Origin of the sequence: Rhizobium grahamii CCGE 502, assembly GCF_000298315.2 — a bacterium.
In the GTDB taxonomy this organism is placed as follows: Bacteria; Pseudomonadota; Alphaproteobacteria; order Rhizobiales; family Rhizobiaceae; genus Rhizobium; species Rhizobium grahamii.
Genome location: NZ_AEYE02000005.1, coordinates 1 through 56,285 on the forward strand (window position 1 = coordinate 1; position 56,285 = coordinate 56,285).

General features: G+C 61.0%; 55 protein-coding genes and 1 pseudogene. 36 read left to right on the forward strand and 20 right to left on the reverse strand.

Translation table 11 applies throughout. The annotated features are described in order from the left end of the window. Positions 1–277, reverse strand: a 277-nt coding sequence (locus RGCCGE502_RS04070; RefSeq protein ID WP_016552897.1) for a TCP-1/cpn60 chaperonin family protein, incomplete at its 3' end; no start/stop codon positions are given. A 72-nt stretch (positions 278–349) separates the two neighbouring features. Continuing rightward, entirely contained in the window at positions 350–646 is a 297-nt protein-coding gene (groES, locus tag RGCCGE502_RS04075; RefSeq protein ID WP_004675403.1) for a co-chaperone GroES, read from the reverse strand. Between the two features lie 325 nt (positions 647–971). Here groES and chrA point away from each other — a divergent pair, with 325 nt between their 5' ends. The 7 genes from chrA to RGCCGE502_RS04115 all read left to right on the forward strand — a co-directional run bounded on the left by chrA (position 972) and on the right by RGCCGE502_RS04115 (position 10,128). After that, on the forward strand, positions 972–2,381 hold the full coding sequence (gene chrA, locus RGCCGE502_RS04080; protein ID WP_016552898.1) for a chromate efflux transporter: 1,410 nt from the start codon (positions 972–974) through the stop codon (positions 2,379–2,381). 101 nt (positions 2,382–2,482) lie between these two features. Next, positions 2,483–3,331 carry a TIGR01459 family HAD-type hydrolase gene (locus RGCCGE502_RS04085; protein WP_016552899.1) on the forward strand — a complete coding sequence of 283 codons (849 nt, stop codon included), beginning with the start codon at positions 2,483–2,485 and terminating at the stop codon, positions 3,329–3,331. Between the two features lie 27 nt (positions 3,332–3,358). Next, positions 3,359–4,342: a bifunctional riboflavin kinase/FAD synthetase gene (locus RGCCGE502_RS04090; protein WP_016552900.1), complete on the forward strand. Its 984-nt coding sequence runs from the start codon at positions 3,359–3,361 to the stop codon at positions 4,340–4,342. A gap of 136 nt (positions 4,343–4,478) precedes the next feature. Then, a complete protein-coding gene (locus RGCCGE502_RS04095) occupies positions 4,479–4,676 on the forward strand; it encodes a DUF3311 domain-containing protein (protein WP_016552901.1) in 198 nt (65 codons plus the stop codon). After that, positions 4,666–6,141, forward strand: a complete 1,476-nt coding sequence (gene mctP, locus RGCCGE502_RS04100) for a monocarboxylate uptake permease MctP (RefSeq protein WP_016552902.1) — start codon at positions 4,666–4,668, stop codon at positions 6,139–6,141. The genes RGCCGE502_RS04095 and mctP overlap by 11 nt, the downstream gene beginning before the upstream one ends. A 281-nt stretch (positions 6,142–6,422) precedes the next feature. Next, positions 6,423–9,368, forward strand: a complete 2,946-nt coding sequence (ileS, locus tag RGCCGE502_RS04110) for an isoleucine--tRNA ligase (protein ID WP_016552903.1) — start codon at positions 6,423–6,425, stop codon at positions 9,366–9,368. Between the two features lie 133 nt (positions 9,369–9,501). Further along, complete coding sequence (locus tag RGCCGE502_RS04115; RefSeq protein WP_040673960.1) at positions 9,502–10,128, forward strand: hypothetical protein; 627 nt, start codon at positions 9,502–9,504, stop codon at positions 10,126–10,128. 192 nt (positions 10,129–10,320) lie between these two features. Here RGCCGE502_RS04115 and RGCCGE502_RS04120 read toward each other — a convergent pair whose 3' ends face one another. Next, a complete protein-coding gene (locus RGCCGE502_RS04120; RefSeq protein WP_016552905.1) occupies positions 10,321–10,758 on the reverse strand; it encodes a nucleoside deaminase in 438 nt (145 codons plus the stop codon). A gap of 90 nt (positions 10,759–10,848) precedes the next feature. Between RGCCGE502_RS04120 and RGCCGE502_RS04125 the strand changes: the two are divergent. The 3 genes and pseudogenes from RGCCGE502_RS04125 to RGCCGE502_RS04135 all read left to right on the forward strand — a co-directional run bounded on the left by RGCCGE502_RS04125 (position 10,849) and on the right by RGCCGE502_RS04135 (position 14,308). After that, positions 10,849–12,847 (forward strand): annotated as a pseudogene (locus RGCCGE502_RS04125) (pseudouridine synthase). Then, a complete protein-coding gene (gene rsmD, locus RGCCGE502_RS04130) occupies positions 12,828–13,388 on the forward strand; it encodes a 16S rRNA (guanine(966)-N(2))-methyltransferase RsmD (RefSeq protein WP_016552908.1) in 561 nt (186 codons plus the stop codon). The pseudogene RGCCGE502_RS04125 and the gene rsmD overlap by 20 nt, the downstream one beginning before the upstream one ends. A 23-nt stretch (positions 13,389–13,411) precedes the next feature. After that, complete coding sequence (locus RGCCGE502_RS04135; RefSeq protein WP_016552909.1) at positions 13,412–14,308, forward strand: patatin-like phospholipase family protein; 897 nt, start codon at positions 13,412–13,414, stop codon at positions 14,306–14,308. A gap of 15 nt (positions 14,309–14,323) precedes the next feature. On the opposite strand, the gene RGCCGE502_RS37110 is transcribed toward RGCCGE502_RS04135, so the two are convergent. The 3 genes from RGCCGE502_RS37110 to RGCCGE502_RS04145 form a co-directional block, all read right to left on the reverse strand. Next, positions 14,324–14,473: a hypothetical protein gene (locus RGCCGE502_RS37110; protein ID WP_019279672.1), complete on the reverse strand. Its 150-nt coding sequence runs from the start codon at positions 14,471–14,473 to the stop codon at positions 14,324–14,326. Positions 14,474–14,617: 144 nt separating this feature from the next. After that, complete coding sequence (locus RGCCGE502_RS04140) at positions 14,618–15,175, reverse strand: hypothetical protein (protein WP_016552910.1); 558 nt, start codon at positions 15,173–15,175, stop codon at positions 14,618–14,620. 24 nt (positions 15,176–15,199) lie between these two features. Continuing rightward, entirely contained in the window at positions 15,200–17,008 is a 1,809-nt protein-coding gene (locus RGCCGE502_RS04145) for a monovalent cation:proton antiporter-2 (CPA2) family protein (protein ID WP_016552911.1), read from the reverse strand. A 119-nt stretch (positions 17,009–17,127) separates the two neighbouring features. On the opposite strand from RGCCGE502_RS04145, the gene RGCCGE502_RS04150 reads away from it, so the two are divergent. The 6 genes from RGCCGE502_RS04150 to lpxK all read left to right on the forward strand — a co-directional run bounded on the left by RGCCGE502_RS04150 (position 17,128) and on the right by lpxK (position 22,944). Continuing rightward, entirely contained in the window at positions 17,128–18,474 is a 1,347-nt protein-coding gene (locus RGCCGE502_RS04150; protein ID WP_016552912.1) for a TldD/PmbA family protein, read from the forward strand. A gap of 17 nt (positions 18,475–18,491) precedes the next feature. Beyond that, a complete protein-coding gene (locus RGCCGE502_RS04155) occupies positions 18,492–19,301 on the forward strand; it encodes a 3'(2'),5'-bisphosphate nucleotidase CysQ (protein WP_016552913.1) in 810 nt (269 codons plus the stop codon). 61 nt (positions 19,302–19,362) lie between these two features. Next, positions 19,363–19,608 carry a DUF4170 domain-containing protein gene (locus RGCCGE502_RS04160; RefSeq protein ID WP_016552914.1) on the forward strand — a complete coding sequence of 82 codons (246 nt, stop codon included), beginning with the start codon at positions 19,363–19,365 and terminating at the stop codon, positions 19,606–19,608. Between the two features lie 141 nt (positions 19,609–19,749). Continuing rightward, positions 19,750–21,069, forward strand: a complete 1,320-nt coding sequence (gene waaA, locus RGCCGE502_RS04165; RefSeq protein WP_016552915.1) for a lipid IV(A) 3-deoxy-D-manno-octulosonic acid transferase — start codon at positions 19,750–19,752, stop codon at positions 21,067–21,069. Positions 21,070–21,083: 14 nt separating this feature from the next. After that, positions 21,084–21,797 (forward strand): HAD family hydrolase, encoded by a 714-nt coding sequence (locus RGCCGE502_RS04170; protein WP_016552916.1) that lies wholly within the window; start codon positions 21,084–21,086, stop codon positions 21,795–21,797. Positions 21,798–21,903: 106 nt separating this feature from the next. After that, on the forward strand, positions 21,904–22,944 hold the full coding sequence (gene lpxK, locus RGCCGE502_RS04175; protein WP_016552917.1) for a tetraacyldisaccharide 4'-kinase: 1,041 nt from the start codon (positions 21,904–21,906) through the stop codon (positions 22,942–22,944). Positions 22,945–22,983: 39 nt separating this feature from the next. Here the strand turns inward: lpxK and RGCCGE502_RS04180 are convergent, their stop codons facing one another. Further along, entirely contained in the window at positions 22,984–23,214 is a 231-nt protein-coding gene (locus RGCCGE502_RS04180) for a DUF2093 domain-containing protein (protein ID WP_007530431.1), read from the reverse strand. Positions 23,215–23,283: 69 nt separating this feature from the next. After that, positions 23,284–25,098, reverse strand: a complete 1,815-nt coding sequence (gene mutL, locus RGCCGE502_RS04185; protein ID WP_016552918.1) for a DNA mismatch repair endonuclease MutL — start codon at positions 25,096–25,098, stop codon at positions 23,284–23,286. A gap of 177 nt (positions 25,099–25,275) precedes the next feature. Between mutL and RGCCGE502_RS04190 the strand changes: the two genes are divergently transcribed. Continuing rightward, positions 25,276–26,997: a response regulator gene (locus tag RGCCGE502_RS04190; protein WP_016552919.1), complete on the forward strand. Its 1,722-nt coding sequence runs from the start codon at positions 25,276–25,278 to the stop codon at positions 26,995–26,997. Between the two features lie 119 nt (positions 26,998–27,116). Then, on the forward strand, positions 27,117–28,475 hold the full coding sequence (locus RGCCGE502_RS04195) for a putative bifunctional diguanylate cyclase/phosphodiesterase (protein WP_016552920.1): 1,359 nt from the start codon (positions 27,117–27,119) through the stop codon (positions 28,473–28,475). A gap of 59 nt (positions 28,476–28,534) precedes the next feature. Here RGCCGE502_RS04195 and RGCCGE502_RS04200 read toward each other — a convergent pair whose 3' ends face one another. The 5 genes from RGCCGE502_RS04200 to RGCCGE502_RS04220 all read right to left on the reverse strand — a co-directional run bounded on the left by RGCCGE502_RS04200 (position 28,535) and on the right by RGCCGE502_RS04220 (position 32,628). After that, complete coding sequence (locus RGCCGE502_RS04200; protein WP_016552921.1) at positions 28,535–29,155, reverse strand: PRC-barrel domain-containing protein; 621 nt, start codon at positions 29,153–29,155, stop codon at positions 28,535–28,537. 253 nt (positions 29,156–29,408) lie between these two features. Continuing rightward, entirely contained in the window at positions 29,409–30,296 is an 888-nt protein-coding gene (locus RGCCGE502_RS04205) for an SMP-30/gluconolactonase/LRE family protein (protein WP_016552922.1), read from the reverse strand. Positions 30,297–30,301: 5 nt separating this feature from the next. Continuing rightward, a complete protein-coding gene (locus tag RGCCGE502_RS04210; protein ID WP_016552923.1) occupies positions 30,302–30,934 on the reverse strand; it encodes a 2-dehydro-3-deoxy-6-phosphogalactonate aldolase in 633 nt (210 codons plus the stop codon). Positions 30,935–30,949: 15 nt separating this feature from the next. Further along, the gene (locus RGCCGE502_RS04215) at positions 30,950–31,867 is read right to left on the reverse strand and encodes a 2-dehydro-3-deoxygalactonokinase (protein ID WP_016552924.1); all 918 of its coding nucleotides are present in this window, start codon (positions 31,865–31,867) and stop codon (positions 30,950–30,952) included. Then, positions 31,867–32,628 carry an SDR family NAD(P)-dependent oxidoreductase gene (locus RGCCGE502_RS04220; RefSeq protein ID WP_016552925.1) on the reverse strand — a complete coding sequence of 254 codons (762 nt, stop codon included), beginning with the start codon at positions 32,626–32,628 and terminating at the stop codon, positions 31,867–31,869. The genes RGCCGE502_RS04215 and RGCCGE502_RS04220 overlap by 1 nt, the downstream gene beginning before the upstream one ends. Before the next feature lie 112 nt (positions 32,629–32,740). Between RGCCGE502_RS04220 and RGCCGE502_RS04225 the strand changes: the two genes are divergently transcribed. The 11 genes from RGCCGE502_RS04225 (at position 32,741) to RGCCGE502_RS04275 (ending at position 43,703) form a co-directional block, all read left to right on the forward strand. Continuing rightward, positions 32,741–33,535 carry an IclR family transcriptional regulator gene (locus RGCCGE502_RS04225; protein WP_016552926.1) on the forward strand — a complete coding sequence of 265 codons (795 nt, stop codon included), beginning with the start codon at positions 32,741–32,743 and terminating at the stop codon, positions 33,533–33,535. Positions 33,536–33,733: 198 nt separating this feature from the next. Then, the gene (locus RGCCGE502_RS04230) at positions 33,734–34,465 is read left to right on the forward strand and encodes a helix-turn-helix transcriptional regulator (RefSeq protein WP_016552927.1); all 732 of its coding nucleotides are present in this window, start codon (positions 33,734–33,736) and stop codon (positions 34,463–34,465) included. A 504-nt stretch (positions 34,466–34,969) separates the two neighbouring features. Continuing rightward, positions 34,970–36,124, forward strand: a complete 1,155-nt coding sequence (apbC, locus tag RGCCGE502_RS04235) for an iron-sulfur cluster carrier protein ApbC (RefSeq protein ID WP_016552928.1) — start codon at positions 34,970–34,972, stop codon at positions 36,122–36,124. A gap of 397 nt (positions 36,125–36,521) precedes the next feature. After that, positions 36,522–37,496 (forward strand): magnesium transporter CorA family protein, encoded by a 975-nt coding sequence (locus RGCCGE502_RS04240; RefSeq protein WP_016552929.1) that lies wholly within the window; start codon positions 36,522–36,524, stop codon positions 37,494–37,496. Between the two features lie 18 nt (positions 37,497–37,514). Beyond that, on the forward strand, positions 37,515–39,413 hold the full coding sequence (locus RGCCGE502_RS04245) for a potassium transporter Kup (RefSeq protein ID WP_016552930.1): 1,899 nt from the start codon (positions 37,515–37,517) through the stop codon (positions 39,411–39,413). A gap of 161 nt (positions 39,414–39,574) precedes the next feature. Then, on the forward strand, positions 39,575–40,753 hold the full coding sequence (locus RGCCGE502_RS04250) for a cell wall hydrolase (protein ID WP_016552931.1): 1,179 nt from the start codon (positions 39,575–39,577) through the stop codon (positions 40,751–40,753). A 282-nt stretch (positions 40,754–41,035) separates the two neighbouring features. Next, positions 41,036–41,380: an AtpZ/AtpI family protein gene (locus tag RGCCGE502_RS04255; protein WP_016552932.1), complete on the forward strand. Its 345-nt coding sequence runs from the start codon at positions 41,036–41,038 to the stop codon at positions 41,378–41,380. 73 nt (positions 41,381–41,453) lie between these two features. Then, positions 41,454–42,206, forward strand: coding sequence for a F0F1 ATP synthase subunit A (locus tag RGCCGE502_RS04260; protein ID WP_016552933.1), 753 nt, complete (start codon positions 41,454–41,456; stop codon positions 42,204–42,206). Between the two features lie 69 nt (positions 42,207–42,275). Next, a complete protein-coding gene (locus RGCCGE502_RS04265; RefSeq protein WP_016552934.1) occupies positions 42,276–42,503 on the forward strand; it encodes a F0F1 ATP synthase subunit C in 228 nt (75 codons plus the stop codon). A 78-nt stretch (positions 42,504–42,581) separates the two neighbouring features. Beyond that, positions 42,582–43,208: a F0F1 ATP synthase subunit B gene (locus RGCCGE502_RS04270; protein ID WP_016552935.1), complete on the forward strand. Its 627-nt coding sequence runs from the start codon at positions 42,582–42,584 to the stop codon at positions 43,206–43,208. Between the two features lie 3 nt (positions 43,209–43,211). Beyond that, entirely contained in the window at positions 43,212–43,703 is a 492-nt protein-coding gene (locus RGCCGE502_RS04275) for a F0F1 ATP synthase subunit B (RefSeq protein ID WP_016552936.1), read from the forward strand. A gap of 81 nt (positions 43,704–43,784) precedes the next feature. Here RGCCGE502_RS04275 and rnhB read toward each other — a convergent pair whose 3' ends face one another. Together rnhB and RGCCGE502_RS04285 are read right to left on the reverse strand one after the other, a co-directional pair. Next, positions 43,785–44,474 (reverse strand): ribonuclease HII, encoded by a 690-nt coding sequence (gene rnhB / locus RGCCGE502_RS04280; protein WP_040673964.1) that lies wholly within the window; start codon positions 44,472–44,474, stop codon positions 43,785–43,787. A gap of 111 nt (positions 44,475–44,585) precedes the next feature. Then, on the reverse strand, positions 44,586–45,743 hold the full coding sequence (locus RGCCGE502_RS04285) for a PA0069 family radical SAM protein (RefSeq protein ID WP_016552938.1): 1,158 nt from the start codon (positions 45,741–45,743) through the stop codon (positions 44,586–44,588). Positions 45,744–45,880: 137 nt separating this feature from the next. Here RGCCGE502_RS04285 and RGCCGE502_RS04290 point away from each other — a divergent pair, with 137 nt between their 5' ends. After that, positions 45,881–46,399: a glycosyltransferase family 2 protein gene (locus RGCCGE502_RS04290; protein WP_016552939.1), complete on the forward strand. Its 519-nt coding sequence runs from the start codon at positions 45,881–45,883 to the stop codon at positions 46,397–46,399. A gap of 172 nt (positions 46,400–46,571) precedes the next feature. Further along, the gene (locus RGCCGE502_RS04295; protein WP_016552940.1) at positions 46,572–46,889 is read left to right on the forward strand and encodes a hypothetical protein; all 318 of its coding nucleotides are present in this window, start codon (positions 46,572–46,574) and stop codon (positions 46,887–46,889) included. Positions 46,890–46,919: 30 nt separating this feature from the next. Here RGCCGE502_RS04295 and moaB read toward each other — a convergent pair whose 3' ends face one another. From moaB to RGCCGE502_RS04315, 4 genes are all read right to left on the reverse strand, one after another. After that, on the reverse strand, positions 46,920–47,471 hold the full coding sequence (gene moaB / locus RGCCGE502_RS04300) for a molybdenum cofactor biosynthesis protein B (RefSeq protein ID WP_016552941.1): 552 nt from the start codon (positions 47,469–47,471) through the stop codon (positions 46,920–46,922). Continuing rightward, a complete protein-coding gene (locus RGCCGE502_RS04305) occupies positions 47,455–48,363 on the reverse strand; it encodes a 4-(cytidine 5'-diphospho)-2-C-methyl-D-erythritol kinase (RefSeq protein ID WP_016552942.1) in 909 nt (302 codons plus the stop codon). Before RGCCGE502_RS04305 ends, moaB begins: the two co-directional genes overlap by 17 nt. A gap of 6 nt (positions 48,364–48,369) precedes the next feature. Then, positions 48,370–50,199, reverse strand: coding sequence for a tetratricopeptide repeat protein (locus RGCCGE502_RS04310; protein WP_016552943.1), 1,830 nt, complete (start codon positions 50,197–50,199; stop codon positions 48,370–48,372). A gap of 129 nt (positions 50,200–50,328) precedes the next feature. Beyond that, positions 50,329–51,345 carry a polyprenyl synthetase family protein gene (locus RGCCGE502_RS04315; protein ID WP_016552944.1) on the reverse strand — a complete coding sequence of 339 codons (1,017 nt, stop codon included), beginning with the start codon at positions 51,343–51,345 and terminating at the stop codon, positions 50,329–50,331. Between the two features lie 108 nt (positions 51,346–51,453). Here RGCCGE502_RS04315 and RGCCGE502_RS04320 point away from each other — a divergent pair, with 108 nt between their 5' ends. Continuing rightward, positions 51,454–51,681, forward strand: coding sequence for a putative signal transducing protein (locus RGCCGE502_RS04320; RefSeq protein ID WP_016552945.1), 228 nt, complete (start codon positions 51,454–51,456; stop codon positions 51,679–51,681). Positions 51,682–51,688: 7 nt separating this feature from the next. After that, positions 51,689–52,465 (forward strand): tRNA1(Val) (adenine(37)-N6)-methyltransferase, encoded by a 777-nt coding sequence (locus RGCCGE502_RS04325; protein WP_016552946.1) that lies wholly within the window; start codon positions 51,689–51,691, stop codon positions 52,463–52,465. Here RGCCGE502_RS04325 and RGCCGE502_RS04330 read toward each other — a convergent pair. Next, positions 52,462–53,802 (reverse strand): Nramp family divalent metal transporter, encoded by a 1,341-nt coding sequence (locus tag RGCCGE502_RS04330; RefSeq protein WP_016552947.1) that lies wholly within the window; start codon positions 53,800–53,802, stop codon positions 52,462–52,464. The two genes, RGCCGE502_RS04325 and RGCCGE502_RS04330, sit on opposite strands and share 4 nt — an antisense overlap. A gap of 168 nt (positions 53,803–53,970) precedes the next feature. Here RGCCGE502_RS04330 and RGCCGE502_RS04335 point away from each other — a divergent pair, with 168 nt between their 5' ends. From RGCCGE502_RS04335 to RGCCGE502_RS04345, 3 genes are all read left to right on the forward strand, one after another. Further along, positions 53,971–54,831, forward strand: a complete 861-nt coding sequence (locus RGCCGE502_RS04335; protein ID WP_016552948.1) for a S49 family peptidase — start codon at positions 53,971–53,973, stop codon at positions 54,829–54,831. Between the two features lie 19 nt (positions 54,832–54,850). Beyond that, positions 54,851–55,045, forward strand: a complete 195-nt coding sequence (locus tag RGCCGE502_RS04340) for a hypothetical protein (RefSeq protein WP_016552949.1) — start codon at positions 54,851–54,853, stop codon at positions 55,043–55,045. A gap of 77 nt (positions 55,046–55,122) precedes the next feature. Further along, entirely contained in the window at positions 55,123–56,082 is a 960-nt protein-coding gene (locus RGCCGE502_RS04345) for a glycine--tRNA ligase subunit alpha (RefSeq protein ID WP_019279679.1), read from the forward strand. Positions 56,083–56,285: the final 203 nt, after the last annotated feature.

Sequence of the window (56,285 nt, forward strand, 5' to 3'; positions counted from 1 at the left end):
TTGCAGTCGTGGTGCCGTCGCCGGCGATGTCGTTGGTCTTCGAAGCAACTTCGCGGACCATCTGGGCGCCCATGTTTTCGAACTTGTCTTCGAGTTCGATTTCCTTGGCGACCGATACGCCGTCCTTGGTGATGCGCGGAGCGCCGAAGGACTTGTCGATGATGACGTTGCGACCCTTCGGGCCGAGCGTTACCTTCACTGCGTCAGCGAGAATGTCGACGCCCTTGAGCATCTTTTCGCGCGCTGTGCGGCCAAACTTGATTTCTTTAGCTGCCATGATTGAAACTCCTGAATTCGAGTTGTCCGGGCTTGGGGCCCGTGGCTAAAATCGGAAAGGGAAAACGGCTGATTAGCCGATGATGCCCATGATGTCGGCTTCCTTCATGATTAGAAGGTCTTCGCCGTTGATCTTGACTTCGGTGCCGGACCACTTGCCGAACAGAACGCGATCGCCAGCCTTGACGTCGAGAGCGACGACCTTGCCGGACTCGTCACGAGCGCCGGAACCGACGGCGACGATTTCGCCTTCCTGCGGCTTTTCCTTAGCGGTGTCCGGAATGATGATGCCGCCCTTGGTCTTTTCTTCGGACTCAACGCGGCGAACGACGACGCGATCGTGAAGGGGGCGGAAGTTGGTGCTTGCCATTGTCTAATCCCTCGATCAAATGACACTCGCAGGCCGAGAGCGGCCCGCACGGATGGGTGTTAGCACTCGCCATTGGGGAGTGCTAGCGAGGCAGCATTTAGGAGTGGCCCGTCGGGGAGTCAAGGACGGCCTGAATTTTTCTTCGCCGTCGTCTCAAGCAGGCTTAGCAGCGCATCCTTGTCGGAAGTGCGACAGGCCGTGCGGCGACCACCTTTCCCTAAGCTTTCTTTCCTCGAAAGAGATCACTGCCGCCCACCTGTCGCTAGGATTGTCGTAAGGGCGTGCCAATGATATCGAGCGCCTTGGGGCAAGAGGGGCGGCAACCGTGAATAAGGCGATCGCGGCAGAAGACATCGTGGCGGCACCAACGCTGCGAGAGGCGGTTCGCGTCTGGGCGTGGATCGGCTGCCTGAGCTTCGGCGGGCCGGCCGGTCAGATCGCCCTCATGCACAAGACCATTGTCGACGAGAAGCGCTGGATCTCTGAGGAACGCTTCCTGCACGCGCTTAATTTCTGCATGCTGCTGCCGGGCCCCGAAGCCCAGCAACTGGCCACATATATCGGCTGGCTGATGCACGGTGTCCGTGGCGGGTTCATAGCCGGCCTGCTGTTCATATTGCCGGGCTTCCTAGTCATTCTGATCCTATCGAGCCTCTATGCCATCTTTCAGGAGGCAGCCTGGCTTCCGGCGCTTTTCTTCGGAGTGAAGGCTGCTGTTCTGGCGATCGTCATCGAGGCCTTGCTCCGAGTGAGCCGCCGAGCCCTCAAGGAGCGCTTTCACTACTATGTGGCCGGAGCGTCGTTCCTGGCGCTCTTCCTGCTGAACCTGCCGTTTCCTCTCATCATTGTCCTCGCCGGCGCAGCAGGACTGCTGTGGATGCAGTATCGCCAGCGTGGGTTGGCAACGCCGATGCCGCAAACCGCTCGCCGTGGACGACTTCCTGCAGTCACGCCGCATACGATCGCAAGGCCGCTCGTGGTATTGGTGTTCTGGATCCTCGTCTGGCAGTCACCGCTCTTCTTCATTCGTGGCCTCGACGCGCCGATGGACCTGATCGCCGAAACGTTGAGCGGCGAAACCAACGTATTCGGCGCCGTCTTCATCTTCTTCTCCAAGATGGCCGTCATCACTTTCGGAGGCGCATACGCCGTCCTTTCCTATGTCGCGCAGGTCGCCGTCGGCCACTACGCGTGGCTTCAGCCCGGCGAGATGCTCGATGGACTGGCCCTTGCCGAGACGACGCCTGGGCCGCTTGTCCTCGTCCTCTGTTTCGTCGGTTTCCTCGCTGGCTATCGCAATCCCATTGCGATGGCGCCCCTTGCCGGTGGCGTTCTTGGCGCCTTCCTCGCTGCCTGGGCGACGTTCGTGCCGAGCTTCATCTGGATTTTCGCCGGGGCTCCCTACATCGAGAAGCTGCGCAACAACGAGAAGCTCTCTGCCGCCCTTTCGGCGATTACGGCTGCCGTCGTCGGCGTCATTCTCAATCTTGCGCTCTGGTTCGGCCTGCATGTGCTCTTTGCCGAGGTTGGCCGCGTCGCGCTCTTTTCCGGCAGGACCGGCCTGCCGATCATCGGTGTTGCGTGGCCGCAGTGGTGGACGCTCGATGCCGCCGCACTCGGGATCTTCGTGCTGGCGTCCATTCTGCTGTTTCGCTTCAAGAAGGGAATCCTGACGGCAATTGGCATATCCACTGTCGCAGGCCTGTTGGCCAAGGCTGCCGTCGCCGTCCTCTAGTCGGCTCGTTTCGGTTTTTTGCAGCCGCAGCGCAAAATGCCTTGCCATCCCGGCAGGCCTTTGCGATGTCACCCGTGACTTAACGACATCGGGACATCGGAATGGCCAAGCGGATCGAAAACTTTGCGGAAATCACCAGCCAGTATGACGCGGTGTTCTGCGATGTCTGGGGTGTCTTGCACAATGGCGTCGATCCGTTCCCGAAGGCGGCTGCCGCGCTGGAAGCGGCCCGCAGCGAGGGGCTGACCGTCGTTCTCATCACCAATTCGCCGCGCATTGCTCCGCAGGTGGTGGCACAGCTCCGGCAGATCGGCATTCAGGATGGCGCCTACGATCGGATTGTGACGTCGGGCGATGTCACGCGGGGCCTCATTGCCGAGGGGCCGAAGAAGGTCTTCCTGCTCGGGCCGGAGCGCGACCTGGCGATCATCGAGGGGCTCGGCGTGGAGCGCGTCGATGCGCGTGATGCCGATTCCGTTGTCTGCACAGGCTTCTTCGACGATGAAACTGAGACGCCCGAAGACTATACCGAGATGCTGAAGGCGTTTCAGGTGCGCGGCGTGCCGATGATCTGCGCCAACCCCGACCTGGTTGTCGAGCGCGGCCACAAGATCATCCCCTGCGCCGGCGCGATGGCGGCCTACTACAATCAGCTCGGTGGGCAGACCCGCATTGCCGGCAAGCCGCACAAGCCGATCTACGACGCCGTATTGTCCGTTGCCCGCGACGCCCATGGTGAGTTTCCGAAGGGCCGTGTCCTTGCAATCGGGGACGGAATGCCGACCGATGTTCGCGGTGCTCTCGATTACGGCCTCGACCTCCTCTATATCAGCGGCGGCATCCACGCGAAGGAATACACGCTGAACGGAGAGACGGACGAGGCCATCCTGACGGCCTTTCTGGAGCGCGAAAAAGTATCACCGAAGTGGTGGATGCCTCGTCTCGCATAAAGAGCCCAGCACAAGAAAAGCCAGCCGATGACCGTTTTTCACCGCAACGAAACCCGTGAACCGCTGCCGGCCCACCTGCGTGGCGGCGTGGTCGCCATCGGTAACTTCGACGGCGTGCATCGTGGGCATCAGTCCGTGCTGAACCGGGCTTTGGAGATTTCGCGGCATCGCGGCATTCCGGCGCTTGCCCTCACCTTCGAGCCGCATCCGCGTACAGTCTTCCGGCCCGATCAGCCGGTCTTTCGCCTGACGCCTGCGCCGCTCAAGGCTCGGCTTCTCGAAGCGATCGGCTTCAACGCCGTCATTGAATACCCCTTCGACAGGGAGTTTTCGCAGCGTTCGGCCGACGATTTCATCCATTCGATCCTCAAGGACTGGCTTGACGCTTCAGAGGTCGTGACGGGCTTCAACTTTCATTTCGGCCGTGGCCGGGAAGGCGGTCCTGCCTTCCTGATGGAAGCCGGCCAGAAATACGGCTTCGGCGTAACCCTGATCGACGCGTTTCGTGACGAGAATACTGACGTCGTCTCCTCGAGCCATGTTCGCGAATTGCTGAAAGACGGCAATGTCAGCGAGGCGGCGGCGATGCTCGGCTATCACTATACCATCGAAGCGGAAGTGATTGGCGGCGAGAAGCTAGGGCGCCAGCTCGGCTTCCCGACTGCGAACATGCAGTTGCCGGCCGAAGCCGATCTCAAGGCGGGCATTTACGCCGTTCGCTTCCGTCTTGCTGACGGTACGTTGCACGACGCCGTCGCCAGCTACGGTCGGCGGCCAACGGTCACGGACAATGGCACGCCGCTGCTCGAAACCTACGTCTTCGATTTCAGCGGCGACCTGTACGGGCAGATCTGTTCCGTATCCTTCTTCGGCTACCTGCGCCCTGAACTGAAGTTCGACGGCCTCGATCCCCTTGTTGAGCAGATGAACCGAGACAAGGAAGAAGCAAGGGCGCTGCTAACAGGTGTGCAGTCGCTCGGAGAGCTTGATCGCAAGATCTGCTTCGTCTGAAAGGCTCTAGTGACCTTCGAAAATTGTGGCTCTTTCGGGGCAGCGGCGCTTGTCGTGTGCGCTCGCGGGGATATGTCATCTATTTGATAAGACGCGGATTCGCTGCGCCCCCACAGCATCGAAAGGCATTCTTCAAATGGATAAGAGGTTTGGAACGGCAGCCTGCTGGCTGCTCATCATTCCCTATATCGGGCTCCTATGGGTTCCCTTCTACAACTTTCACGACCCCGTTCTCTTCGGCTTCCCCTTCTTCTATTGGTATCAGCTGGCCTGGGTGCCGGTTACCGCCTTCCTGACCTGGATCGCCTACCGGAGCATGCGCGATGACGACTGATCTCAACGCCACCGCGCTTGCCGTTTTCATCTTCTTCTTCGTGCTCGTCACGGTCATGGGCTTCGTCGCCTCCCGCTGGCGCAAGCCGAAAACACTTGACCATCTTGACGAGTGGGGTCTTGGCGGCCGCAGCTTCGGCACCTGGATCACCTGGTTTCTGGTCGGCGGCGACTTCTATACCGCCTACACGGTCATCGCTGTTCCGGCTTTGGTTTATACTGTCGGCGCCTACGGCTTCTTCGCGCTGCCCTACACCATCGTCGTCTATCCGTTCGTCTTCATGGTCATGCCCGTGCTTTGGAAGCGGGCGAGTGATTTTGGCTACGTGACGGCCGCCGATGTGGTCCACGGCCAGTACGGATCGCGGGGGCTGGAGCTTGCGGTCGCCGCCACCGGCGTGATTGCCACGATGCCCTATATTGCCCTGCAGCTCGTCGGCATGACGGCAGCCCTGAAGGCGCTCGGTCTCCACGGGGAAGTGCCGCTTGCGATCGCCTTCATCGTGCTCGCGCTCTACACCTATTCGGCGGGCCTGCGGGCACCGGCGCTGATCGCCTTCGTCAAGGACATCATGATCTACATCGTGGTGATCGCCGCCGTGGCGCTGATCCCCTCGAAATTGGGCGGCTATGCCAACGTCTTTGCCGCCGCCGATGCGGCGTTCCAGGCCAAGGGTTCCGGCAGCCTGCTTCTTCTGCCCAACCAGTATGTCGCCTACGCGACGCTGGCGCTCGGATCGGCGCTTGCGGCCTTCATGTATCCGCATACGCTGACCGGCATCTTTGCCTCAAAAAGCGGCAACACGATCCGCAAGAACGCCGTGCTGCTTCCGGCCTATACGCTGCTGCTCGGCCTTCTGGCGCTGCTCGGCTACATGGGACATGCGGCTGGCTTGAAGCTCGAAAGTGCCAACGATGTCGTGCCGGCGCTCTTCCAGACGCTGTTCCCGAGTTGGTTTGCAGGCTTCGCCTTCGCGGCGATTGCCATTGGTGCACTGGTGCCGGCGGCGGTGATGAGCATCGGCGCTTCCAACCTCTTTACCCGCAATTTCTGGAAGGCCTATGTCAATCCTCAGGTGACACATGCCGGCGAGGCTAAGGTGGCGAAGGCGACCTCGCTCGTGGTCAAGGTCGGTGCGCTGCTGGTCATCCTCTTCCTGCCAACCCAGTTCGCGCTGGACCTCCAGCTTCTCGGCGGCATCTGGATCCTGCAGACGCTTCCGGCGCTGATCTTCGGCCTCTACACGAACTGGTTCCGGGCACCGGGGCTGCTGGCCGGCTGGTTCGTCGGCTTCTTCGGCGGCACCTATCTGGTCTGGAATGCCGGCTGGAAACCGCTGCAGCCGATCGCCATGGGAGAGACCGCTTTCACGGTCTACATCGGTCTGCTGGCATTGGCGTTGAACATCATCGTCGCGGTCGTCGTCAATGTGCTGACCCCGGCAAAGGTGACGGCACGCGCCTGACTGTTGCTTCAAAACGGAAGCCGCGGACCGAGGTGTCCGCGGCTTTTCTATGCCGCGCGGCCATGAAATCCCTCTTCCTTTTCCCTGTAAAAGCGCCTATGAACCGGCGCGATGAACAAGTTCCGGCTGGCGATCACGATACGAATTATCGGCCCGGCCTTCCGAGTGCGCTGAGCGGCCGGAAGGTCCGGGTTTTCGGCGCTTGGACGACGAGCGCCTCCGTCACCAATTTTCAAGCCCGTTGCGCCTGCTTCCGTGGCGCCTAGAGACGATTGCTAGACATGACCGATACAGCCGAAAAGATCGATTACTCGAAAACCCTCTATCTGCCGGAAACGGACTTCCCGATGCGCGCCGGTCTGCCGCAGAAGGAGCCGGAAACTGTTGCTCGCTGGCAGCAGATGGGTCTCTACAAGAAGCTGCGCGCTTCAGCCGCCGGCCGCGAAAAATTCGTGCTTCACGATGGCCCTCCCTATGCCAACGGCAACATCCATATCGGCCACGCGCTGAACAAGATCCTCAAGGATGTGATCACCCGCTCGTTCCAGATGCGCGGCTATGACTCCAACTATGTTCCCGGCTGGGACTGCCACGGCCTGCCGATCGAATGGAAGATCGAGGAGGAGAACTATCGCTCCAAGGGCAAGAGCAAGCCCGACCTTTCTGAGCCGGCGGCAATGATCGAGTTCCGCCGCGAGTGCCGCGCCTATGCCGAAAAGTGGATCGGCATCCAGGGCAGCGAGTTCCAGCGCCTCGGCATCATCGGCGATTTCGAGAACCCTTACCTGACGATGAACTTCCATGCGGAGAGCCGTATCGCCGGCGAACTCTTGAAGATCGCCAAGTCGGGTCAGCTCTACCGTGGTTCCAAGCCGGTCATGTGGTCGGTCGTCGAGCGCACGGCGCTTGCCGAAGCCGAAGTCGAATATGCTGATGTCGACAGCGACATGATCTGGGTGAAGTTCCCGGTGAGGTTCATCGTTAGAGACGGTGCAGAGGCCAAGTTTGACCTTCTGGACGCCGCGGTCGTCATCTGGACCACGACTCCTTGGACCATCCCGGGCAACCGCGCGATCGCCTATTCGCCGAAGGTCGCCTATGGCCTCTACGAAGTCATGGCTGCCGAGAACGACTTCGGTCCGCGTCCCGGCGAGAAGCTGATCTTCGCCGACAACCTCGCAGAGGAAGGCTTTGCGAAGGCGAAGCTGCAATACAAGCGGCTACGCGACGTCACGGCGGCGGAGCTTGGAGGGATGACCTGCGCCCATCCGCTGAAGGGCCTCGGCGGCGGCTACGAATTCCCCGTGCCATTGCTCGCCGGTGACCACGTCACCGACGATGCCGGCACCGGCTTCGTGCACACCGCGCCGAGCCATGGTCGCGAGGACTTTGACGTCTGGATGGATCACACCCGCGAACTCGAAGCCCGCGGTGTCGAGACGAAGATCCCGTTCCCGGTCGACGATGCCGGCTTCTACACCGCTGACGCGCCCGGCTTCGGTCCGGACCGCGATGGCGGCGCTGCGCGCGTCATCGATGACCACGGCAAGAAGGGTGATGCCAACGACGCGGTCATCAAGGCCCTGATCGCGGTCGGCATGCTTTTCGCACGCGGCCGTCTCAAGCATTCCTATCCGCATTCCTGGCGCTCGAAGAAGCCGGTGATCTTCCGCAACACGCCGCAGTGGTTCGTCTACATGGACAAGGACCTTGCCGACGGCACGACGCTGCGTTCCCGCGCCCTGAAGGCGATCGACGACACCCGCTTCGTACCGGGTGCCGGCCAGAACCGCCTGCGCGCCATGATCGAGCAGCGCCCGGATTGGGTTCTCTCGCGCCAGCGCGCCTGGGGTGTACCGATCTGCGTCTTCGTCGACGAGCACGGCGAAGTGCTGAAGGACGATGCCGTCAATCAGCGCATCCTTGATGCCTTCGACGCCGAGGGTGCCGACGCCTGGTTCGCCGAAGGCGCCAAGGAGCGTTTCCTCGGCAACGAGCATGACCCGGCCAAATGGGCGCAGGTCATGGATATCCTCGACGTCTGGTTCGACTCGGGCTCCACCCACACCTTCACGCTGGAAGACCGCCCGGACCTGAAGTGGCCGGCCGATGTCTATCTGGAAGGTTCGGACCAGCATCGCGGCTGGTTCCATTCCTCGCTGCTGGAATCGGCTGCGACCCGCGGCCGCGCACCTTACAACGCCGTTATCACCCATGGCTTCACCATGGATGAGAAGGGCGAGAAGATGTCGAAGTCGAAGGGCAACGTCGTCTCCCCGCAGGACGTCATGAAGGACGCCGGCGCCGATATCCTGCGCCTGTGGGTCATGACCACGGACTATTGGGAAGACCAGCGCCTCGGCAAGACGATCATCCAGACGAACGTCGATGCCTATCGCAAGCTGCGCAACACCGTGCGTTGGATGCTAGGTACGCTGACTCACGACAAGGGCGAGGTCATCGCGCTTGCCGATCTGCCCGAGCTGGAAAGGCTGATGCTGCACCGCCTGGCGGAACTGGATCAGCTCGTCCGCGAAAGTTACGACGCGTTCGAGTTCAAGAGGATCGCCCGCGCGCTCATCGACTTCGCCAATGTCGAGCTCTCGGCTTTCTACTTCGACGTCCGCAAGGACGCGCTCTACTGCGACGCGCCGTCGAGCCTGCGCCGTCGTTCGGCCCTGCATGTCATCCGCAACATCTTCGAATGCATGGTGACGTGGCTGGCGCCGATGCTGCCATTCACGACGGAAGAGGCCTGGCTGTCGCGCAATCCTGCGGCCGTCTCGGTTCACCTCGAGCAGTTCCCGACCATTCCGGCGGAATGGAAGAACGAGGCACTGGCCGAGAAGTGGCGGAAGATCCGTGCCGTTCGCACGGTCGTCACGGGCGCTCTCGAAATCGAGCGCAAGGACAAGCGCATCGGCTCCTCGCTGGAAGCGGCTCCCGTCGTCCACGTCGCCGACGCCGAGCTTTTGAAGGCGCTGGAAGGTCAGGACTTCGAGGAGATCTGCATCACCTCCGGCATCGTCATCGACCGCACGGAAGGACCTGCCGATGCCTTCCGCCTGCTGGAAGTGCCGGGTGTCAGCGTTGAGCCGAAACTGGCCGAGGGCACGAAATGCGCTCGCTCCTGGCGCATCACCACGGATGTCGGCTCTGACCCCGAGTATCCTGATCTCTCGGCCCGCGATGCGGCTGCATTGCGCGAACTAGCGGTGCAAAACTGAAGAATATTGCCGGGTGAATTGCCTAAACGCGGTTCATCCGGTAAAAGCTGCCTGAAAATGGCCGGATTTTTGCGTCAGGGGGACGATTGTCCGGTTGGGCGATGATTGCACCGGCATGGCTGGAAGGGTTTTCATGTTATCACCACGTTGGTTCCGTGTGGGCGTCTGCTTGACTGTTGCTATGGCAGGCGGCGCGATGATCACCGGCTGCATGGGGAGCCCCCGCTACGGTACGGACAAGACTGCGATGGAACAGTTGACCGACGACCTTGGTCAGTCCGTTTCGCTGACCGGCGACGGACCGAAGAACAAGGGCGTCAAGTACAGCGCGCGCCCGGGTCTCGTCCTGCCATCCACAGCCGCCAAGGAAACCCTCGTCGAACCACAGCAGAGCATTGCTAGCACGGCAAATCCCGCGTGGATCGAGTCTCCGGAAGAAACCCGCGCGCGCCTTGTCAAGGAAGCTGACGAAAACAGCGACAACCCGAACTACCGCTCGCCGCTCGCAAGCGACAAGGTGGAAGGTGGCCGGCAGACGACCGAAGCCCAGAGCAAGGCCTATCGCGAAGCTCGCGCCCTCCAGAAGGGCACCTATTCCGATCGCCGCTTCATCTCGGATCCGCCGACCGAATATCGACAGGTCGCCGATCCGACAAAGCTGGACGATCTCGGTGAGCCGGAACTGAAGAAGGCAAAGAAAAAGAAGAAGGAAGCTGCGATTGCCGGTACCGGCAAGCAGTGGTGGAACCTCCTCCAGTAAGATTTCAAGCGGGGCTGTCAGCCCCGCTTTGCTTTTGACCACTTGTCAACCAGCGCACCATGCAGGCCGCCCGGCGCCCACCAGGTCACATTTCCGGAAAGTGACCTTGCATCGGGATCGATGCGCTATGCGGGGCGATCCTCGTATAGGCACAGACGGCGACCATCATAACGAGTTCGCCGGCGAGCAATGTCATGGCACATCCCGTTTCTGCTGGAAGAATGTCCGCAGGATGTCGGCGGATGTGGTTTCCTGCAAACCGGAATAGACCTCCGGAGCGTGATGGCAGGTCGGTTGCGCATAGAAGCGCACGCCATTGTCGACGGCGCCGCCCTTGGGGTCTTCCGCGCCGTAGTAGAGCCTGCGGATGCGCGCAAAGGAAATGGCGGCCGCGCACATCGTGCACGGTTCCAGTGTCACATAGAGGTCGGCGCCGGTCAGCCGTTCCTGGCCCAGCTCTTCGCAGGCCTTCCGAATGACGGCGACTTCGGCATGCGCCGTCACGTCGTTGACCTCGCGCGTGCGGTTGCCGGATGCCGCGATCACGGTTCCGTCAATCACCAGAACCGCTCCGATCGGCACCTCGCCGCGTTCGCCGGCAGCGCGGGCCTGGTCGAGCGCTAGGTCCATAAATTGATTTGTCTTCACGATCCGACAATTTCCACTTAACCGCAGGGGCGCGACCTGATAGGAAGGCCCGAAAAGGCAGGCAAACAACAAATGACATTCAAAGACAAGCCAAAACGGCCAGGCGGCAAGCCATCTCCGCGCGATGCCGGGCCAAAATCGGCAAAGACGGCCGTCAAGGCCGAGGCGAGCGACGTTGCCGAAGGCGACGCCAAGGCTGAGCGCATCTCGAAGGTGATGGCGCGCGCCGGCGTTGCATCGCGCCGCGATATCGAGCGCATGATCATGGACGGGCGCGTCAAGCTGAACGGCAAGCTCCTCGACACCCCTGTTGTCAACGTGACGCTGGCCGACAAGATCGAAGTGGACGGCGTTCCGATCCGCGGCATCGAGCGCACCAGGCTCTGGCTGTACCACAAGCCGGCCGGCCTCGTGACGACCAACGTGGATCCGGAAGGACGCCCCACGGTATTCGACAATCTGCCTGACGACCTGCCGCGCGTCATGTCGATCGGCCGCCTCGACATCAACACCGAAGGCTTGCTGCTTTTGACCAACGATGGCGGCCTGGCTCGCGCCTTGGAACTGCCGACGACCGGCTGGCTGCGCCGTTACCGCGTGCGCGCCCACGGCGAGATCGATCAGGACGCGCTCGACAAGCTCAAGGACGGCATTGCCGTCGACGGCGTCCTCTACGGCTCGATCGAAGCCACGCTGGACCGCACGCAGGGCTCGAACGTCTGGCTCACCATGGGCCTGCGTGAAGGCAAGAACCGCGAAATCAAGAACGTGCTGGGTGCGCTCGGTCTCGACGTTAATCGTCTGATCCGCATCTCGTATGGTCCCTTCCAGCTCGGCGATCTGCCGGAGCGGGATGTGGTCGAAGTGCGCGGTCGCACCTTGCGCGACCAGCTCGGTCCGCGTCTGATCGAGGACGCGAAGGCCAACTTCGACGCGCCGATCTACAATTCGCCCGCCGTTGCCGCCGAAGAAGAGGTGGAAGCAAAGCCGGAGCGCCGTGAGCGCCCCCGCAAGCCGGAAGACAAGCGCGAGCGTGCGCTGAGCCGTCTCGACACCAAGCGCGACGATCGTCGTGATGACCGTCGCGAGGGTGGCCGCAATGACGATGATCGTCCGAAGCGCCCGGCGCTCGGCAGCCGCCGCAATGCCAATGTCTGGATGGCCCCCGGCGCCCGCCCGCTCGGCGAGAAGGCAGCTGCCAGGGCCGAGAAGAACGCGAAGACGGCGCAGCGCCGTGGCGAAAAGCCCGACCGCGACAGGCCGCAGGCCGCAGGCTTCGGTGATGACCGTCACCGTGTGCAGATCAACCGAGCTACCGATGAAGAGGGCGAATGGATCCGCTCCAGCGAGGTAAGCCGCGACGACGGTGATCGCAAGCGGTCCGGTGATCGCGGTGATCGCGGCCCGCGCGGCGACCGTGGTTTCGGTGATCGCCCGTCCCGTGGCGACAGGTCCTTCGGCGATCGTGGCGACCGTTCCGGCGGCGATCGGACCGCTCGCGGCGACAGACCCTATGGTGACCGCCCACCGCGCGGCGATCGGCCGTTCGGCGACAAGCCTCGTGGCGAGCGCAAGCCGCGCGAGGACGGCGACCGTCCACGTTCCTTCGGCGACCGCCCGGCGCGCGGAGACCGGCCAGCCGGTGATCGTCCATTCGCCGGCAAGCCGCGTGGCGACCGCAGGGCCGCGCGAGGACGGTGATGAGCGTCCCCGTTCCTTCGGTGATCGGCCGCCGCGTGGCGACCGGCCGTTCGGCGACAAGCCGCGCCGTCCGCGCGAAGAGGGCGACGAGCGTCCCCGCGCCAAGCGTTTCTCCGGCGAGGCTCGTTCCGAGCGTCCGGCCGGCGACCGCTCCTTCGGTGACAAGCCCAGTGGGGCGCGTCCCTTCGGCGATAAGCCGCGCGGTAAGAGCTTCGGTGGCAAGCCCGGCGGGGCGAAACCCGGCGGCAAGTCTTTTTCCGGCAAGCCTTCGGGCGATCGACCGGGTGGCGGTGGCAAGCCTGCGGGCGGGCCGTCGCGTGGTGGACCTAAGGGCAAGGGAATAGGACGCGGTGCGGATCGTCGGCGGTGAGTTTCGCGGACGGTCGCTCGCCGTACCTAAATCCAACGACATCCGGCCGACTGCCGACCGGACGCGTGAGAGCCTGTTCAATATTCTGAGCCACGCCTATCCGGAATGCGTCGATGGCACCCGGATACTCGATCTCTTTGCCGGCACCGGCGCGGTTGGCCTCGAAGCCGTCTCTCGCGGCTGTCGGCATGCGCTGTTCGTCGAAAACAGCGTCGAGGGCAGGGGCCTGCTCTGGGAAAACATCGACGCACTCGGCCTGCATGGCAGGACGCGCATCCTGCGGCGCGATGCGACCGATCTCGGCAGCGTCGGCAACCTCGAGCCGTTCCAGGTGCTGTTCGCCGATCCGCCCTACGGCAAGGGGCTGGGCGAAAAGGCGATGGCTGCCGCCGCCAAGGGTGGCTGGCTGCAACCGGGCGCAATTGCGGTTCTCGAGGAACGCGCGGACGTTGCCGTTTCGGTCGACCCTTCCTATCTTTTCCTCGAAAGCCGGATGTTCGGCGATACCAAGGTTCATTTCTTCCGCTATCAGCCCGAATAAGGCGGCGGACATCGGGGGCAGCGGTGCAGCAGGTAGAGAAGATCGAAACCGAGTTGCCCGCCCCGACCGACGTCTCCAGTCGTTCGACACCCACAGTTGCGGTAGCCTTCGGCGGTGGCGGCGCGCGTGGCCTGTCTCACATCCACGTCATCGAAACCCTGGATGAACTCGGCATTCGCCCTGTGGCGATTGCCGGCTCCTCGATCGGCTCGATCATGGGCGCGGGCATGGCGGCTGGAATGACGGGTGAGGCTATCCGCGAGCATGTGATGATGACGGTCGGCAACAAGGCTGCCGTCGTCAGTCGCTTATGGGGCCTCCGCCCGCAGACGGTGCGCGATGCCGTTGCCAATGGCGTGCGCATCGGCCAGTTCAATCTCGAGCGTATCCTGAAAGCCTTCCTCCCCGCCGACCTGCCGGAACGTTTCGAGGATCTGCCGGTGCCGATGACGGTGACCGCAACCGATTATTACGGTCAGTGCGAGGTATTGACGAGCCACGGCGCGCTGTTTCCGGCGCTGGCCGCTTCCTCGGCAATCCCCGCGGTCTTCATGCCGGTGAGGCTGCACGGACGGGTGATGATCGACGGGGGGATCAGCAATCCCGTCCCTTACGAATGCCTGATGGATCGCGCCGACATCGTCATCGGCATCGATGTCGTCGGTGCTCCCGAGGGCGATGGCACCCACATTCCGAACCGGATGGAGAGCATCTTCGGCTCCGGCCAGCTGATGATGCAAACCGCCATTTCCCTAAAACTGCGCCTGCAGGCACCGCACATCTTCCTGCGCCCCGCCGTCGGGCGCATCGGCGTGATGGACTTCCTCAAGGCGCGTGACGTCCTGAAGATGTCGGTCGGCGTCAAGGACGAACTGAAATACGCCCTCGATCGCGAGATCGAAGCGCGGATCGCCCCTTAGAGGCTTTGCCTAGGACTAATAGCCGTTGATGCCGGCGCCACGAACCGGGCCGATCCCGGCAGGGGTTGCGTAGGTGGTATTGCCTGCGCCCGAGCCGGAGGTTGCGCATCCGGAAAGGGTAACGAGGGCGATGGCCGCGACGGCCAGAAGACAGCGTAGAGGCATGGCATTGTCCTATCATCAAGACTGCACGGGCCTCAGGGGCCAGAGTCGGATAGTCCGTCAAATCAAAGGCAATGGCAACTGGTTGCAAAGCGCGCAATTACCCGGCAACCTTCGGGCACGTTCCCAACCAAGCGGGCGCTGCAATCACTCTCTCCGATTCTTGTGTCGCCATGTTGTCGGCCAAATCGTTCCGCCGCCGACATCTTGGCCATGGGTGAGGAGATGAAACGCTATCGCGTTGCAAAGCTGATCGATCTTCTTTGCCGTCGCGAGTACGCGAAGCCGGGTGACGGGCCACTCTGTTCTCTGTTTGTGGCCATTGAGGGTGATGAGGATAGCGTCCGCGTCTGTCTTCGAAGAAGCCGGATCGATATAGATCCCGTGGATGATTTGCTCTCGCTCACTTTTGATGCCGAGAGCCTGATCAATCAGCGCGATCAGGCCGGTCGTCCCAGTATGAGCTGCATGCTCCGATCTAAGAATCGACTTCAGTTTCTCGCAACGCTGTTGAAAACCTCGGCTGTTGAGAAACCCCGGGAAATCTGAATCGTTGGGATCTGATGCCCAATACAGCAAATTGTCGATCTGAAATTCGAGGCCTGACCACTTCACGGCAACCGTGCCAATGGCCTCTAGCAGTTTGGGACCGGGGATGGGCACGAAACCTTCGGTTTGTTTATGGGACGTGGCGGCGGCTCCCAAACTCGTGTGGATGACTTTTCGGCTCTAAGCGTCGGCCGTCACCTCTGCCGTGCCTGCCAGCGGGTCCTCGTCAAAGCTTGCGGCGCGCTTTGGCTTCATCAGCGGCTCCGGCTTGACCGGCTGGGAGAACAGCATGTCGCGGCCGGCCTGCAGGCCTTCCGTGACCTGTAGCACCAGGCGGGCTTCGTCGCGCTTGCGGATATCCTCGCCGATTTCATAGGCCTCCGCCTCGCCGATACCCAATGCCTCGAGCGTGCGCCGGCCGAACAGCAGACCGGATTCCAGCGTTTCGCGCAGTTCATAATCGACGTTGAGATTGCGCAGCGCGATCGAGTGGATGCGGTCGTAGGAGCGCACGAAGAGCTTGGCATGCGGATAGTCCGCCTGCACGAGCTCGACGATCTTGTCGGTAATCTCGCGCTTTTGCGTACAGACGACGACGATCTTGGCGCGGTCGATGCCGGATGCGCGAAGCACGTCCTTGCGGGTGCCGTCGCCGAAGTAGATCCGGAAGCCGAAGGATGAAGCCTGCCGGATGCGATCGGCCGAGAAATCGATGACGGTCACGTCGCGCCCGCCGGCAAGCAGAATCTGGGCGGCGATCTGCCCGAAACGCGAGAAGCCGACCATCAGAACATCCGCACCGGCGCCTTCGAAATCTTCGTCCAGCTGTTCCTCCTCTTTGCCGGAGAGGAGGCGCTTGGCCAGCATCGTTCCGATCGGGGTGAGCGCCATCGACAGCGTGACGATCGCGATCAGCAGCGATGCGGTGCTTGTCGGCATCAGGCCGGCAATGCCGGCGGCGGTAAACAGCACGAAACCGAACTCGCCGCCCTGCGGCAGCAGGAAGGCGATCCTGATGGCGTCGTCATGCGGTGAGCCCGTCGCGCGGCAGAGGACATAGATGACGAGCGCCTTCGCGGCCATGATGACGGGCACGGCGACGATGATGAACAGAGCGTTGTCCCTGAGCACTTCGAGCTCGATCGAAAGGCCAACGGCGATGAAGAAGATAGCGAGCAAGACGCCGCGGAAGGGCTCGATATCGGCTTCGAGTTCGTGCCGATAGGAGGATTCCGCCAGCATCACGCCGGAAAGGAAGGCGCCCATCGCCATCGACAGTCCGGCAAGCTGCATCAGGCTCGCCGACCCCATCACCACGAAGAGGGCGGCGGCGATCATCGCCTCGCGGGCCCCGGTGCGAGCGATGATCTGGAAGAGCGGCGTGAGCAGGTAGCGTCCCATGACGATCATCGCGGCGACCGCCCCAATGGCGACTGCGAAGTCGAGCAGCGGTGTGCCGCTGCCCTTGCCGCCATCGAGAATGCTGATCAGGGCAAGCAGCGGCACGATCGCGAGATCCTGGAACAGCAGCATCGAGAAGGAACGCTGCCCGTAACGAGTATTCACGTCGCCTTCGTCCTCGAGGATCTGCATCGCAAATGCAGTGGAGGAGAGGGCAAGCCCGAAACCCGCAACGATGCTGCCGCGCCAATCCAGAACTCCGGAGAGATAGGTCAGGAGCGTGAGCACCAGACCGGTCGCCACCACCTGCGCGGTTCCGAGCCCGAAAATATCGCGCCGCATCTGCCAGAGGCGCGAGGGCTTCAGCTCAAGCCCGATGATGAACAGGAGGAAGACGACGCCGAGCTCGGCGACGTTCAGGATCTGCTCGCCGTCCGTCAATCCATGAAAGATCGGGCCGATCACCACGCCGGCGGCCAGGTAGCCGAGCACCGTTCCCAATCCGAGCCGCTTGAAGATCGGCGCTGAAACAACGGCGCCACCAAGCAGCAGGATCGTCTCGGTGAAAAGAGTATTGGGCTCTGACATCAGGCGGGTCTCTTTCAAATGCGGGGAGGCATGCAGGCGACGGGCAAAAGAATCGATGCGCGCGGCCTTGATGCTTTTGGTAGTGCACAATAAATGGAACGCGAAGGAAAGGCCAAATCATGTCCTCAGAAATCGACTCCTCGACGCTTCTTTCCCGCGCAAGCCAATTGATCGACCTAGCCAAAAAAGCTGGGGCCGACGCTGCTGATGCGGTGGTCGTGCGCTCGCGTTCGCAATCGGTCAGCGTGCGCCTCGGCAAGGTCGAGGGCACGGAGTCGTCGGAAAGCGACGACTTCGCGTTGCGCGTCTTCATCGGCAAGCGCGTTGCCAGCGTCTCCGCAAATCCGGGCTTCGATCTCACTGCTCTCGCCGAACGTGCCGTCGCGATGGCCAAGGTGTCACCGGAAGATCCCTTCGCCTGCCTGGCGGACGAGGATAAGCTGGCGAAATCCTATCCGGACCTCGAGCTTCTCGACACGACAGAGGTGTCTTCCGACCAACTTCGCGCGGCGGCGCTCGAGGCGGAGGCCGCGGCGCTTGCCGTCAAGGGAGTCACCAATTCGTCGGGTGCCGGTGCTTCGGCCGGGATGGGCGGTCTTGTGCTCGTCACCTCCCACGGTTTCGAGGGCAGCTACATGGGCTCGCGCTTCGGCCGCTCCGTCAGCGTCATTGCCGGCGAAGGCACGGGCATGGAGCGTGACTACGATTTCGACAGCCGAATCTATTTCGGCGAGCTGGACGATGCCGCCGAAATCGGCCGCAGAGCAGGCGAGCGAACCGTCAAGCGCGTCAACCCGCGGCAGGTGGATACCGGCAAGGACATCACCGTCGTTTTTGATCCCCGCGTCGCACGTGGCTTCGTCGGGCACATCGCCGGGGCGATCAATGGCGCTTCCGTTGCGCGCAAGACCAGCTTTCTGCGCGACAAGATGGGCCAGCAGGTCTTGAAGTCGGGGCTCACGATTTCCGATGATCCGCTGATCGTCCGCGGCCCATCGTCCCGACCCTTCGATGGCGAGGGCATCTCCGGCGAGCGGCTCTTGATGATCGAGGACGGCATCCTCAAGCACTGGTTTCTCTCGACCTCAACCGGCCGCGAGATCGGCATGGAGACCAATGGCCGCGGCGTGCGTGGCGGAAATTCGGTGACGCCATCGGCGACGAATCTTGCGCTCGAGCCGGGCGACATCTCGCCGGAAGATCTGATCCGCAGCGTTGGCAATGGCTTCTATGTGACCGAGCTGATCGGCCAGGGCGTCAACATGATCACGGGTGAATATAGCCGCGGGGCGACCGGCTTCTGGATCGAGAATGGCGAGCTGACCTTTGCCGTCTCCGAAGTGACGATCGCTTCGAACCTCAAGGACATGTTCATGCGGGTGACACCTGCAAACGATATCGACCGCAAGTACGGTGTCGCCGCTCCGACGCTTGCGATCGAAGGAATGACGCTCGCCGGGCGCTGATGGATTGGATTGCCGACATGACTGACGTGGACACAGCCCTCTGGCAGAGCGATCTGGAATTGATCGCCGATTCCGCCAGGCAAGCCGGTCGTGTCGCACTCGGCTATTTCAATCAATCGCCTGAAGTCTGGTGGAAGAACGAGGGGCGATCGCCCGTCAGTGCAGCCGACTTCGCCGCCAACCAAAAGCTTGAATCGCTTCTCCGCACGGCCAGGCCAGACTATGGTTGGCTGTCCGAAGAGACCGACGACGACGCCGAGCGCCTGTCGAGGGAGACATTGTTCATTATTGATCCGATCGACGGCACGCGAGCGTTCCTGGCCGGCCTGGATCTATGGTGCGTCAGCGTCGCGGTGGTGCGCCATGGACGGCCCGTTGCCGGTGTTCTCTACGCGCCCGCCTTGGACGAGCTCTACGAGGCTGTCGCAGGCGGCGTGGCTTTGAAAAACGGCAGGCCGATCACGGTATCGACAGCAAGCGTCGACAGGCCCGGGCGCTTTGCCATCGCCGAAGATGTCCTGGCGACATTCCCCGAGCGGCTCAAGCATCGCATCGAGCGCGTCAAGTACGTACCGTCGCTTGCTTATCGCATTGCCATGGTTGCCGACGGTCGGATTGAAGGCACCTTCATCAAGCATAACTCGCACGACTGGGATCTCGCCGCAGCCGATTTGATACTCGAGCGCGCCGGCGGCCAGCTGGTCGATCTCCACGGCGGGGCACCGCTCTATAACCGGGCGAGAGTGAGCCACGACGAACTTTGTGCCGCAGCCGCGCCGCGGCTCGCCGACCTCCTGAACGGGATTGGTGAACGACGAGGCAGTTGACGTTTCCGTCAAAATCCCTCAGATGAAGCGGCGGAGGAGAATAGAGCAGAAAGAGAAGAAAATGACGGAATCCGACGGTAAAAAGCAGCTCTTGCATCTCGTATTCGGCGGCGAACTGGAAAGCTTGGACGATGTTCAGTTCAGGGACCTGAAGGACCTCGATATCGTCGGCATTTATCCGGACTATGCCACGGCCCTGACGGCCTGGAAGGCAAAGGCGCAGTCGACTGTGGATAACGCGCATATGCGCTATTTCATCGTGCATATGCATCGCTTGCTCGACCCGGAAAGCAAGTCCGCGCAGTAACCCTCCCGCGGTCGCGGTCGAAAGGCCGCGAACCGACCGACTGCTGCCTGACGCATTCTGGACAAACTGATCGGCCATTGCGGCCGCAACAATAATTGGGAATGGGTTTATGTCGATCATTTGTGATCGGAGAATTGGCAGATGAGCGGTCGCATGGCGCGATTTGCGCTGGGCGCCTATCAGGCAACGGGAACGTTACTGACGCCGTTCGTTGGCGGATACCTTGCCTATCGGGCGGCGAAGGGCAAGGAAGATCGTGCGCGCCGTTTGGAACGCACTGGCTATGCCAGTGCCGACCGTCCGGCTGGACCGCTAGTCTGGTTTCATGCTGCGAGCGTTGGCGAAACCAATGCCGTCATCCCGCTGATCCGCGAAATTCGCCGTCGCGACATTCACGTCATTCTGACCACTGGGACGATGACCTCCGCCAAGCTTGCCGCGGAGCGTCTTGGTGAAGAGGCGATCCACCAATATGTGCCGCTCGACCTGAAGCCGGCCGTCAGCCGCTTCCTCGAATATTGGCAGCCGGATTGCGCGCTGATCGCCGAATCCGAAATCTGGCCGGCGACGATGATGGAACTCGGACGCCGCCGCATTCCGCAGATCCTCGTCAACGCCCGCATGTCCGACCGCTCCTTCGCACGATGGAGCCGGCGTCCGGCGCTTGCCGAGGCTTTGTTTGAGAATCTGGCGCTGGTCATTGCCCAGTCGGATGTCGATGCCGAGCGCTTCCGGGATCTGGGTGCGCGCCACGTCATGATGTCGGGGAACCTCAAGGTGGATACCGACGCTCCGCCTTATGATGCTGCCGTGTTCGCCGGCTACAGGAAGCAGCTCGGCGACCGCAAGACCTGGGCGGCAATCTCCACCTTTGACGGGGAGGAAAAGGCGGCGGGCGTCGTTCACCGTGTTCTCAGAGAGCGAAACGGGCAACTGACGATCATCGTCCCGCGCCATCCGGAACGGGCTGACGAGGTCGAAGCCGAGCTCGTCAATCTGGGCCTCAAGGTGGCCCGGCGGACGCGGGGCGATGCGCTTTCTCCTGACGTCGATGTGTTCCTCGGAGATACCATCGGCGAAATGGGTCTGTACCTGCGCCTGACCGAGGTTGCCTTCGTCGGTCGCTCGTTGTTTGCCGAGGGTGGCCAAAATCCGCTGGAGCCGGCGATGCTGGGCTGCGCCGTCCTGTCCGGCAGCAACGTGCAGAATTTCCGTGAAGCCTATCAGAAGCTGGCGCGCCGTGGCAGCGCACGCATGGTGCGCGATACCGAGATGCTCGCCAAGGGCGTCCACTATTTGCTCACCAACGACGAGGCGCGTCGCAAGATGATCGAGGCCGGGGTCGGCGCCGTGCAAGAAATGCGCGGTGCACTGACGGCAACGGTCAAAGGCCTGGAGCCCTACATCAATCCGCTGACGGTGAAGGCGAGGCTGCTGCCAAAGGCAGCTGTACAACGCTGAGCGCGGGAGCGGACATGAAGGCGATCAAGGGAATCCTCTTCGACAAGGATGGTACGCTGCTCGACTACGACGAGAGCTGGCTGCCGGTGAATCGCGAGCTGGCACGGATCGCCGCAGAAGGCGATCTCGAACTGGCGGACCGGCTGCTTCTGGCCTGTGGTATGGATCCAGCTACGGGCCACATTGTTCCCGACAGCCTGCTCGCGGCCGGCAACACGCGCCAGATCTCGGAAGGATTGATCGCGGCCGGCTCGAAGCTCGACGTGATCGAGCTGACGATCAAGCTGGATGAGCTCTTTTCTCATGCCGCCGAGTTTTCCCTTGCGGTTACCGATCTCGCCGCCTTCTTCAGTCGCCTGCATTCCCGTGGCTTTCGGCTCGGCGTTGCCTCGAGCGACAACGAGCGCTCGATCAGACAAACCGCCCAGCGCTTTGGCTTTGCGCCCTTCATCGACTATGTGGCCGGATACGACAGCGGCTTCGGCACCAAGCCGGAGCCGGGAATGGTGCTTGGTTTCTGCGCGGCGACCGGTCTCGATCCCTCCGAAGTTGCCGTTGTCGGCGACAACAACCACGACCTGCACATGGGCCGCAACGCCAAGGCCGGCATCACCGTGGCCGTGCTGACCGGTACCGGATCGCGAGAATCGCTGGCGGCCGCATCCGACTACTGCCTGAACGATATTACCGAGCTGGAGCGGCTGCTGCCCGACCTTCAGCTTGCCTGATTGACCAAGGGCTTGCTTTTTCTTGAAAATTGCCCTCTCTTTTCGCCCGGTTAAGGACAAGATCCGCCAGCATGATGCTCGGCGTCCGAAGGGCAGGACGGGAAGAATGGTATCCGAAGCGCCGCCGTTTTGGTGGTCGAAAGCCGATTGGCGTGCCTGGACGCTCTATCCGATTTCCTTTCTATATGGGCGTATCGCTGGCTATCGCATGGCCAATGCGAAGCGCGCCTCGGTCCCGGTGCCGGTTATCTGCGTCGGTAATTTCACCGTCGGGGGTGCCGGCAAGACGCCGACGGCACTGACGATCGCCCGTGCGGCAAAGGCAAAGGGCCTGAAGCCCGGCTTCCTCAGCCGTGGCTATGGCGGCTCGCTTGATGTCACGACGGTTGTCGATCCGGCCCATCACCGTGCGCTTGCCGTCGGTGACGAGCCTCTGCTTCTCGCCCGCGAAGCCTTGACGGTGATTTCTCGGCGCCGCGTCGAGGGTGCCCAGCGCCTCGTCAAGGAAGGTGTCGACCTGATCATCATGGATGATGGCTTCCAGAGCGCACGGCTGGCGATTGACTACGCGCTGTTGGTCATCGATGCCACGCGCGGCCTAGGCAACGGTCATACCGTTCCGGGCGGTCCCGTGCGCGCTCCCATCCGTCAGCAACTGCGCTATGCCACGGCGCTTTTGAAGGTCGGCGCTGGCGAGGCAGCCGACAACATTGTCCGGATCGCCGCACGCGCAGCCAAGCCCTATTTCACCGCTTCGCTGAAAGTGTGCGATAGCACCGAACTGTCCGGCCGGAACGTACTGGCCTTTGCGGGGATTGCCGACCCGTCGAAATTCTTCCGCACGGTCGAATCTGTCGGCGCGCATATCGCGGTTCGCCGCTCGTTTGGTGATCATGAGCATCTGACTGATGACGAGATCGATGACATCCTCTCGACGGCAGAACGCGACGGTCTCCAGATCGTCACGACGTCCAAGGATTTCGTCCGTCTTGCCGGACATCATGGCAAAGCGGAGGAGCTTGCCGCCAAATGCCGCGTGATCGAGGTGGAAATGGCCTTTGAGGATGCGCTGGCACCGAGGCTCATCATCGACCGCGCGATCAACACCTGTAGAGACCGGCGCCTAAAGGAAGGCCGCAAAGTCTAGAAGGGCGAGCGCAACTGCGGCCGTGTATTGCGGCTGTGTTCAGCGCTTCTGGTTGGGCAAAACGCCGGCACGCTTGTCTGCCTCCAGCGAAGCCACGGCATCGGCGTACGGCTCCTGGCGCGCAACACTCCAGTAGCGCAGCTCATCGAGCGGGATCTGCTTGCCGGTAATCGCACAGACAACATAGGATCCCGGCGACAGGATCTGAAAATCCGCATCGAGATAGCGTATCTGCGCTTCGCGGTTTCCATTTCCTTCGAACAAGTTCATGCGCTCCGTTTCCTTACAGGCTGTCACAGGCCCTGCCATAACGCGCCGCCGCGGCCATTTCCAGCTTTTTCAACTGCGGCCGAACAATCGCTCGATATCCGACAGCTTGAGCTCGATATAGGTCGGGCGTCCGTGATTGCACTGGCCGGAGCCGGGAGTGACTTCCATTTGGCGCAGCAGTGCGTTCATTTCCTCCTGGCGCAGTCGCCGTCCCGAACGCACGGATCCATGGCAGGCCATCGTCGCGGCCACATATTCGAGCTTCGCCGACAGGCCGGACGCGGTATCCCATTCTGCGATTTCGTCCGCCAGCTGCCTGATCAGCCCCGTTGCGTCCACTTCACCGAGCATAGCGGGCGTTTCACGCACCGCGATGGCACCGGGGCCGAAGCGTTCGATCGCCAATCCGAGTTCGCCGAACTCCGTCGCGAACTGCATCAGCCGGTCGCAATCCTCTTCGGGCAGATCGACGATTTCGGGGATGAGAAGAACCTGCGAGGCAAGCCGCTTTGAGTGCAGTGCCTTGCGCATCGCCTCGAACACCAGCCGTTCATGCGCTGCGTGCTGATCGACGATGACGAGGCCGTCATCCGTCTGCGCCACGATGTAGTTTTCATGGATCTGCGCCCGGGCGGCACCCAGCGGATAGCGTTGCGGTGGTTCCTCCGGCGCGACCGGCGTTCTTGCGGTCGGCGCAGTGTCGCTGCGTGCCGTCGGCGTCACGAGGCCGTCGAAGGAAGCCTGCGGACGTTCGCCGAAGGCGCTGGTCGCGGGCTGATAGAAGGGGCGCGAGGGCGATGTCGCCGCTGACCAGGGCTCTTGCGGCCGCTGGGCGCCCGGCTGGAAGCCGGGCCGGAAGGAGCGCAGCATCCCGTCCGCACCTGTCGTCGCTGCACGGCTACCGTCGCGCGCCAGTGCTTCGCGCACGGCGCCGACGATCAGGCCGCGCACAAGTTGCGGGTCGCGAAAGCGCACGTCTGATTTTGCCGGATGCACGTTGACATCGACAAGTGCTGGATCGAGCTTGATCGACAACACAGCAACAGGATATCTGCCGGTGGGGATCGTCTCGGCATAGGCGCCGCGGATTGCCGACAGGATGAGCTTGTCTTGCACCGGGCGGCCGTTGACGAACGCGTATTGATGCGCCGAGTTGCCGCGGTTGAAGGTCGGCACACCGGTAAAGCCGGTGAGCGATATGCCTTCGCGCTCGGCGTCGATTTCGATGGCGTTGTCGCGGAAGTCTTTGCCCAGAATCTGCGCCATGCGCGCCAGATGGTCATCACCTGTTGCCGGTAATTCCAGAGTCGTGCGGTCGGTTCCGGAAAGCACGAAACGCACGCCAGGAAAGGCGATTGCCATACGCTTGACGACCTCAGTGATCGCCGCAGCCTCGGCCTTTTCAGTCTTCAGGAATTTCAGGCGGGCCGGCGTCGCAAAGAAGAGGTCGCGGACCTCGACGATCGTGCCCGGATTGCCGGGCGACGGTCGAAGATACGCGATCCTACCACCTTCGACGGCGATCTCGCTGCCGCCCGTGCTGTCCCGCCGCCGGCTGGAAATGCTGAGCCGCGCGACCGAGCCGATCGATGGCAGCGCCTCGCCGCGAAAGCCGAGAGTGCGGATGTCATCAAGCGTATCGGAGATCTTGGAGGTGCAATGCCGCCGCACGGCAAGCTCAAGGTCCGCAACATCCATGCCGGAGCCATTGTCCGAAACCCGCAACAGGCTCTTGCCGCCGCCCGATGTTGCCACCTCGATGCGAGTGGCACCTGCGTCGAGGGCGTTCTCGATCAACTCCTTGGCAGCGCTCGCCGGCCGCTCGATGACTTCACCAGCGGCGATTTGGTTGATGAGTGTTTCTGAAAGCTGTCTGATGGCCATGCGCCTATTCTCTTGGATTCGCGGGGCCGAGGGAAGGGTGAAAGCACTGGCCGGATGCTGTTCTGCACGCCCCAATTCGGGCTGCTTAACGTTAAGCGCGCCTTAAGACAAAGCTGCCATTTTGCAACTTGCTTCCGAGGAGTGGGTTTTAATCGGACAGATGTGGGACGCGTAAGAATGAGTGCCGGCTCCGAAAAGGCGGACGCATCATCCGTGAGTAGCGAAATGCCGGCTGATATCAGCCTGCAGACGGCTCTGTTTGACGCAGTTTGCGAGAGCCTTGGCGCCGCTTTCATCGTCTACGACAAGACCGACCAAATGATCTTCGCGAGCCGTCAGGTGCTCGATTTTTTTCCGGTGTCGGCGACCGTGCTGAAGCCGGGAACGCGGTTGCGAGACTTCCTGGGTGCGATCTACGACACCGGTATCCGTACGCAGTCGAGCGGCAAGCAGGGATCGCTGAGCCGTGAGGACTGGTTGTCCCAGAAGATTGCCTCGCATTGGCGCGAGCGGTTCGAGGCGGTCGAGCGCCACGGCACCGATCGCTGGATTCGGTTCGGCAAGCGGCGCCTTGCAAGCGGTTACGGTGTCTGCGTCATCCAGGACATCTCGGAGGACAAGAAGCGTGAGGAACAGTGGCGCTCCGATCTGGAGCGCGTGCAGCTTACCGAGGATATTCTCGACAACCTGCCGTTTCCGCTCTTCGTTAAGGACCGCAATCTGAACTACGTCGCGGTCAACATCGCCTTCTGCGAAAAGTATCAGACGACGGTCGACGAGGTGCTCGGCCGCAAGAGCGCCGACCTGTTCTCCGAGGAGGTCGCCCAGCGTTTCGAGGAAAGCGACCGCCATGTTCTGGACACCGGCGAAATGTCGGTTTCCCGCCAGCGTCAGGTCTCTCGCGACGGCGTGGAACGCGACATCGTTACGCGCAAGCACCGCATCGGCAAGCCGGGGCGCTATTTCCTTGTCTCGACGATGCAGGACCTGCCGCGCGACGGCGCCGACCTCGATGAATTCAGGTTTGCATCAAGCGTCATGACATCGAGCAAGAATTCCTATCGACGCGCCTATGTTCCGATGAGCGGCAGCGGCGAGCGGCGTGAACCGGCGGCAATGGAGGCGATTGTCCCGGAGAATTTCTCCGGCCGCAAGATCCTGGTGGTGACGTCGGACGTCGTGGCTGAAGCGGCGGCCCTGCGCACCCTTGCGAAATACGGTTTCGAGGCTTGCTCGGTGCGCGGCGAGGACGAGCAGGAGCACTTCCTGGAAATTGCCAGCTCGTCCGGCATCTCGCTCGACCTGCTGGTGATTGACAACCAGCTCGGGATGCGTTGCCTGGAGCTCGCCGAACAGTACGGCATTCCGGTGCTTGTCATGGATGGCTTCCAGCTCGCCAACGAGCTCACCTTCCAGATCGCCCGGCATTTCAATCGCAGCAATCGCGGCCAGCTCGGTGAAAGCATCGACACCGATTGGGAGTTCACCACGGTCGAGGAAGTGAACGCGCTTGACGTGCTCGTTGCCGAAGATAACGACATCAATCAGATCGTCTTTTCGCAGATCCTCGAGGGTCTCGGCTACCGCTACCTGATTGCCCCGAGCGGCGACGAGGCCGTTCGCCTGTGGACCGAGCACCGGCCGAAAATCATCCTGATGGACATCTCGCTGCCGGGCTTCAACGGTTTCGAGGCGGCGCGGCTGATCCGCCAGACAGAGGAAGGCGGCAGTTCGAGGACGCCGATCATCGGGGTTCTTACCCAGGCTTTCGAACGCGACCGCGCCGAATGTGCAAAGGCCGGGATGGACGACGTGATCATGAAGCCGGTGAGCCCCGACATTCTTCAGGGGATCTTTCAGAAGTATCTTGCCGAAGATGTGCGGCAGGCCGCCATGTGACGACAAACCTCGTCAACTCCCTAAATCTGGGGACGGAACACGGTTTCAATGCGGCCGTTCCACTATCGAATTCTTAAGACTTGCCCGCCATCCTGCCACCGTGTGCAGTCTGGGTCTGAATGATGATGTCGGCTGAAATGCCTCTGGTGCCCGTAAGTCAGAATGAGCTTCAGACCATGGCCTATACCGATCCGCTGACCGGGCTCGGTAACCGCTATCGCATGCGCGACCGGGTGGCTCAGATCTCGGCGGAACGCGCAAGCGATCCTGCCCCCTTCACGATTGGTATCGCCAATCTCGATTCCTTCAAACCGATCAACGATCTCTTCGGCGCATCGGCGGGCGACGAAATTCTCTGCCAGGTCGCCCATCGGCTGAAAGCCTGCATTCCCGACGGAGCGCTGGTCACGCGCCACGACGGCGACGAATTTGCCTTTGTGCTGCCGCTGGTGTTCGAGCGGGCCAGCGCCGAGAAATTCGGCCAGATGATCCGCGAGGTCCTGTCGGCACCTTATGATCTCGGCGACCGCAATGTCCGGCTTTCGGCATCCTTCGGCTTTGCGATCTACCCCTTTGCCGGCGAGGAGTTCGAGGAGTTGCTGAAGAGCGCCGAAACGGCGCTGTATCGCTCAAAGCGCCGCGGCCGTGGGCAGATCACTGTCTATTCCCGCGAGATCGTCCAGGAAATGAAGCGCGCTACGCAATTGGAGCAGGCGCTGCGCAACGCCATCATCTCCGATGCGATCGATGTGCATTTTCAGCCAATCGTTGCGCTCTCCAACAGTCAGGTCGTCGGCTTCGAAGCCTTGGCGCGCTGGAACGATCCTGATCTGGGCTTCGTATCGCCGGGCGTCTTCGTTCCGCTCGCGGAAGAACGCGGTTTCATCGACGCACTATCAGAGGCATTGCTGCGCAAGGCCGCGGAAGCCGCCCTTTCCTGGCCACGCGAACTCTTCCTCTCCTTCAACCTTTCCTCTGCGCAGCTGATGGATCCGGGTACGAGCAGCAGCGTCCTGTCGATCCTCGGCCGGGTTGGTTTCGACCCTCACCGTCTGGAACTGGAGATCACCGAGACCGCCGTGATGGGCTCGGCCGATACGGCAAACCGCATCATCGCCGACCTGCGCCAGGCAGGCGTCCGCATCTCGTTGGATGATTTCGGAACAGGCCAGTCGAGCCTTGGTCGCCTGCGCGACTTCATGTTCGACAAGATCAAGATCGATCGCGCCTTCGTGTCGCGCATCAATTCTGATCGTGCCTCCGAACATATCATCAAGGCGATCCTTGCCATGTGCGAAGGTCTCGACCTTGAAGTGGTCGCCGAGGGGATCGAGGACTATTCGGAAGCCGTCAAGTTGCGTTCGCTTGGGTGTGGCATGGGCCAGGGCTATCACTTCGGCAAGCCGGCCGACAGTATCGCGACGCTCCGCTTCCTACACGAAAACTATTACGACACGTCCGATCGCGTCAGCGCCTGAAACGCCGATGGCGCCCCGTCGGACGCCATCGGTTACGCTGTACTCACTGCGCAGTATTCTTACTTGTTCGTTGTCGAGCCCGTGGCCGTGGTGTCTGTCGTCGCACCAGGGGCCGGAGCCTTCTCCGCGGACTGCATCTGCAGCGTCTTGAATTCCGGAGCCGCCTTCAGCGTTTCCGCGGTTTCCGACGTTGTCAGCTTGACGCTGCCGTCCTGCGTGTTTTGAGCAACGGTGATCTTTTCCATCGGAACGGCGACATTCTTCTCGCCGATGCCGAGGAAGCCGCCGACGCCAACAATTGCGGCAACCAGACCGCCGTCCTTCTTCATGATAAGGTCGTTGACGTTACCGATGCTCTCGTTTTGACCGTTATAGACCGACTGGCCGATATAGGTGTTGGCACTGATCTGGTCCGCAGCCTGCTCGGTCAGGTACCCGCCGCCCGCTTGCGCAGTGTCGGTCGTGGCGGCCGGTGCCGGAGCCTGAGCCGTGCTGCCTGCCGGAGCAGGAGCCGTGGCGTCCGGGACCTTCGGCGGAGCGGCCGGATCGCTCGGTGCTGCCTGCGTGGCAGGAGCACTGGGGTCAGCCGGCTGGGTCGAGCTCTGCGAGAATGCCGTCGGTGCGAATGCCGTGGCAAACAAGGCACCAGCGGCAACAGTCGTCAGAAGTTTGCGTGTCATTTCGAACCTACCTTTACAGCTCAAATAGTGATCTCTGGCCGATGCCCGCCATCTGGTTCAGTGGCGTCCACTCGACCGGTTCCCTATTGAAATGAATAGGATTTCTATTGGTTCCCGAAAAAAATCGCGCAAAGATTGCTAAGTCCCATGGAACTTTTAAGGCAAGCGCTGCGGGAGCCGCGGCCCTTAAACCAGCGCCGAAGAAATGCAAAAGGCGCCCAATGGGCGCCCTAGCGTCATGAGCAGCCTCTTGTCAGATTACATAAACGGGATCGAACACGCCCTTCACGGTGACGTCAAGCTCGAGCAGGGACCCAGCTTGGGGTTGCATGGAGCGTGCATCGTCATCCAATCCTTCCCATGCCGTGGTCACTGCAAGGCGATCGCCGTTTGCTCCGATGAATGCAGGGCAGGAGGGTTGCGCCGCCGGAACCTTGTAACGGGATATACGAAGGCCATCCGGACTGTAGCGGTCGACCGTGCCAGCACCCCACCGGGCATTCCAGATGTATCCGTCGGCATCGACGACCGAGCCGTCGATGCCGCCCGGCTCATCCATCGTGTCCACTAGGACGATAGGCTCGCCCGCCGGCATGCCGGTCTGCGGATCGACCATCACCCGCATCAGTCGGCTCATACGAGTATCGGTGAAATACCCCGTGGTCCCATCCGGCGAGAAGCAGATCGAGTTCGGAATGCTGACACCGTCGAAAATCTTCGTCACGCGGCCGCCGGCGACATGATAGATAGCGCCAGCGCGCGTTTCCGCCCGCTTGCTCATCGTGCCGATCCACAGCGCTCCTGAAGGATGCGTACGGCCGTCGTTGGAACGGTTTTCCGGATTGTCGCTTTCGAGCGCCGCATAGAATGTCAGATTGCCGCTGCTGGTATCGCGGATGAAAAGACCCTGTTCGGTGGCGAGCAACTGGCGCCCGGCGTCGATGCGGGCAAGCACGCTCGCCATCATCGGCAGCGTATGCACTTTCTTCTCTTCCGTCGAAAGGTTCAGCTCGTGCAATTCCTTGCCGAGAATATTGAACCACCACACCGTGTTGGTGTCGGGATCGTAGGTCGGACCTTCGCCCAGCACGGAGCTGGTGTTGCAAAGTGTCTTTCCCGCGAATTCATGAATCTCCGTCATACGCCTTAAGCTCCTACCGCTGTGTCATAGGCGTAAATGGTCGCCTTCGCACGCTCGGCAACCTCCGTCGCGGTCATTCCCGGCTTGTAGAGGCTGGTGCCGAGGCCGAAGGCATGAATGCCAGCCTTGGTGTACTCGGCGAAATTCTTGTCCGAAACGCCGCCGACGGCAGCGATTACCAGCTCCGGCGGTAGGATTGCACGGATCGCCGTGATGCCGGCGGGGCCGAGCACGCTGGCGGGGAAAAATTTCAAGCCCGTCGCGCCGGCGCGGGCTGCCGCCAGCGCTTCCGTCGGCGTGAAGACACCCGGCATGGTGACCATCCCATAATTCCGGGCGAGGATGATCACTTCGGGCTCGACGTTCGGCGTGACGAGCAGCTTGCCACCAGCAGAATGAAGGCTGTCGACGGCCTCGGTTGTCAGCACGGTGCCGGCGCCGATCAGGCAATCGGCCGGCGCCATCTTCGCCGCGATCTCGATCGACTTGAAGGGTTCCGGCGAGTTCAGCGGGATTTCGATCGCGGTCAGCCCGTTTTCGATCAGCGCGCCGACCACGCTTTCGGTTTCTTCGGGTTTGATGCCGCGCAGAATGGCGATCAGCGGACGCTTCATCGTGGGGAAGGGGATGCGGTTCATTGCTTTGGTGCTTTCTTAATTCGGCCAGATGGCTTTGGCGGCGGCAGCAAGGCCGCCACGGACTGCCGTATCGGCGTCAATGGTGTTGTGGGACAGAGATAGTGCCTTGAAGGCCGCTTCATAAAGACCTTGCAGCCGGCCTGCGGCGACCAGTGTGATGCTGACGCCGGATCCGGCATTTGTCATGGCGCCGGCGATTTCGAGACCAATCAATGTGCCCGAGATCTTGGCCTGCGCGGCTGCCGCGGTCAGACCATGCAGCAACTGACCCGAGCGCGCTGTAAAGAAGAGGTTGGTCGCCATTGCCGGCTGCTCATAGGCAGCCTTGATCGCGCTTTCGAATGCCGCCTCGTCTGCCGGCGATTGATCGGCTCCTGCGACGGCATGGGATAGGATCGTGTGCTTGGAGATCGCATCGAAAAGCTCGCCGGTCATGAAGCTGGAGAATGCGGTGACGCGACCATCGGCGACATGAACCCACTTTGAATGGGTGCCGGGCATGCACACGGCCTGTGATCCGGTGCTTCCCGGACCCAGCGCGCCGAGAAGCTGCGTCTCCTCGCCGCGCATGACGTCGGGCCTTGCCTGATCTCGCTGGGCAAGTCCTGGAAGAATACGGACGTCGCGGCGCTGGCCGGGCACAGCGACTGCGCCCGCCAAAATTGAGGACAGTGATGCCGGGACGTCGATATACCCCGCCTCGATCCATCCCTGCTTTGCGCCTGCCATGCCGCAGATGATGACCGGAAGATTTTCAGGCGCATTCACCTTGGCCAGGTGTGAGGCAAGAACCTCGGCAAAGCCGGTTTTTGCAGCAGTCGTCATGCCCTCATTGCTGCGGCTTTCGCCAAGGATGCTGTCATCCTTGCCGATCAGCCAGAGCCGGAAACTGCTCGTTCCCCAGTCCACCGCGACATAAGCGGGATTCGCCATCAGAAAATGCCTCCATCGACAATAAGAGATTGGGCGCTGATCGCTGCCGCGCAACTCGACGCCAGAAACAGGCACGGTCCGACGATCGCGTCGGCGTGCAGAACTTTCTTGATGCACTGGCGATGCACCGTCCGCGCAATGCCTTCCTCGGTGAGCCAGAGTTTCATCTGGCGATCCGTCACGATCATGCCCGGCAGAATGCAATTGACGCGGATGTTGTCAGGTCCGAGCTTGCCGGCCAAGCTCTTTGTCAGCCCGATCACGCCGGCCTTCGCCGTCGAATAGGCGGGAAATTCCGGCATGTTGAGCAGAAAAGCAATCGACGACATGTTGATGACGGCACCGCCGCCTGCTTCGCGCATCGAGGGCGCAACAGCCTGGGTCGTGAAGAAGACATGGCGCAGGTTGGTCGCCTGGTTGTCGTCCCAGTATTCCTCGGTCACGGCCTCGAAATCGTGCCGGTCGTCGCGCGCGGCATTGTTGACGAGAACGCTGATTGGGCCAGAGTGAGCGACGACCTCATCGACCGTCCTGCGGATCTCTGCAACGTCACGCAAATCCGCCTTGTGGAAGCGAACCGGGTGAAGGGTATCGCGCGACAGCCGTTCGACAAGGTCATGGCTTTCCGCCTCGGCGACGTCAATGAACGAAACCTTGGCGCCCTGCCGGGCGAACCCCTCGACAATCGCTGCCCCGATGCCGGACCCGCCTCCGGTGATCAGCACGCTTCGATCCCTGAATTCAGGAAACTGCGCAACCATAGCCGTCACTACGTCCTCCTGACGCCATTCTGTTCTATTATTTGGAACTTAATTTGACTATGTGGAATTATCAGACTAGCGTGGCGTCTCTGTCAAGGTATTTGGGGCAACGATGAGTGCGGCAAAAGAGAATGAGCTCGGGCGGCGCGACACCGGCACCCTTGGCAAGCTGATGGTCCTTCTCGACGTGGTGACCCATGCCGACGGTCCCATGCGCTTCACGGACATCTTGGCGCTTTCTGATCAGCCGCGCGGCACGCTTCATCGTCAGCTAAGCCATCTCGTCGAAGAAGGCCTTCTTGAGATCGATGCCGACGGCCGCTACTCATCCGGCTTGCGGCTTTTGGATCTCGCCTCTCGCAGCTGGGCGCGCAACGAGTTTCGCCTCATCGCCGAACCTCACCTCAAGGACCTCCAGGATCTGACGGGCGAAACGGTTCATCTTGGTGTGCTTCGCGGCAGCTCGATCATCTACCTCGACAAGTTCGAAGGCCAGCAGCCTGTCAGAATGTACTCGCAGATTGGCAACACCTCACCGGTTTACTGTACAGGTGTCGGCAAGGCAGCCCTGTCCATATTGCCGAGAGAGCGGGTTGCGGCACTGGTGGCCGACCTTGCCTTCCACCAGTTCACCGCAAATACGCATACAGCGGACACCCTCCTTGCCGAGATCGAGGAAATACGCAAGCAAGGTCATGCCTTCGACCGTGAGGAGCACGAAGTCGGCATTCGTTGTGTCGCCGCCCCTATCTGGTCCGAAAACCTGTCGCTTGTCGGTGGTGTCTCGGTAACCGGGCCGGCATATCGGCTTACGATGGAAAGGCTTTCGGAATGGGCGGCCCCGATCCGGAAGACGGCGGAACAGATCAGAGAAGCCATGCGCATTGGACTTGGTCCACGCCGCTAAACCTTGCTCAAGGTCGCCCAATACAAGGTTGAAGCTTAAAATATTGTGATTTTCTGACGAATCATCACAATTTACGCTCGTCAATCCCCCGTCTTGGGGTGTATGTGCTGGGTTAATCGTTAATCGGCGATGCAAACTTAGCGACGACGACGAGACGACATCCATCAGACATTCCATCTATTCGAGTTGAATAAATAAATGAATCCATCGCAGCCAGGATCTTCCGTGGACGTCCACGTTAGCGAGATCGCCGGACTGAAAACGCAGTTCGATATTTTCCGCTTCATGAAGAAAGTGACGGAAGCCTATCGAGCGCGGGCCTTCATGGTCTTCAACATTCCCTCCGTGACAGCCGTCAATCTGCAAAACAGTACAGTCATCTCAAGTTGGCCAGTGGAACTGCTGGCGGCTTACGACCATGAGGGGCTGGTGGCCAATAGTCCGGTCATGAAGCGGCTACGGACCTCGACCACGCCCTTCTTCAACGACGTGTCGCAGGCAAAGCTGGAAAGGCCCGATGGCAAGGCAGGGATCGTCAAGGCCCTCTTTGAACGTTTCCGCATGATGCGTTGTGCCTATTTCCCTGCGCATGAGCCCTCCGGCAGCCGGGGTGCTGTATCGTTTTCGGGCGACCGTGAGGCATTCACCGCGGAGGAAATGCGCGAACTCCACTATATTTCCATCCACGTCTTCGATCGGTTGGCGGAAATTCGCAGCCACGACAACAGGGTCACGGAAACTCTGACTGATAGAGAGATTGACTGCCTGAACTGGACTGCCGCCGGCAAGACCAGTGTCGAGATTGCGGAAATCCTCACTCTGTCCGAGCACACGGTGAACCACTATCTCAACCGTGCGACCAAGAAGCTCGATACGGTGAACCGTACGCAGGCCGTGGCCAAGGCATTGCGGATCGGACTCATAAAGTAGGTGAGCAAATTCTGGGCTCGCGCGCCTAAAACTTCACCAATGCGCACCACTTTCTCTCCGGTGCACATCGGCTTTCGCGGATGTTTGCCATCTGGCACGTTTTCTGCTTCTTTGTTTGCAGCGGTCCAGAGGGGACCTGGTCACGACGCCGGATAACGGCGCGACCCGCACACCGCCGGCCGACGCTACGATGTCTGATCTCGGGCTAAGGCGTCGGCGGCGGTTGTTGCTTTTGGGACACGCCGCCGCCCGCAAACCCTCAACCTTCAGCGCCCGATGCACGTTTTGTGCTGGCCTTTTGCCGCGCTTGCTCTAGGTGGCAAGGCTTACCTCGGTATCCCGGAAGGCTGTTGTAATCATCAGGGCGAAAGCCCGGCGGACTTGGTGGACGCAGCGGCCTTCCGGTTGAACTCGCTCCTCATTTGCTGCCTCGACCGCCGATTTTGTTTGGCGAAGACGCGGCGCTCCTCTATCTAGAATGCCAACATAGGCAGTGAGGATGGAATGACCGGCGTCACCAAGGAACAGGTTCTCGAAACGCTGAAGACGGTCCGCGGACCCGATCTCGAACACGATATCGTCGAGCTCGGCATGGTCTCTGATGTCTTCATTTCCGACGGCAAGGTCTATTTCTCCATTACGGTCCCTGCGGAGAACGCCAAGGAGCTGGAGCCTCTTCGTCTCGCCGCCGAACGGGTCATCAAGGAAATGCCGGGTGTCAAGGGAGCCTTGGTTGCGCTGACGGCGGACAAGAAAGCTGGTGCGGGTTCGGCGCCGGTCTCGCGCCCGCAGCCTCAGGCTGGGCATGAGCATCACGGCCATGCCCACGCGCCGCAACAGCAGCCCCGCGCCGGCAAGCTCGGCGTTCCCGGTATTGGCTCTATCATCGCCGTTGCCTCCGGCAAGGGCGGGGTGGGAAAATCCACGACCGCCGTCAACCTTGCGCTCGGCCTGCAGGCCAATGGCTTGCGGGTCGGCATTCTCGACGCCGATATTTACGGCCCCTCGATGCCGCGCCTGCTCAAGATCTCTGGCCGCCCCACCCAGATCGATGGCCGCATCATCAACCCGATGGAAAATTACGGGCTGAAGGTGATGTCGATGGGCTTCCTCGTCGATGAGGAGACGGCGATGATTTGGCGTGGCCCCATGGTGCAATCGGCGCTGATGCAGATGCTGCGTGAGGTTGCCTGGGGCGAACTGGATGTCCTTGTCGTGGATATGCCGCCGGGCACAGGCGATGCGCAGCTGACGATGGCGCAGCAGGTACCGCTCGCTGGCGCCGTCATCGTTTCGACACCTCAGGATCTCGCGCTCGTCGATGCCCGCAAGGGATTGAACATGTTCAAGAAGGTCGAGGTTCCCGTGCTCGGCATCGTCGAGAACATGAGCTATTTCATCGCCCCCGACACGGGCACTCGTTACGATATCTTTGGTCATGGCGGCGCTCGCAAGGAAGCTGAACGCATCGGCGTGCCTTTCCTCGGCGAAGTGCCGTTGACGATGAACATTCGCGAGACCTCCGACGCCGGAACGCCGCTGGTTGCAACGGAGCCCAACGGCATCGTCGCCGGCATCTATCGCGAGATCGCCGCCAAGGTCTGGCAGCAGCTCGACGTGCAGCCGCAAAAGACCGCGCCGGCCATTGTTTTCGAGTGAATGCTTCGCCGCCGCTAGACTCCCAATTGCGGAGGAAATGTGGTGAAACGGCGCAGTGAACGTAAGATGTCTTGATTCTTTCGCAGCTTTCCGTCATATGGCGCGCCGTCGCCATGAGGGCGGCGTGTTGCGAATGCTCGATGATGGCCGGTGGGACTGGCCGCCTGCATATTCGGAGTTATCTTGGTCGAAGGATTGGTGACTGCGATGCGGTTGAGCACGTTGCATATCTCGGCGATCGCCGGATGTGCCGGGAGTCATATGAACTTTCTTCAATCGCTTTCGTTGCAATCTGGAACTTGCATCCCGCGCGCTCTCGCAGACAGCGCGCCGTGGAAGGGCGTTCGATGAAGACAGCGATGTGCGCAACACGCCCGGATTACCGGAGGTCCGACCGGTGATCGCGGCCTACTGTTCCGATTGCAAGCCGGTTGAAATCCGCGATTTGTCGCAAGCTTCCTTGCGCGACGACGTCATGTGGATCGACCTGGTCGAGCCATCGCATGACGAGGAGATGTTCGTCGAAAGGGTGCTGGGCATCGAAGTCCCGACGCGCGATGACCTCAAGGATATCGAACCGTCGGCCCGTCTCTACGTCGAAAACGATGCCGTGTTCATGACGGCGTCTCTCGTCTGGAAGGTAGAAACGGACGCGCCGACCCTGACCGACGTCGCCTTCATCCTGGCTGGCAAACGAATGGTCACGATCCGCTACGCACAGCCGAAGTCCTTTTCACTGTTCATCGCCGCGCTTCATCGCGTGCCGCAGCAGTGGCGGAGCGGTGCGGCACTGCTGGCTAAGCTCTTTGAAACCGTCATCGATCGCACCGCGGAAATCCTGGAGCTTTCGGTTGCCCGTATCGACATTCTGTCGACGCATGTGTTTGGCGACCGTGCGAGGAAGGTTCGCAAGCCGTCGAACTATCTCGAAGAGAAGCTTAGGGATATTGCCGGCCATCATCGCCTCGTCAGCAAGATCCGCGATAGCCTCGCGTCGCTGTCGCGGCTAATGACGTTTTTCTATAATGTCCCGGCGGTCCAGCAGGATCGTGACACCAAGGAACTCTGCCGGACGGTCTCGCGCGATATTCAGTCGCTCAACGAGCATGCGTCCTTCATCGCCGGCAATATTACCTTCCTGCTCGACGCCTCGCTTGGCCTGATCAACATCGAGCAGAACTCGATCATCAAGATTTTTTCGATCGCGTCCGTGGTGTTCTTGCCGCCGACCCTGGTCGCCTCCATCTACGGTATGAATTTCGAATTCATGCCGGAACTGCACTTCGCCCACGGATATCCGTATTCGATTGGGCTGATGGTGTTGTCCGCCATCATTCCCTTCTTCTTTTTTCGATGGAAAGGCTGGCTCTGAAGAGCCTGTTTTCATTTTATGCACGAAGGCAGCCATTCACACGAACGTAAAATGAAGCCGCGCAAGCTGTTCTACCTTGCGCTCGGCTCCGTTGGCGTCGTCTATGGCGATATCGGTACCAGCCCGCTCTACGCATTCCGCGAAGCGTTGAAGCCCGTCGCGATCGACGGCCTCACCCGCTTCGAGGTCATCAGCCTCATCTCGCTGATGATCTGGGCCCTGACCATTATCGTCACCATCAAGTACGTACTCTTCCTGTTGCGCGCCGATAACGAAGGCGAGGGCGGTACGCTTTCGCTGTTGGCGTTGTTGATGAAGACCGCAAACGGGCATACCGCGATGCTGATGCTGCTCGGCCTTGTTGGGGCGGCGCTGTTCCTTGGCGATGCGATGATCACGCCGGCGCTCTCGGTCTTGTCGGCCGTCGAAGGCCTGAAGCTCGTAGCGCCAAGTCTGACCAGTTACATCGTGCCGATTTCCGTTTTCATCCTGGCGTTGCTGTTTGCAGTCCAGTCGCGGGGGACCGGCGCCATGGCCCGTTTCTTCGGACCTATCACCGCGCTCTGGTTCATCGTGATGGCCGCCGCAGGCATTTCGCATATCTCCGATGACTTCGGCATCCTCGCCGCCTTCAATCCCTACTATGCGGTCAGCTTTCTGCTGCACGAAGGATTCTATGGTGTCGTCGTGCTGGGCGCTGTGTTCCTGACCGTGACGGGTGCGGAAGCGCTCTATGCTGATCTTGGCCATTTTGGCCGTCGGCCGATCCAGTGGGCCTGGTTCGCGTTGGTCTTCCCGGCGTTGACGCTGAACTACCTGGGGCAGGGCGCTCTCGTTCTTGGCAATCCCGCAGCCATGTCGGATCCTTTCTACTTGATGTACCCGCAGTGGGCGTTGCTGCCGGTCGTCATCCTTGCGACTGCCGCCACGATCATCGCCAGCCAGGCCGTCATCACGGGTGCTTTCTCGCTCGTCCGCCAGGGCATCAACCTCGGCTTCCTGCCGCGGATGGAGGTTCTCTTTACCTCCGAGACGAATACGGGGCAGATTTTTGTCCCGTCTGTCAATGCGGTGCTCTTCTTTGGCGTCATCTTCCTCGTCATCAGCTTCAAGACGTCGGATGCACTGGCGATCGCCTACGGCATCTCGGTGACCGGCGCGATGGTCGTCACCTCAATCATGGCCTTCGAGTTTGTTCGCGTCCGCTGGAATTGGTCGATCTTGGTTGCCACGGCGGCGCTTGCGCCGCTGCTTTGCCTGGAAATGATCTTCCTGGGCGCCAACCTGCTGAAGATTCACGATGGCGGCTACATTCCGGTGCTGATTGCGGCCGTGTTTACGATCATCATGTGGACGTGGCGCCGCGGCTCGGCGCTCCTCCTCGAGAAGACCCGCCATACCGACATCCCGCTTGCGTCTTTCGTCAGTTCGATCGAGCGCAAGAGCGACCATTCCCCGGCGCAGGTGCCCGGCACCGCGATCTTCCTCACCAGCGATCCGGAATCGGCGCCCGCCGCGCTGTTGCACAATCTGAAGCACAATCATGTTCTGCACGACAAGAACGTCATCCTGACCATCCGTACGATCAACAAGCCTCGCGTTTCGAGCGCCGATCGCTATAAGGTCGAGCAGATCTCCGAGCGCTTCTCGCGCGTCGAGTTGCTGTTCGGCTTCATGGAATCGCAGAATGTCTCGCAGGCGCTTGCGACGCTGCGGAAGACCGGGCTGAAGTTCGACATCATGTCGACCTCTTTCTATCTCGGTCGCCGCAAGCTGGTTCCCGATGCCAAGTCCGGTATGCCCTATTGGCAGGACCGCCTCTACATCGCGCTTGCCAACGCCGCCGCAAATCCGTCGGACTACTTCCGTCTGCCCGCAAACCGCGTCGTGGAGCTCGGCTCGCACGTCATTATCTGAGCGAGCAAAATCATTTCAGTAGGAGCCCGGCATCGACCGGGCTTTTATTTTGCCTGTTGCTAATGCTTTCGCCGTCGCGCGGCGTGCGCATTAACCAAGCATCAAGGTTAATGAGACATTTTCAACGGCATGTTCATGCGTCTCATGCCGGAGTCTTCGCGTTGCGTCGAAATAGCCGTTCCCGTGGCAAGCTGCGCCTCTTGCTTCAAAACTGGAGTTCCCCCGCGCTCTTCGGCGTCTGCGGATGGCTGATGTCGCCGACTGTGGCGTCTCACGCGGACCTCGCTGCCTTGCTTGCCGGCCTCGACCAGGGTCGGGAAAACTGGCGGATGGTGCTGACCAATTCGCCGGCCGGCTCGATCCATCAGGCGGAACTGACATTTGCCGATCCTGTTGTGACCGGCACGATCGCGGCCGGGGCAGGCATGGTTCTGCCCGACGGCCGCAAGGTCGCCTTCATGGCGAAGGAGAAGGGGCATGAGGCCTCGCCGGACGAAGACCGCGTCAATCGCCCACTCAAGAAGGGCCGTGTCGTCGCCGTCGAGAAGATGCAGCCGCCAAAGGATTTTTCCGCCGGCTCTATTCTCCAGAGAACACGCCTGCTCTTTCAGCCGAGCTTGGACCTGAAGGATCGGTCGGCCTTCGTGAAGCCTAAGATCAAGGGCAAGGAAATTCAGATCGCCACGAATTTCTACAAGAAGGAGCCGCCGAGGCTGGATCGCGGCGTTTCACCGATGTTGGCCGGTCTCGTGACCAACACCAAGGCCGACGTGCTGGCGACGGCATATGCGCCGGCCGCTCCGGATTACGCCCGCCAGTCGCCGTTCGATTCGATTCTTACCGACAAGGCCGACGATGGCCGCTTCGTGCCGCAGATCGGCCCCCGCGACCACGCCTGGGCAGCGAGCATTCTGCCGCCTTCTGTATTCTCGGCAGCCGAGCAGCAGTGTCTTGCATCCGGCATCTATTTCGAAGCGCGTGGCGAAACGGTAAAGGGACAAGCCGCTGTCGCCCAGGTCATTCTCAATCGCGTTCGCAATCCCGCCTACCCGAAGACCATCTGTGGTGTCGTCTACCAGAACGAGGATTGGCGCAATCGCTGCCAATTCTCTTTTGCCTGCGACAATATCAAGGATCGTGTGAACTCGCAGTATCATTGGAGAATCGCCCGCGAAGTCGCCATGGCGGTTACCGCCGGCAAGATCTGGTTCCCGCAGGTCGGCTCGGCAACGCATTATCATGCTGTCTACGTCCGCCCCAAATGGGCGAAGACGATGGAAAAGGTTGGCCGCATCGGCCTGCACGTCTTCTACCGCACCTACGGCGGCGGCTGGAGCTGAGGAAAAAGCCGATCCTGACGCGATTTTGCGTCTCATCGCCGCACGCGAAAGCGGATTCTTTCGGTCGATTTTGGCTAACCTCGCCGAGATCGGCCTAAGCGTATGTTTTTTCTCGTCTATTTTATGGCTGGACATCGACTGCCTACGCCTTGACTATGCTTTTTGCTAAAACTATGTTGCGCGCGACTTCAGAACGGGCCGAAAGGTTCTCAAACCTTGGGGTCGTTGTCCGGAAAACCGGGGTAGCGGGATCGCGGACAGCGGCTGGCGGAGGAGAGCACCATGACGGACGACCGCGAGGAAGGTCTTGACAAGCGCCGGGCGCAATTGGGGGCGGAACTAGCAACCAAGCGTGTTGAAGCGGGGAAGGAAGAGGCTATCGAAGCCAGCGCCGAGGCGAGCCGTAAAGGCTATGCCCAGGCGATGAAGCTTTCGAGCGAATTCATCTCCGCCATCATTGTCGGTGCCGTTCTTGGCTATGTCCTCGACCGTTTTGTTGGCACGGCGCCTTGGGGGATGATTGTTCTTCTTCTTCTTGGATTCTGTGCCGGCGTATTGAACGTTCTGCGTGCTGCGGGGAAGGTTGCAAAGCCAGATCCTGCCGAGCGCCAGAATGGTGGAAAATAGGGCAGGGCGCTCCGGCGTTCGATCCAGTGCAATAATCCCGTCTCGCGCGGGCTAAAGATAGAGAGAACAAGCGGTGTCTAACGATCCGACCCATCAGTTCCTGATCCAGAAGATTGTGCCGATCGAAGTCGGTGGAATTGATTTCTCGTTTACGAATGCATCGCTCTTCATGGTGGCGTCTGCTGCCGTTGCCGCTGGCTTCCTGTACTTCTCGACGTCGAATCGGGCGATCGTGCCGGGCCGCTCGCAGTCGGTCGCGGAGATGTCCTACGAGTTCATCGCCAACATGCTGAAGGAAGGCGCCGGGTCCAAGGGGATGAAGTTCTTCCCGTTGGTTTTCTCGCTCTTCATGTTCGTGCTGACCGCAAACCTGCTCGGCATGTTCCCGTACTTCTTCACCATCACCAGCCAGATCATCGTGACCTTCGCGCTGGCGTTGCTCGTTATCGGCACGGTTTTGGTCTACGGTTTCTATAAGCACGGCTTCCACTTCCTGAATATCTTCGTTCCGCAGGGCGTTCCGGGTATTCTGCTGCCGTTGGTCGTGTCGATCGAAATCATCTCCTTCCTGTCGCGTCCGATTTCGCTCTCCGTTCGTCTTTTCGCCAATATGCTGGCTGGCCACATCACCCTGAAGGTGTTTGCAGGCTTCGTCGCCTCGCTTGGAGCGCTTGGTGCGCTCGGCGTCGGTGGTGCCATCCTTCCCCTCATCATGACGGTCGCCCTGACCGGTCTCGAGTTCCTCGTTGCCTTCCTCCAGGCTTACGTCTTTGCGGTGCTGACTTGCATGTACCTCAATGACGCGATCCATCCGGGCGGCCACTAAGGATACCGATGTTGACGTCCATGGGCGTCAGTCAATTCGCCGTAACAACCATTTCAAAGGAGTGAAAATATGGATCCCATCGCAGCAAAGTACATCGGCGCAGGTCTGGCTTGCCTCGGTATGGCCGGTACGGCTCTCGGCCTCGGCAACATCTTCGGCAGCTACCTGTCCGGCGCGCTGCGCAACCCGTCTGCCGCTGACAGCCAGTTCGGCCGTCTGGTTTTCGGCTTCGCCGTTACGGAAGCTCTGGGCATCTTCTCGCTGCTCGTCGCTCTCCTCCTGCTCTTCGCCGTTTAATACAGGCGCATTGAAGGATCACGGCCTGCAGCCCGCATGCCGTGATCCTTTGCATTTGCAGTACACCTGGAGGTGAGCATGTTTTTTGTGACCCCGGCTTACGCCGAAGAGGCCCCGGCGGGAACCGCAGAAACTGGTGCAGACACGCATGCCGCCCCGGCTGCAGGCGATGTTCACACCGAGACCGGCGTACCAGCCGAGCATCATGGTGGCGGCGTATTCCCGCCTTTCGATTCTTCGACTTACGCATCACAGCTGCTTTGGCTGGCGATTACGTTTGTTGTCTTCTTCGTGCTCATGCAAAAGGTCATCGCACCGCGCATCGGCAATATTCTCGAGCAGCGCCACAGCCGCATCTCGCAGGATCTCGACGAGGCAAGCCGTCTGAAGGCGGAGGCCGACGCCGACGTTGCCGCTTACGAAGCCGAGCTGGCCGCGGCCCGCGCCAAATCAAATTCGATCGGTACTGCAGCCCGCGACGCCGCCAAGCTGAAGGCGGAAGCCGACCGCAAGACCGTCGAAGCAAGCCTGGCTGAAAAGCTGAAGGCTGCCGAAGGCCGCATCGCCGACATCAAGGCGAAGGCATTCGCGGACGTCGGTGCGATCGCTGAAGAAACCGCAACCGCCGTCGTAGAACAGCTGATCGGCACCTCCGCGAAGGCAGATGTTGCCGCTGCGGTTGCAGACATCAAGAAGGGGGCTTGATCGATGGAATTTGCACTCGACGCAACATTCTTCGCATTCGTCGGCCTCGTCCTGTTCCTGGCGCTGGTTGTCTACCTGAAGGTTCCGGGCATGATGGCAAAGTCGCTGGACGACCGTGCCGATCAGATTCGCAATGAGCTGTCGGAAGCCAAGCGTCTGCGTGAAGAGGCCCAGCATCTGCTGGCCGAGTATCAGCGCAAGCGCAAGGAAGCCGAAGCCGAAGCTGCCCACATCGTTGCTGCTGCCGAGCGCGAAGCCGAAATGCTGACCGCTGAAGCCAAGAAGAAGACGGAAGAATTCGTCGCGAACCGTACTGCGGTTTCCGAGCAGAAGATCAAGCAGGCCGAAGCCGACGCGATGAAGGCGGTTCGTTCCGCTGCCGTCGATCTGGCAATCGCCGCTGCCGAGAACGTCCTGGCGAAGAAGGCAGACACGAAGGTTCAGTCCGAGCTCTTCACCGACGCCATCGGTAACGTCAAGAGCCGCCTGAACTAAGGCGAGCATTAGACTTGCTGAAAAGCCCCGCTTTGCGGGGCTTTTTTAGTTATGAAGCTTGGCTGTCGTCACGACGCAGGATCAGTCGATTCCAATATCAATATCAATTTCGACGCCCTGTACTTTCTTCAGCGGACTGAAGGTCATGCGGTGCAGGGAGCACGGACCGTGCTTTTCGATGCCGGCTCGGTGCTGCGCTGTGCCATAGCCCATATGAGCAGCAAAGCCATAAGTGGGAAAAGTACTGTCGGCGCGCGCCATCATGCGGTCGCGCGTCACCTTGGCGACGATGGAGGCCGCTGCGATCGAGACGGAGCGCGCGTCTCCCTTGACGACAGCCTGGCCGGGGCAGAGAAGACCAGGCGGCACATCGAGGCCGTCGGTCAGCACGTAGCTCGCAGGGATCGACAAGCCGCAGATGGCGCGCCGCATGGCGTCCAGGCTCGCCTTGCGGATATCCGTCTCGTCGATGCGCGTCGAGCTCGAGGAGGCGATCGACACCGTTGCAGTCGCGAGGATCTGCGCAAAGAGCTCCTCGCGCTTCTGTGCTGAAAGCTGCTTCGAATCGTTCAAACCATCGGGAATGCGCTTGGGGTCGAGAATGACGGCGGCTGCGACCACGGGGCCAGCAAGAGGACCGCGTCCAGCTTCATCCGCGCCGGCGACCGGCCAGTGACCGGCCTTGCGGGCCTTCAGCTCGAGCCGAAAATCCGGCACGAGGGGGACGTCTTCGAAAAGCATAGGAGAATCGGGTGGCGTGCGACGTTTCATGCGGCTGACCCTCGCACGCCAACCCGATTTCCTGCAAGTCCCCGGATCAGGGCGGCGGGCCGGGGACTTGAGCGCGGAAGGGCAGGGTGACCATCCGCGAAGCTTGAAAAATCAAAGCAGCGAAAGCTGCACGCCGCTCCCATCGGGCGGAACGAAGAGATCGTCCCGCAACGGCATGCTGCGGCGGGTCATGCCGAGCCGTTTCGTCGCCATTTCGAAACGGCGCGCAATCTGCCAGGCGTAAGGCCCAGCGCCCTTCATTCGTTTGCCGAACTCCGCGTCGTAATCCTTGCCGCCGCGCATCGAGCGGACGAGCGACATGACATGCCGGTAGCGGTCTGGATAATTCTGCAGCAGCCAGTCGCGAAATAGCGGCGACACTTCGAGAGGCAGACGCAGGATGACATAGCCCGCCTCGGTAGCACCTGCCGCATGCGCCGAGTCCAGGATGCGCTCGAGCTCATGGTCGTTGAGCGCCGGAATCATCGGGGCAGCCATCACCGATGTCTGGATGCCTGCCTCTGAGAGCGCACGGATGGCTTCCAGCCGACGCGTCGGCGTCGAGGCGCGGGGCTCCATCGTCCGCGCCAGCTTTCGGTCGAGCGTGGTGACCGACAGTGACACACGGACGAGATTCCTCTCCGCCATCGCCGAGAGAATGTCGAGGTCGCGCATGATCATCGCCGACTTGGTGACGATCGACACCGGATGGTTCGCCTTCTCAAGCACCTCGAGGATCTGCCGCATGATGCGCCATTCCTTCTCGATCGGCTGGTAGGGATCGGTGTTGGTGCCGATCGCGATCACGCGCGGCTTATAGCCGGGCTTTGCCAGTTCACGTTCCAGCAGCTTGGCTGCATCCGGCTTCGCAAAGAGCTTGGCTTCAAAGTCGAGACCGGCGGAAAGCCCCATATAGGCGTGCGTTGGCCGCGCGAAGCAGTAGATGCAGCCGTGCTCGCAGCCGCGATAGGGATTGATCGAGCGGTCGAAAGGAATGTCCGGTGACTCGTTGCGGGTGATTGCCGTCCGAGGCTTCTCGATCTGAACCTCGGTCTTGAACGGCGGCAGGTCTTCAAGATTCTGCCAGCCATCATCGATGGCCTCCCGGCGCATAGGTTCGAAACGTCCGCTTGGATTCAATCCCGCCGCACGTCCGCGGCGACGGTCGACATCGATCCGAAAGCCGGCAGATACGATCATCGCATCGGCAATATCTGCCGTATTGGCAGGCGCGAATGCGGCCTGCCCTGCAAGGGACTGCTCGTTCATCGGATTCTCCGCTGGCGAAAGCTTTGCTTCCGTCCGTTTTGATGATTAAATTCCTATCGGCAAAATGAGAACAATGCAAGAACAAAATGAGGAAAGTGCCGCTGGCAAAATTTTGTGCGGCGCTCTATGAATAGGCAATGTTGACTGTTGTACTGGAATGCCAGGATCAGGAACCTGAGCTGGCGCAGACATTATCGGTGTTGGTTGCAGGCGCGGTGGAGGGGCTCGTCAGCGATGTTGTGGTGCTGGACCACGACTCGCGGGATGGGACGTCGAGGGTTGCCGACGCCGCCGGCTGCCGCTTTCATTCGCAGTGGGATATCAAGGATGTCGTGCGCTCGGCGCGGGGCGATTGGCTGCTTTTTGTCGAGCCGGGAGCACGGCCGCAGGCGGGCTGGATCGACGAGCTCGCCGAGTACATGGCTTTGAACAAACTGCCGGCGCGGTTCACCGCCTCGCGCGGATATCGACGCCCCTTCCTGCAGCGCATCGGACGGGCCTCTTCGCCGCTGGAACTTGGACTTCTTCTCCCCAAGAAGCAGGCGGTGGCGACCGCAAGAAGCGGAATGCCTCTTTCCGAATTCGCCAAAGGGCAGAAGCTGCGCAAGCTTTCCAGTGAACTGATTCCGTCCTGGGTCGCGCGCGCCGCCCGATAGCGGTTATCTCCATCTCCGCAATAATGGCGCCCGATACGATTTCGCGCTATAATTCGGTCATGGCGCCGCCCGAGCGCCGCGCTTCGTGACGGTCGACCATGGATGCCGGCAGACGGCAGAACAGGTCAGCGGTTTCCTCTTCTGCCGGTTTTCCGGCAAAAGGAGGTGCGTCATGAAACGCAATATGATCCACGGCCTTGTATCGGCGGTCATATTGGCGACATTGATGATCGCGCATCCGCATTCGGCAGCATCGCAGATGATGCGCAGTTGCGCAGCCCGATCCGAGGTCGTCAATTTTCTCGACAAGAACTTCGGCGAAAGGCTGACGGCAGTCGGCTTGGTCAATCAGAACGCCATGCTCGAGGTCTACGCTGCTCAGAGCGGCACGTGGACGCTGCTCATTACCGATACCAGAGGCATAAGCTGCCTTCTGCTATCGGGCGACAGTTGGGAAACGATGCCTAACCTCCCGGGCATCGGGACATAGAACGGCAGATTGTAGGGCCGGAGGGGTCCCTCAGTTGCCGGCGCCGCGCTTCAGATGCTCGTCGAGGCGCGGCATGATCTCCACGAAGTTGCAGGGCATGTGGCGATAGTCGAGCTGGGATTTCAGGATGCCGTCCCAGGCATCCTTGCAGGCGCCGGGCGAGCCCGGCAGGACGAAGATGAAGGTTGCGTTGGCAACGCCCGCCGTGGCTCTGGACTGAATGGTCGACGTGCCGATCTTGTCGTAGGAGATGCGGTGGAAGACCGCCGAGAAGCCGTCCATCCTCTTCTCGAAAAGCGGCTCCAGAGCCTCCGGCGTAACGTCGCGGCCGGTAAAACCTGTTCCTCCCGTCGTGATCACGACGTCGATGTCGTCTCGCTCCGTCCAGGCCTTGACGCGCGAGGCGATTGCCAGCTGATCATCGGGAACGATCGCACGATCGATCAGCCGGTGGCCTGCCTCCTTGATTCTGGCGGCCAGCGTATCGCCGGAGCGATCATCTGCCAGCGTCCGTGTATCCGAGACCGTCAGCACCGCGATGCCGACGGGAAAGAACGGGCGCGTTTCATCCAGTCCTGGCATCACGACCTCCAGCAATCGTTTCCGTTGCTTCGAAATACCAGCCCGGCCGTTCGCTGTGAAGCACCGCAGCCGCGCCTTGAGCCGCGGCAAGCGACGCAAAAATGCCGTAGCAGGTGGCGCCGGAGCCTGACATTCGAACGAGTGAGGCTCCCTGCGCCCTGAGCATCGCCGAGATCTCGGCGATCTCAGGCAGTATCTCACGCGCGACGGGCTCAAGGTCGTTGCGCATCGCGCCTATCGTCTCCACCCAGCTAGGGCGAGCTGTCATGTCGAGCGGCGGATTGGTCTTTGTCGCCAGCCTACGGAAAACTTCGGGCGTCGATACCCCCTTCAAGGGATTTGCCAATACCATCGCAAAGACCGGCATGTCGTTGACGAGGGTGATTTGCTCGCCGATGCCTCGGGCGACCAGCGGCTGGCTGGCCAGGCACATCGGCACGTCGGCTCCAAGGCGAACGGCGATTGCCTCAACTGTCGCACGGGGGAGTGACGCGTGCCAGAGCCTCATCAGACCGCGAAGTGTCGCCGCGGCATCCGCCGAGCCGCCGCCGATTCCCGACGCAATCGGAAGGTTCTTCTGGAGTTGAATACGGACGCAGGGTGTGCTGCCACCCTCCCGAGCGATCGCGTCGCGCAAAAGATCACGGGCCTTGAGGACAAGATTGTCGTCACGGCTGTCACCAAGCGCTTCGGCGAAGCGCCCGGAAATCTCGAATTCGTCGTGCTCCTCCGGCGTAAACTGCAGCCGGTCTCCATGCCGGGTGAAGGTCACCAGCATATCAAGGAGATGGTATCCATCGGATCTCTGGCCCGTCACATGCAGGGCCAGATTGATCTTTGCCAGAGCGTCCTCGATGACGGTCACGTCATCGCGCAAACTCGCCGTTGGCATCGCCTATCAGGACTTCTTGTCCGTGGGCTTCGGCTCGACGGGCGCCGGGTCCGGCTGCTTTTTGTCGGCTGCCCTTGAGCTGTCGGTATCCTGCGGCAACCCGTTGGCGATCTTTTCCTTGATCTTCGGGATCTCGGCGGCTTCAGGCTCCGAACTCAGCGCACGGTTCCACTGGTAGACGGCTTCGAGTTTGCGCCCGACACGCCAGTAGGCATCGCCCAGATGGTCGTTGATGGTGGCGTCGCCAGCCTTGATCTGGGCGGCCTTCTCCAACTCGTTAACCGCGTCATCGAAGCGGTTCAGTCGGAAGTAGGCCCAACCGAGCGAGTCGATAATGTAGCCGTCATCGGGTCTCAGATCGACGGCCTTCTTGATCATCGCCAGTCCCTCTTCGAGGTTCCGGTTCATGTCGATCCAGGAGTAGCCGAGGTAGTTCAGCACTTGCGGCTGGTCTGGATTGAGCGCCAGAGCCTTGCGGAAATTCGGCTCGGCCTGGTCCCACTTCTTGAGGCGCTCATAGGCGATGCCGCGCTGGAAGAAGACCGTCCATGCACCCCTTCCGGGCAACGGACCGAGGACTTCGACCGCCTTGTCGTAATTGTCGGCCATCGCGGCATAATCCTTCGCATCCGACAGTACGCTGCCGTAAGCGAGATAGCTGCGAATGTCCTTCGGATCGGAGGCAATCAGGCTCTGTAGGTGCTTGCGTGCTTCCTCCACCTTGCCGCCTTGAGCCAGGGCAAGGCCGAGCTGAAGCTCGGAGATACGGCGCATCGGCGACGTTTCCGGCACCTGCTTGTAGAGCGCGATCGCGCGGTCCATCTGCTCCTGCTTCTCGGCAATGCCGCCAAGCATCACAAGCGTGTCAGCGCTGTCCGGATCAAGCGTCTTGGCGGTCTGCAGATAGAGCGAAACGATGTCTTCGGCACCATCGCGGTTCAGCGCGCCGCCAATCGAGAAAAGGACACCGGCGGCTCCCTGCTTGGCCGTCTGAACCTGCTGCTCCTGCTTTTCGCCCTTTTCGATGCTTTGGCGCAACGCATTGAGCGGCGCGTAGTTGGGCAGCAGGTTGTCGCCGACGGAAATCGCGTCGAGCGCCTTTTGCTTGTTGCCCTGCGATGCCTCTAGCCGAGCGAGTGCCATGACGGCGCGCATGAAGGTATCGGGCGCCGTCGCGCCGCCGTCCTTGTCGAGCACGGCATCGTTGAGGTTCTGACGGGCGGCCTTGACGTCGCCGTTCACGATCGCGATTGCCCCGGCATTATAAGACTTGAAGATACCGACCCAATCCGGTCCCTTCATCTTCTGCACCATCGACAGGGCATCCTTGCCACGGCCGGAGCCGACGCGAGCCCAGGCGGCAAGCAGATCGTTCATCATCCGGTCGAGATCGTTCGGTCCGGTATATTTCAGGAGCGATTCAGCCGTCTTGTATTCGCCGCGACGAATGGCATCCATACTGCGCACGATCGTCGTGATGCGCTCGACCGTCGGGTCGCCCTTGAGGTCGTTGGCGTATTTCACGCCGTCCTTGATGTCGCCGTTCAGAAGCAGCGAGATCATCAGCCGCTGGCGGATTTCCGGATTGCCAGGCTCGATCTGCAGCGCCTTCTTGTACAACTCGATCGCCGTCTCGTAATCGTGATCAACGTCGGCAGTCCGGGCAGCCAAAAATGCGCCGGAGAAGCTCGTGACGCTATCCGGATCGAAGATTACTGTGGCGGCATCGTCCTTCTTGGCCGTCTCTTCGGCATTCACGCCGCCGAGCGCTGCCAGCGAGATGACCGCTGCCATGGCTGCGCTCGAAAGAAGACGGATGGCAAGTTTTTGCCGCATTAGAAAACCTCTCTTGTCGGGCAGCCGGCCTCGTCCGACTGCAAATCAGTTGAATTGACTGACTCACAACAGGATGGCTTTTTTGAAGCGGTCCTGCAATAAAATCAGTCCGCGATCAGTGACCGTCGATTAGTTGACGCGCTCGATGCAGAAGTCGATGACTTCCATCAGAGCCGATTTCCATGCCGTGTCGGGAAGCGGTGCGAGCGCATCGCGTGCGATCGTGCCGTAATGAACCGCGCGGGCAATGGTATCGTTCAGCGTGCCATACTTGGTAATCAGGCCAAGCGCCTTTTCGAGATGCTGGTCGCTGCTCTCGCCGCCTTCAATGGCTTGTCGCCAGAAGGCGCGTTCTTCCTCGGTCCCGCGGCGATAGGCGAGGATAACCGGTAGCGTGATCTTGCCTTCGCGGAAGTCGTCGCCGACATTCTTGCCGAGATCGGCTGCCTTGCCGCCGTAATCAAGCGCGTCATCGACGAGCTGGAAGGCAAGGCCGAGGTTCATGCCGTAGGACTTCAGCGCGTTACGCCCGGATTTGCCGGCATCGGCGACGATTGGGCCGACTTCGGCAGCCGCAGCGAACAATGCCGCCGTCTTGGCCCGGATAACGGCAAGGTAGTCGTCTTCCGTCGTTTCCATGTTCTTGGCGACGGAGAGCTGCAGGACTTCGCCTTCGGCGATCACGCAAGCGGCCGCGGAGAGGACGTCCAGCGCATCGAGCGAGCCGACATCGACCATCATACGGAACGCCTGGCCGAGCAGGAAGTCGCCGACGAGCACGCTTGCCTGGTTGCCCCAGATCATGCGGGCCGTGGACTTGCCCCGACGAAGATCGCTTTCATCGACGACGTCGTCATGCAGCAGCGTCGCCGTGTGCATGAACTCGACGGACGTCGCGAGCTTGATGTGGTTCTCGCCCTTGTAGCCGAACAATGCGGCCGATGCCAAAGTCAACATCGGGCGCAGACGCTTGCCGCCGGACGAGATGAGATGGTTGGCCACCTCGGGAATCATCTGGACGTCGGAGCCGGCCTTGGAAAGGATAAGCTGGTTGACCCGCTCCATGTCCGCTTTGGTCAAATCGACCAGCGGCTTGACGGATGCCAGTTTGTTTTTGCTTTCTTCAAGCGGTATGACCACGCCCAACGACCCGGACTCCTGTTAAATTATTGAGTTCGACAATAGAAAGGGGCGATTGGCGCGGCAAGGGGTGAATTGTCGCGTCGCGCAAATTTGAAAGGGATTTTCCCGCAAATGCATGAACTTATTCGCGCCAACGATCCCGTACTGCTTTCCTTCGCGGAAAGTCTGCTGAAGGATGCCGGTATTCACTGCTTCATCGCCGATCAGGGCATGAGCATTCTGGAAGGGTCGCTCGGTATGCTGCCGCGCCGACTCCTTGTCGATGACGAACAAGCCGATCGAGCGCGACGCATTCTGGTGGATGCCGGGCTAGGTGGCGAACTGCGCGCTCCCAAGTGAGTCTATGATGACGGGGAAGATTGCCGAAACCATAGATGCCTTCCATCGCGGGCTCTTCTATGTGCTGCAGCCGAAGGGCAGGGGGCACCGTTCCGGTATGGACGCGATGTTGCTTGCCGCGCTCGTCGCCGACGATCGCCCGATCAAGGTTGCCGATCTCGGCGCCGGCGCCGGCGCTGCCGGCTTGGCCGTGGCGTCGCGTCTGCCGGCAGCCGAAGTCGTGCTTTTCGAACGCTCCGGCGAGATGGCTGACTATGCGCGTCGAAGCATCCTGCTGCGGGAAAATGCACGCGTCGCGGGCCGTGTCGCAGTCGTCGAGGCGGATGTGACCCTGAAAGCGAAGGCGCGCAATGAGGCCGGTCTTGTCGATGAGAGCTTCCACCACGTCATCATGAACCCGCCGTTCAATGACGCCGGCGATCGCCGGACGCCCGATGCGTTGAAGGCAGATGCTCACGCGATGACCGAAGGTCTCTTCGAAAGCTGGGTGCGGACGGCCGGGGCGATCATGATCCCCGGCGGGCAGCTATCGCTCATCGCGCGGCCGGAATCGATTGCCGAGATCATCGATGCCTGCGGACGCCGCTTCGGTGGCATCGAAGTCACCGCGATCCATCCGCGCGAGGGCGAGAACGCCGTGCGCATCCTGGTCACGGCGATAAAAGGGTCGCGCGCGCGGCTTTCGCTGCGCGCGCCACTCATCATGCACGAGGAGGGGACGCATAAATTCTCCCCCTTCGTCGACGATCTCAACAATGGCCGGGCGGCTTATGCCAGGCGCTAGCCGGTCACGAAATCGAACAGCAACTTGACGTTCAGGCCGGCAATCAGGACCGCAATCAAGTAGGCAATGGCGCTCAGCCAGCGGGGAGCGACCAGCGCGCCCATCTTCGCCTTGCTCGCCGTAAACATCACGAGCGGGAAGACGGCGAAGGAAAGCTGGAGGCTGAGCACCACCTGTGTCAGGATCAGCAGTTCCGCTGTGCCCTTGTCCCCGTACCAAATGGTGACGAAGGCGGCCGGAATGATGGCGATCGCACGCGTGATCAGGCGGCGGACCCATGGCTGGAGCCTGATCTTCAGGAAGCCTTCCATGACGATCTGGCCCGCAAGCGTTGCGGTTACGGTCGAATTCAGGCCGCAACAGAGCAGCGCGATGCCGAACAGGGTCGGCGCGATTGCAAGGCCGAGCAACGGCGCAAGCAGCGACGAGGCTTCGCCCAATTCCACGACATCCGTCTTGCCATTGGCATGGAAGGCAGCCGCTGCGAGGATCAGGATCGACGCGTTGATCAGAAGCGCAAAGCACAGCGCGATGGTCGAGTCGATTGTCGCATAGGTCAGCGCCTCGCGCTTCTCCGGTATCGTATGGCCGTATGCGCGCGTCTGGACGATGCCGGAATGCAGATAGAGATTGTGCGGCATCACGGTGGCGCCGAGAATGCCGAGCGCGAGATAAAGCATCTCGGGATTGGAAACGATCTCGGTCGTCGGGAAGAAGCCACGGATCACCGCACCCCATTCCGGATCCGCCAGGAAGATCTGCACGCCGAAGCATACAGCGATGATGCCGAGCAGGGCGATCACAAAGGCTTCCACCCAGCGGAAGCCGATCTTCTGCAGATAGAGAATAAGGAAGACGTCGAGCGAGGTGATAAGCACGCCGAGTTCAAGCGGGATGCCGAACAGTAGGTTGAGGCCGATGGCCGTGCCGATCACTTCGGCAATATCGGTTGCGATAATGGCGATTTCCGCGAAAGCCCACAGCGGCACCGAGACGTATTTCGGATAGGCGTCACGGCAGGCCTGGGCAAGGTCACGGCCGGAGGCGATCGCAAGCCGAGCACAGAGCGATTGCAGGACGATCGCCATCAGGTTGGACAGCAACGCGACGGTCAACAGCGCATAGCCGAACTTCGAACCACCGGCGAGCGAAGTCGCCCAGTTGCCGGGATCCATATAGCCAACGGCGACCATGTAGCCGGGACCGAGGAACGCAGCGACGCGGCGCCAGCGTGAGCCCTGTTTGTGCGTCTGGACCGAACGGTAAACATCGGAAAGCGATGCCTCTTCGCGCTCGTGTCGCCAGCCGGTCTTCGCGTTCGGATTTACGATGTCCATGAGTGTCCGCCTATTTTCGATGCAACCAGTATGTCTGATTGGAATGATAATGCAAGTCATTCGCAACAAGAATTGTGGTTCGCAGATGTTTTCTACGGCAGCCATTGCGTTTGTCGCTCCGTTGCATACATGGAAGACGTTCGCTGATCTTGTCGCAAAGGATGGAAAATGGCCGGATTTTTGAAGAGGTTGCTGCCGAAGCGTTTCCGCAGGGACGGCGTGGTAATCCCCGTCGTCCGGCTTCACGGCCCGATCATGAGCGGTGGAAGCCAATTCCGGCCGACGCTCAATCTGGCCTCCGCCGCGCAGGTGCTCGAAAAGGCCTTCAGCTTCAAGGATGCGCCGGCGGTTGCCATCTCGCTAAATTCTCCCGGCGGCTCTCCGGTTCAATCGCGCCTCGTCTTCAGCCGCATCCGCGACCTTGCGCGTGAAAAGCAGAAGAAGGTTCTTGTCTTCGTCGAGGATGTTGCGGCATCCGGCGGCTACATGATCGCTCTTGCCGGCGACGAGATCATTGCGGACCCCACCTCCATCGTCGGCTCGATCGGCGTCGTCTCCGGCGGCTTCGGCTTTCCGGAACTGCTAAAGAAGATCGGCGTAGAGCGCCGCGTCTATACGGCGGGTGAAAACAAGGTGATCCTCGATCCGTTCCAGCCGGAGAAGGAAAAGGACATTGAATACCTGAAGACCCTTCAGCTGGAGATTCACCAGGTCTTCATCTCCATGGTTCGCGAACGGCGTGCTGGCAAGTTGAAGAACGACGATGTGGTCTTTTCTGGCCTTTTCTGGACCGGCACTCGCGGCCTCGAACTCGGCCTTATCGACGGACTGGGCGACATGCGTCAGGAATTGAAGCGTCGCTATGGGGCGAAAACCAAGCTCGAACTGGTGATGCCAGCGCGCGGTCTTTTCGGGAGGCGCATTCCGGGTATATCGTCAGCCAACCTCGAAGGCGCAGGCGCGGGTCTCGCAACCGGACTCGTCGACGCCGCCGAGGAGAAAGCATTGTGGGGCCGCTACGGGCTCTGAGGGAGCGAAGGCTGGCATCATGCCGCAACTGATAATCATCGTCGTTCTGCTGGTCGGCGCCTGGCTTCTCTATCGCCGCTTTGTCGCCGACGCCCAACGGCTGGCAGCACGATCCCGTCGGGAAGAGAAGGAGCGCCAGACCGGCGCCATCGGCACGCTGGTCAAGGATCCGGTCACGGGCGAATACCATCTGAAGAAGGACGAGGACGAGTAGGGTCGCAAAAGCCTTGACCCGTCTGGCGCGGCGTGGCACCTGTCCGCCCACTTTTGTACGAATTCGGAAGCCGTTTCATGTCTGCAGCAATCCCCGACCACATGAACCCGAAGCGCTCGTTCCAGGCGCTGATCCTTACGCTCCATAACTATTGGGCGGACAAGGGTTGTGCGGTGCTGCAGCCTTACGACATGGAGGTTGGCGCCGGCACGTTCCATCCGGCAACGACGCTTCGTGCGCTCGGCCCAAAGCCATGGAAGGCTGCTTATGTGCAGCCGTCGCGCCGCCCCTCGGACGGCCGTTATGGCGAGAACCCGAACCGCCTGCAGCACTATTACCAGTATCAGGTCCTGCTGAAGCCAAACCCGCCGAACCTGCAGGAACTCTATCTCGGCTCGCTCGCCGCCATCGGCCTCGATCCGCTGCTGCACGACATCCGTTTTGTCGAAGACGACTGGGAAAGCCCGACGCTCGGCGCCTGGGGCCTTGGCTGGGAGTGCTGGTGCGATGGCATGGAAGTGTCGCAGTTCACTTATTTCCAGCAGGTCTGCGGTATCGAATGCTCGCCCGTCGCGGGCGAGTTGACCTATGGCCTCGAGCGTCTGGCGATGTATGTGCAGGGCGTCGACAACGTCTACGACCTGAACTTCAACGGCCGCGAAGGCGACGAGAAGATCAGCTACGGCGATGTCTTCCTACAGGCCGAACAGGAGTATTCACGCCACAATTTCGAATACGCCAACACGGAAATGCTGCATCGCCACTTCATCGATGCCGAAAAGGAATGCCAAGCGCTTCTCGCCGCCGGCGCTCCTGGCGACAGCGATAATCAGAAGCTGCACAAGTGCGTCTTCCCGGCTTATGATCAGTGCATCAAGGCGTCACACGTTTTCAATCTGCTGGATGCGCGCGGCGTCATCTCGGTTACCGAGCGTCAGAGCTACATCCTACGTGTGCGGACGCTGGCGAAGGCCTGCGGTGAGGCCTTCCTGCAGACGGATGCGGGTGGGGTGGACCTGGCGAAAACTGCCGCTTGAAGAGCGGCAGTCAGCGCCGCTCGTCGCTTCTGATCTCGACGCGGCGTTCCACCGGACGCGCCTTGCTCTGGACGAAAAAGTACGTTGCGATGGCCAGTATGTTGAGCAGGAAAATAAACGCGCTCATGGTCTGAATGATCCTTGTCGCAGTTTGCGTATGCACGCTAGTTCAACGTGCAGAGTGAAAATAAGGTTTCGGCCGG

Coding starts and splice junctions, on each gene's coding strand:
- groES (WP_004675403.1), bottom strand. CDS start 646: ATGGCAAGCACCAACTTCCGCCCCCTTCACGATCGCGTCGTCGTTCGC.
- RGCCGE502_RS04085 (WP_016552899.1), top strand. CDS start 2,483: ATGGCCAAGCGGATCGAAAACTTTGCGGAAATCACCAGCCAGTATGAC.
- RGCCGE502_RS04090 (WP_016552900.1), top strand. CDS start 3,359: ATGACCGTTTTTCACCGCAACGAAACCCGTGAACCGCTGCCGGCCCAC.
- RGCCGE502_RS04095 (WP_016552901.1), top strand. CDS start 4,479: ATGGATAAGAGGTTTGGAACGGCAGCCTGCTGGCTGCTCATCATTCCC.
- mctP (WP_016552902.1), top strand. CDS start 4,666: ATGACGACTGATCTCAACGCCACCGCGCTTGCCGTTTTCATCTTCTTC.
- ileS (WP_016552903.1), top strand. CDS start 6,423: ATGACCGATACAGCCGAAAAGATCGATTACTCGAAAACCCTCTATCTG.
- RGCCGE502_RS04115 (WP_040673960.1), top strand. CDS start 9,502: ATGTTATCACCACGTTGGTTCCGTGTGGGCGTCTGCTTGACTGTTGCT.
- RGCCGE502_RS04120 (WP_016552905.1), bottom strand. CDS start 10,758: ATGGACCTAGCGCTCGACCAGGCCCGCGCTGCCGGCGAACGCGGCGAG.
- RGCCGE502_RS37110 (WP_019279672.1), bottom strand. CDS start 14,473: ATGCCTCTACGCTGTCTTCTGGCCGTCGCGGCCATCGCCCTCGTTACC.
- RGCCGE502_RS04145 (WP_016552911.1), bottom strand. CDS start 17,008: ATGTCAGAGCCCAATACTCTTTTCACCGAGACGATCCTGCTGCTTGGT.
- RGCCGE502_RS04150 (WP_016552912.1), top strand. CDS start 17,128: ATGTCCTCAGAAATCGACTCCTCGACGCTTCTTTCCCGCGCAAGCCAA.
- RGCCGE502_RS04155 (WP_016552913.1), top strand. CDS start 18,492: ATGACTGACGTGGACACAGCCCTCTGGCAGAGCGATCTGGAATTGATC.
- RGCCGE502_RS04160 (WP_016552914.1), top strand. CDS start 19,363: ATGACGGAATCCGACGGTAAAAAGCAGCTCTTGCATCTCGTATTCGGC.
- waaA (WP_016552915.1), top strand. CDS start 19,750: ATGAGCGGTCGCATGGCGCGATTTGCGCTGGGCGCCTATCAGGCAACG.
- RGCCGE502_RS04170 (WP_016552916.1), top strand. CDS start 21,084: ATGAAGGCGATCAAGGGAATCCTCTTCGACAAGGATGGTACGCTGCTC.
- lpxK (WP_016552917.1), top strand. CDS start 21,904: ATGGTATCCGAAGCGCCGCCGTTTTGGTGGTCGAAAGCCGATTGGCGT.
- RGCCGE502_RS04180 (WP_007530431.1), bottom strand. CDS start 23,214: ATGAACTTGTTCGAAGGAAATGGAAACCGCGAAGCGCAGATACGCTAT.
- mutL (WP_016552918.1), bottom strand. CDS start 25,098: ATGGCCATCAGACAGCTTTCAGAAACACTCATCAACCAAATCGCCGCT.
- RGCCGE502_RS04190 (WP_016552919.1), top strand. CDS start 25,276: ATGAGTGCCGGCTCCGAAAAGGCGGACGCATCATCCGTGAGTAGCGAA.
- RGCCGE502_RS04195 (WP_016552920.1), top strand. CDS start 27,117: ATGATGATGTCGGCTGAAATGCCTCTGGTGCCCGTAAGTCAGAATGAG.
- RGCCGE502_RS04200 (WP_016552921.1), bottom strand. CDS start 29,155: ATGACACGCAAACTTCTGACGACTGTTGCCGCTGGTGCCTTGTTTGCC.
- RGCCGE502_RS04205 (WP_016552922.1), bottom strand. CDS start 30,296: ATGACGGAGATTCATGAATTCGCGGGAAAGACACTTTGCAACACCAGC.
- RGCCGE502_RS04210 (WP_016552923.1), bottom strand. CDS start 30,934: ATGAACCGCATCCCCTTCCCCACGATGAAGCGTCCGCTGATCGCCATT.
- RGCCGE502_RS04215 (WP_016552924.1), bottom strand. CDS start 31,867: ATGGCGAATCCCGCTTATGTCGCGGTGGACTGGGGAACGAGCAGTTTC.
- RGCCGE502_RS04220 (WP_016552925.1), bottom strand. CDS start 32,628: ATGGTTGCGCAGTTTCCTGAATTCAGGGATCGAAGCGTGCTGATCACC.
- RGCCGE502_RS04225 (WP_016552926.1), top strand. CDS start 32,741: ATGAGTGCGGCAAAAGAGAATGAGCTCGGGCGGCGCGACACCGGCACC.
- RGCCGE502_RS04230 (WP_016552927.1), top strand. CDS start 33,734: ATGAATCCATCGCAGCCAGGATCTTCCGTGGACGTCCACGTTAGCGAG.
- apbC (WP_016552928.1), top strand. CDS start 34,970: ATGACCGGCGTCACCAAGGAACAGGTTCTCGAAACGCTGAAGACGGTC.
- RGCCGE502_RS04245 (WP_016552930.1), top strand. CDS start 37,515: ATGCACGAAGGCAGCCATTCACACGAACGTAAAATGAAGCCGCGCAAG.
- RGCCGE502_RS04255 (WP_016552932.1), top strand. CDS start 41,036: ATGACGGACGACCGCGAGGAAGGTCTTGACAAGCGCCGGGCGCAATTG.
- RGCCGE502_RS04265 (WP_016552934.1), top strand. CDS start 42,276: ATGGATCCCATCGCAGCAAAGTACATCGGCGCAGGTCTGGCTTGCCTC.
- RGCCGE502_RS04270 (WP_016552935.1), top strand. CDS start 42,582: ATGTTTTTTGTGACCCCGGCTTACGCCGAAGAGGCCCCGGCGGGAACC.
- RGCCGE502_RS04275 (WP_016552936.1), top strand. CDS start 43,212: ATGGAATTTGCACTCGACGCAACATTCTTCGCATTCGTCGGCCTCGTC.
- rnhB (WP_040673964.1), bottom strand. CDS start 44,474: ATGAAACGTCGCACGCCACCCGATTCTCCTATGCTTTTCGAAGACGTC.
- RGCCGE502_RS04285 (WP_016552938.1), bottom strand. CDS start 45,743: ATGAACGAGCAGTCCCTTGCAGGGCAGGCCGCATTCGCGCCTGCCAAT.
- RGCCGE502_RS04290 (WP_016552939.1), top strand. CDS start 45,881: ATGTTGACTGTTGTACTGGAATGCCAGGATCAGGAACCTGAGCTGGCG.
- RGCCGE502_RS04295 (WP_016552940.1), top strand. CDS start 46,572: ATGAAACGCAATATGATCCACGGCCTTGTATCGGCGGTCATATTGGCG.
- moaB (WP_016552941.1), bottom strand. CDS start 47,471: ATGCCAGGACTGGATGAAACGCGCCCGTTCTTTCCCGTCGGCATCGCG.
- RGCCGE502_RS04305 (WP_016552942.1), bottom strand. CDS start 48,363: ATGCCAACGGCGAGTTTGCGCGATGACGTGACCGTCATCGAGGACGCT.
- RGCCGE502_RS04310 (WP_016552943.1), bottom strand. CDS start 50,199: ATGCGGCAAAAACTTGCCATCCGTCTTCTTTCGAGCGCAGCCATGGCA.
- RGCCGE502_RS04320 (WP_016552945.1), top strand. CDS start 51,454: ATGCATGAACTTATTCGCGCCAACGATCCCGTACTGCTTTCCTTCGCG.
- RGCCGE502_RS04325 (WP_016552946.1), top strand. CDS start 51,689: ATGACGGGGAAGATTGCCGAAACCATAGATGCCTTCCATCGCGGGCTC.
- RGCCGE502_RS04330 (WP_016552947.1), bottom strand. CDS start 53,802: ATGGACATCGTAAATCCGAACGCGAAGACCGGCTGGCGACACGAGCGC.
- RGCCGE502_RS04335 (WP_016552948.1), top strand. CDS start 53,971: ATGGCCGGATTTTTGAAGAGGTTGCTGCCGAAGCGTTTCCGCAGGGAC.
- RGCCGE502_RS04340 (WP_016552949.1), top strand. CDS start 54,851: ATGCCGCAACTGATAATCATCGTCGTTCTGCTGGTCGGCGCCTGGCTT.
- RGCCGE502_RS04345 (WP_019279679.1), top strand. CDS start 55,123: ATGTCTGCAGCAATCCCCGACCACATGAACCCGAAGCGCTCGTTCCAG.